Raw genomic sequence first — 51,410 nt, 5'->3', positions numbered from 1 at the left:
GGCGCCCTGATCGCCCTCTTCTACCTCCCCGCCGGACGCATCTCCTACGACATCCGTCCTTCCCGGTCCGCCGGTGCCGCCGCGTAGTACGGCGCACGGTTCTCGACGGGCCGGCACACGGTGAGGGTCAGCGGCCCGGCGGGGACGGGGATGACGGCAGACGACGCCGAGGTCGTCGGCGGAAGGGGACCGATGAGAGCCGCCAGGCGGAGCCCGCCGTGCCTGCTGCGCGTCGGCAGGCCGCTGTCCGCGCTGCCCGTGGGCGGCCAGTGCCGCCACAGCCTCCGCAGTCATCGAGTAGAAGAGGGGGATGTTCAACAGGCCGCCGCACCCGGCGATGAGCTCCTTCAAGTGCTCGATCGTGCCCAGCCGTTCGTAGTCCGGGGCGTAGACGGAGTAGGCCTTGCCGTCCAGCGAGCTACCGCGTCCTCGGGATTCGGTACACAGACACGTGTGAACGCGACTCAGCGGTGAACTCAGCGCCGGCCCAGTCCGCGTACCTGTCCTCCAGCTCGAACCCGGCCAACTGAGCCATGAGGTCGAGTTCAGCCGGCCAGATGTAACGGTGGGGGCTGCGGAACAGCTGCGCCTGCTTGGTCTCGTCGAAGCGGAAGTGGTGCGACACGACCTGCTGCCGCAGGATGTCGTAGGTGTCGAGACCGATATAGCCGGGCTCGCGGTGCCAGACGGTGGCGGTCTGGCCCGGCGGGAGCTTACGCAGCTCAGGCACCCACAGCTCGACCACGAACCGGCCACCGGGTGTGAGGTGGCGAGCGGCGTTGCGGAAACACTCGACCTGCTCGGCCTGAGTGAGCAGGTTGGAGATCGTGTTGTAGACGAGGTAGACCAGGGTGTACTCCCCCGGTACGACGGTGGTCGCCATGTCACCGATGACCACCGGGATCGTCGCCTCGTCCGCCTTGGTGCGCAGTTGCTCCACCATCGGCGGTGACAGTTCGATGCCGGTGACCGGGACCCCTCGCCGCGCGAGCGGAATGGCTACCCGACCGGTCCCGATGGCGAACTCAAGCGCTGCTCCTTCCCCTGCGAGCCGGGCAAGACGCTCCACGGTCGGCCCCAGGACCTCCGGCGCGAACATACCGGACCCGGGCGTGTCATACGCCTGCGCGGTATCCGTGTCCCAGATGTGTCCCTGCTGCATGCCACCAACGCTCGCCGCTGCCCTCAGCGCTGTCCAGCGAATATTGAACAGCAGCGACTGACACTCCGATGTTCGGTGCGGGCGACTTCGCTGGATGGCGCGGCTCACATGTTCTTCCCTCGTGGGCGACGTCGATGCGGCGTTTCGGTTCAGCGGCGAGGCCTGCCTACGCCGAGGCCGGACCCGCTGATGACCAGGTGGTCTCCTGACTGATGGTAAGTCAGGTGTAAGTCAGGTAAGACCTGCGCGAACGGCCCCGAGGATTCGCCTGATTCAGCGGTGTGTGCCGTGTCACGCACTTCAAGAGCCGTCTAAGTTGTCTGCATCACAGCGGAAATGTCCATTTAGCGTCCATGCTCGAAACGGATACCGACTCCCGAAGTGGAGCTTATCCGCATGCTCTTGGGCGCGAAGTTCCAAAGTGACCCATGCCACAGCACTCGTGACTTTCCCCCTGTTCCCCTCGCTGTTCCCCCCTGTTCCCCCACAGTTCCCCAGGGAAGGTGCCCCATGGCCGCTTACCTCTGTCCTCCTGCCGTGATACACGGCGAGCACACCGTGAAGACCAGCCAGATCGTGGCCGAGGTCCGCGACCGGCACCCGCACGCGGCATGGGCGCCGCGGATCGACGGCATCGCGGCCAGTACGGGCATCGAGACCCGCGGGTGGATGCTGCCGCTGGAAACCGCCGTCGCGCCCGGCAACGGCGGCGGCCTGCGGGCTGTCGGCGTCGGGCCGGCCCAAGAGGCGCTGGCACGCGACGGGTTCGCCCAGCAGGACGTGGACCGCGTGATCGCCGCACTTGAGGCGATACCCGCGCCACAGACTGTCCAGGAGCGCACCGCGCCGGCCTGGGAGGCCGTGCAGTCCTACGGGGAGCGTGCGGCGCGCGGGGCCCTCCAGATCGCCGGGCTGGACGCCGCGGACATCGACTGCCTGATCACCAGTCACTCCACCACCCCGGCGCTGCCGGGCCTGGACATAGCCCTCGCCAACAAGCTTCCGCTCCGCGACGACGTGCTGCTGCTGCCGGCCACACAGTGGGCCTGTGTCGCGGGGACCCGCTCCCTGGCACTGGCCGCGGAACTCGTGGCCGCGGACCCCGACCGAGTGGTCCTGGTCGTCATCGCGGAGGCGCTGAGCACGACCTACCAGCCCGCGGACGACACCCTTGAGTCTCTGATCGTCCGGTTGCTGTTCGCGGACACCGCGGTCGCCGCGGTGGTCACGGGCCGCCCGAGGCGCGAGTCGGTGCTGCGGCTGGACGCCGCCTGGCATCACACCCTGCCCGGCACCCAGGACCTGCACCGCCTGGAGACGCGGGCGGATGGCACCCACTTCGTGATGGACCGGCGCGGGCCGCGCGCCGTGCAGGAGACGGTCACCGCGATGTGGGAGTGGCTGCGCCTCCGTTACCAGGACCACCCCGACGCCTGGCACCCCGACGTGCTGCTCGCGCACCCCGGCGGGACCCGGGTGCTGGAGTACATGGAGCAGACGATGCCCGACGCGTGGCCGTCGGGGCTGCTGGACTACAGCCGGGACAGCTACGCCACCGGCAACCGCGGAGGCGCCGCCGTGTTCGACATTCTGCGGCGGGCGCATGACGCCGGGCAGAAGCCGGGCAGTCGCGCCGTTCTGTACGCGGCGGCACCCGGCCTCACCGCCACCGCCTTGGAAGGTGAGTGGCTGTAGTGCGAGGCCGCGCCACCCGCACCGGCAAAGGGGCCGCCCGCGGCATCCCGACAGAGTTGCCGCCCGCGTCATCGGTCACGCCGCCGGTACCGCTGAGGGCGCCGTCCGTACCGTCGGCGGCGCCCGACGCGCCCGCTGCCCGAGCCCGCGCCGAGCTGTCGTACGCCGCCCGCGTCTCTGAGACGTAGCCGCGTCACCTCGCGACTTTCGCCCAGACCACCTTGCCGGCGTCCGTCCAGCGCACCCCCCAACGGGTGGTGAGCCTGTGCACGATGTGCAGGCCACGACCGCCGTCGTCGAGCAGGCCGCCCCGCCTCAGACGGGGTCTGCCGTTGCCGGTGTCGCCCACCTCGCACAGCAGGCCGTGACCGGCCCTGATCAGCCGTACCGTGATGGGACCGGTGGCGAAGCGCACGGCGTTCGTGACCAGCTCGCTGATCAGCAGCAGCACGTTGTCCCGGGTGTCGTCCCTTGTGCGCCACTGCCGCAGCAGCACGGAGACCTGCGCGCGGGCGCGGGCGGGGGCGTCGTCACGGGCGGGCAGCCGCCAGGTCGCGGTGTCCCCTTTGCGGTAGCCGATCATCCGTGCGAGCAGCAGGGTCACATCGTCGCGCTGGCGCACGGGTGCCAGCGCGGAGACGACGTGCCGTGCGGCCTGCTGAAGGGTGTCCCAGGGGTGCACCGTGGACACGGCGTCCGCCAGCCTGCCGATGCCCTCGTCGATCGACAGCGCGGGATCCTCCACCAGTCCGTCGGTGTAGAGGGCGAGCAGGGACCCCGGGGGTGCGCCGAACGTGTGCACGTCGAACGGTTCCCGCAGCGCGAACTCGGCGCCCAGGCCGGGGTGGGGGCGGACCGCGAGCGGGCCCGCCTGCCCGTCCGGCGAGACCAGGACCGGGGGGAGGTGGCCGGCGCTGGACAGGGTCACGCGATGGCTGACCGGGTCGTAGAGGGCGATGCAGCAGGTCGAGCCGAGGGCGCTGTAACCGGCCGTGAGCCCGGAGTCGGCGTCGTCCAGCAGCGACACGGTCTCGTCCAGGTGCTCCAGTACCTCGTCCGGCGCGAGCCCCGCGGACAGCAGTGCGCGGGCCTCCATGCTCAGCTGGCCCATGGTGGCCGCGGCTCCCAGACCGTGCCCGACGACGTCACCGACCACCAGTGCGGTACGGCCGTCCGGCAGCGGGAAGCTGTTCACCCAGTCACCGCCGACGCCCGCGCTGTCGGGGGTGGCGGGCTGGTAGACGCTGGCGATCTCGATGGTGTCGCCGCCGGTCCGGGGCAGGAGCCGGCGCTGCAAGGCCAGCACCTGCGTGTGCTCGCGCTGGTGCTGGCGAGCCAGGTCGACGTGATGGGCGGTCCTGGCCACCAGTTCTTGCAGGTCGAGCAGCTCGCTGTCGCGGAACGGGGAGTCCGCCCGCCGCCAGACCTCCGCCACGCCCAGGACGACGGGCGGCTCGCCGTCCAGGACCAGCGGTATGCACGCCACACCCGCCGACCGGTCACCGGGCACGAGGGCACGCACGACGCGTGGACTGCCGAGTACCCGCTCGACCGCCTTCCGGTCGGGTATGACGATGGTCTGCGGGGCGTCGTCCCGCAGGACCGCCTGCGCCAGCAGGCGACTCGCGTCGCTGGGAAGATCCTCGCCCGGAGTCACGTAGCCCTCGGGCCACGCCCGGTCCGGCACCAGGGCCGCCCGCCGCAGCCGGATGCGCCCCTTCGCCTTGCCGGTGACTCCCTCGCCCGTCCACACGGCGAAGTCGAGGTCGACGGCGGCCACGTCTCCCCAGGCCAACAGGGACTCGGCCAGCGACTGCGCGGTCTCTCCGATGTCCAGTGAGGTGCCGATCGCGGTCTCGGCGGCGTAGAGGTGCAGCCTCCTGGCCATCGCGATCAGGGAGACGGTCAGGCCCTCCTCGGGCGCCGCGGCGGGCAGGATGCTCATCGAGACGACAAGCTCCGATCCGTCGCCACGCCGCAGCCGCTGGATCCGGGCGACGTGCGCCTCACCGGTCTCCAGAACCTGCCGCAACCGCCGGGTGACGGCCGGCACGTCCCCGGGGGGCAGGAGATCGACGAATGGCTTCCCGGGCACGGCGTCCAGGCCCGCGAACACCGGGGCGTCCACATTGCAGCGGGTGATGATCAGATCCCTGTCCAGGTTGACCGCGCCGAGAATCTGCTCCTGACGGCCGGATGCCGGGGTGTCGGGTACGCGTTGGCGCGTGGTGCGGTCGCCCTGCGCGTCGGCAGGACCGGCGGCCGCTGCCGCTCCGCCGCGCGGGATGTAGCGCCCCAGGGCCCTGCTGACCAGGTCGAACGCCGAAGAGGACGATGGGGAGGGTGTGGAGTCCATGCAGCTCTCTCAGCAATCCCCGGCGCAGCGCCGGGGCCGTACTCGGACCCGTGCGACGGGGTCCCCGAGATCCCTGACCGCACACCTCATTGAATAACAGCAGGGGTGGCTTCGCCCACATCAGCGAATCGCGCGGTGAACGCGGACAGTGAGGGAATGCCGCCCGGCCGGTGGGGCCGCGCTCGCTGTGCCGGGTGATCGGTGCGGCTGAGGGGCCAGCGCACGGACCGCCGTCTCGCCACCGGTCACGACGGCGGTCCAACGAAGGTGGCGGACCGGTGCCACAGGTGGCTGACCGGTGCCCCAGTACATCAGTCCCACCCCGCATCGGCGACCGGATCGTCACCAGACGACCGGGCCGGTCCTGTCGAAGAAGCCGCCGGTCGGGCCGTCGGCGCCGATCGTGGCCATGCGGACGATGATCTCCGCGCCCTCCTCGATGGTCTGGGTGCCCGTGTGCCCGTTGAGGTCGGTGGCGGTGTAGCCGGGGTCGACGGCGTTGAACCGGATGGCGGGGAAAGCCTTTGCGTACTGCGCGGTGACCATGACCAGCGCGGTCTTGGAGGAGTTGTAGTCCAGCGCCGCTACGTGGAACTCCACCCGGCTGGGGTCTGCGCATGCCGCCAGCGAGCCCAGGCCGCTGCCGACGTTGACGACGACCGGGGCATCGCTCTCCTCCAACAGCGGCAGGAAGGCGTGCGTTACGCGCACGACGCCGAAGACGTTCGTGTCGTACGTGGTCACCATGTCGGCCCCGGTGACCTCGCCGACCGGCTTGCGCGCGCCCACGATCCCGGCGTTGTTGACCAGGACGTCGAGGCCGCCGGCGTCCGCGCGGACGAATTCGGCGGCAGCCTTGACGGAATCCTCGTCGGTGACGTCGAGCTGAACGAAGCGGGCGCCGAGCCTCCCGGCCGCCTCCCGGCCGCGGTGTGCGTCGCGCGCCCCGACGTAGACGGTGTGCCCGGCCTCGATCAGGCGCCGGGCCGCCTCGAAACCGAGGCCCTTGTTCGCTCCGGTGATCAATGTGGTGGTCATGTGTTCACTCCGTGCTCGGTGGGGTGGTGACGCCTCCACCCTCCCGCCACCGCGCAGGGACAGGCAGTGCCCGCCTCAGCCAGTGGACCGGCAGTACCAGGCTGTCCGGGCACGGCAACGCGATACTGGGACGATGAGCGAATCCAGGGAACTGGGCAGAGCCCTGCACGGCTGGCGGGACCGGATCGCCCCCGCATCCGTCGGACTGCCCACGGGCGGAGTACGTCGAGCCGCCGGGCTGCGCCGCGAGGAACTGGCACAGCTCGCCGGTCTGTCGGTGGACTACATCACCCGCCTGGAACAGGGCCGGGCCACCTCCCCGTCGGCGCAGGTCCTGTCGGCGCTGGCCCGCGCCCTGCGGCTGTCGGCCGCCGAGCGCACGTACCTGTATCTCCTCGCGGGCCAGCCGGCGCCGGGCCCCGGGCAGCTGTCGGCGCACATCCCACCAGGGGTCCGAAGGCTGCTCGACCAACTGGACGGCTCACCGCTGAGCGTGCATGACGCCGCGTGGAACCTGATTCTGTGGAACCCGTTGTGGGCCGCCTTGTTCGGAGACGCGTCCGCGTTGCGCGGACGCGAGCGCAACATCGTCTGGCGGCACTTCGCCGGCCTGCCGAGCCGGGTCAGCCACACCCCCGAGCAGGAGGCCCGGTTCGAGGCGGCCGTGGTCGCCGATCTCAGGGCGGCGACCGCCCGCTACCCGGCCGATGCCGGCCTGCGCTCCCTGATCAAGGACCTGCGGAGCGTCAGCACCGACTTCGCACGCCTGTGGGACACGGGCATCGTGGGCGTCCACGAGTCGGACACCAAGACCGTCCATCACCCCGACATCGGCACCCTCACCTTCGACTGCGACGTACTCATAGCCCCAGACAGTGATCTGCGCATCGTCGCCTATACCGCCGCTCCCGGCAGCGACGCCGCCGACCAACTCAGACTGCTCAACGTCATCGGCACCCAGGCCATGACCGAAGACAGCACCCCGGGTTAGGCGAGCCGGCTTCCCGGAGCGGAGACAGGGATGCACGGGCCGCTGGACGAGATCCCCGTACATCCCGCCGCGGGCGGGCAGATCGCCGGTGCGCGATTTCAGCTCCGGACCTGAGAGCGGCGTTCGCTCCCGGTATCACCGCTTCCTGCGCTCGTCAGAATCGCGCTCGCGACAACCCCGAAGAGGCGATCGGCGCGTGGCGCGAGCGAGGGTTGATCGCCGAGCCAAGCGAGCGCCGCTACCAGCGCGAACAGATCGGTGCCGTCGATATCGGTCCGCGCCATGCCCGCGGCCTGCGCACGCGTGAGGAGCCGCGCACCGGCTGCGCGCAGGGCGACGCAGGAAGCGTGGAGTGCGGATTCGGTGTCCTCGATGGCGGCCGCCATCAGTACGGTCACGCCCCGGTACTCGGTTGTCCACGCGACGCAGTCACGTAGCCACGAAACGAGAGCGTCTTCGGGCGAGTTCGACGTCTCGAGTTCGCCTGCCTTCGCCGTCAGTTCGTCGAAGCTCGTGCGCAGCAGAGCGTCGAGCAGCGCCTCGCGTGTCGGGAAGTGCCGCAGCAGCGTCGCGAGGCCGACATCCGCCCTGCGCGCGATGTCGCGCAGTGACACGTCGACGCCTTGCTCGGTGATGGCGGTGCCCGCTACTGCGAGCAGGTGGTCGCGGTTCTTCCTGGCGTCGGCCCGCATCTGTCCCTCTTGACTATCCGGATCAGTGGTCCATATATTCGGATCAGTGGTCCACTTATATGGATCGCTGATCCGAATCAGCGTATCCCGCACCGCGGGCAGGAGAGAACGATGCCGACACACACGATGAGGGCGGTCCGGCTCCATGAGCACGGCGGCCCTGAAGTCCTGCGTTGCGACGAGGTGCCGATCCCCGAGCCGGGGCCTGGTGAGGTGCTCGTTCGCGTCCACGCGGTCGGCGTCAATCCTCCGGACTGGTACCTGCGCGAAGGGCTGACCAACCTGCCTCCGGAGACGAGGCCGAAGTTCAGCTTGCCCGTGATTCCGGGGACGGATGTGTCGGGCGTCGTGGAGGCCGTCGCCGCGGATGTGGAGGGCTTCTCCGTCGGTGACGAGGTCTTCGGTCTCCTTCGCTTCCCCAGCTTCGACGGCAGCGCATACGCCGAGTACGTGGCCGCGCCCGCGTCGGACCTCGCACGCAAGCCGGCCGGCATCGATCACGTGCACGCCGCCGGGGCGCCTATGGCCCTGCTGACGGCGTGGCAGTTCCTGATCGAGCTGGGACACGACCACCCGTCGCCCTTCCAGGCGGCGCGGCATCGTCCGGTGGCACTCGGCGCCGACACGACGGTGCTCATCAACGGCGCCGCGGGCGGCGTGGGGCACTTCGCACTACAGCTGGCGAAATGGAAGGGCGCACAGGTCATCGCGGTGGCGTCGGGCGCGCATGAGTCGTTCCTGCGGGAACTGGGCGCCGACGAGTTCATCGACTACACCAGGAGTCGTCCCGAGGAACTCGTGCACGACGTCGACCTCGTTCTCGACGCCGTAGGTGGTCGCGACAGCAGTCGCTTCCTGCGCACGCTCAAGCGCGGCGGCGCCCTGTTCCCCGTGTTCTTCGGCGAATACGACGACGAAGAGACCGCGAGGCTGGGCGTCACGGTCTCGGGCACCCAGGTCCGCTCCAACGGCACGCAGCTCGCCGAGGTGGGACGCCTGCTCGACGCGGGCACGGTTCGCGTCGCGATCGACAGCACGTTTCCGCTCGCGGATGCCCGAGCGGCGCACGAACGCGCCGCCCGAGGACACATCCAGGGCAAGATCGTGCTCACCGTCGCCCACTGAGGTCGGCGTTGCCGAGCCCACCGATAAGCGGCCGAATCCGGACCGCTCACCGGCCCTGTTCGAACATGGTGATCAGGCCGTGGGGTGCGTCGTCGCCGAAGAGGAGTTCATTGAGCTGAGCACCTTCGGCGGCGGCTGCGGCGCTGCGCGGGAACATGGCCTGCTCGTATCCGCTCAGCGCGGTCTCGACGTCATCGGGGTGCGCGGCGATGGCCTTGCCGAGTTCGGCGCCGTCGTACACGGCCAGGTTGGCGCCTCCGCCGTTCGGGACCGCGAGGTGGGCGGCGTCGCCGAGCAGCGTCACCCCCGGCGACCGATCCCACCGGTGCCCGATCGGCAGGGCGTGGAGGGGGCGCAGGACCGGTGGGGTCTCACCGTCGGTGATCAGTGCGGTGAGCTCCGGTGCCCAGCCGTCGAACTCCGCGGCGATCCGCGCGGTCGCCGTGGCGGGATCGGTGAAGTCGAGGTCGGCGAACCACTCCAGCGGCTTGGAGAGCGCCAGGTAGGTGTGGAGGGTTCCCCCTCGCTCCCGGTGCGCCTGGATCCCCTTGCCCGGCGCGAGCGCGAACAGCGACCCGTCGCCGACCGCTTTCGCGGTGGCCGGGTGCCGGGTGTCGGCGTCGAACGCGGTGGTGCCGTCGGCGAAGCTCACCTCCTGGGAGTGAAGCGCACCGCACTGACAACGGACGAGCGGTGTGCCGCGGACCAGCGGGATGAGGGCCCGGCTGTGCGCAACCCGCTCGGCGTCGAGGCGCATGGGCAGACAGGGCTCAGGGGCGGGGTGTCGTCAAGGGGCCGCGTCAGGACAGGGCGAGGACGCAGAACTCGTGGCCCTCCGGGTCGGTCAGGCACGTCCACGGGACGTCACCCTGGCCGACGTCGAGGTCAGTGGCGCCGAGGGCCCGCAGCCGGGCCACCTCCGCTTCTTTGTCGTCACCGGGGTACGGCAGCAGGTCGAGATGGACGCGGTCCGGCACGGTCTTCCCGCCGGGCGTGCGGAGGAACTCCAGATACGGGCCGACACCCTTCGCGGAGCGCAACACCGCATGGTCGTCGGTCACCTCGTGCAGGGTCCAGTCCAGCGCCTGACCCCAGAACCGGGCCATGCCCCGCGGATCCGCGCAGTCGATCACCACCGCGGCGATCGGCCCGGTGTCCCGGTAGATCTCCCGAGGCTCCAGCACGCAGAATTCGTTGCCCTCCGGGTCGGCGAGGACCGTCCACGGCACCTCGCCTTGGCCCACGTCGACGGGCGTCGCGCCGAGAGCCTTCAGGCGCGCGACCAACTCCGCCTGGTGGGCCGTAGAAGTGGTGGCGAGATCGAGATGCACACGGTTCTTCGTTGTCGTCTTGGGTTCCGGGACCGGAACGACGTCGACGCAGACGGCGACCGGGTCCGGCCAGACGAGGCCGCCGCCGGGTCCGACGTATGTGGTCGCGCCGGCGCTGTAAGCACTCCAGCCGAGCGCCTCCGCCCAGAACCGGCCGACCGCCGAGGCATCGAGGGCCTTTGTGTTCACCATCACAGGTCGCAGTGCCATGCCGGCGATCCTATGCACTCGTCGCCGAGGGAAGCCGCGGCTTTGGGCTCCTGTGCGGCTCGAATCCCGCGCAGGTCAGGCTCTGGTCGGTTCGCGCTCTCGGAGGTACGACTCCAGCTCGGCGGCCCCGGTCAGCATCGCGCGTCCGCGGGTGGACAGCCGACCGTGCCAGTCGCGCAGTGCGGCCTCCAGTGGCTCCAGCCCGCCGGCCGCCCGCACCTGGGCGATGAGCGGGGCGATCTGCTCCAGCAGGTAGCCGCCCCGCCTGAGCTGGTGGGCCAGCCGGGCGTCCCGTACGTCGGCCTTGTCGTAGACGCGGTACCCGGTCCTCGGGTCACGGCGTGGGCGCACCAGCCCGGCATGCTCCCACTTGCGCAGCGTCGCGGGCCGGATTCCGAGCTTCGCTGCCAGCGGCCCGATGAACGTGCCGTCAGGGTTGGACACCGCGGTCGGCTCGGACCCCGCACCGGGCTCGGGCAATGTGATGGGCTCCAGGTCACTGAGGGCGCTTTCCACGGCCTGGAGGGTCCGCCGGTCGTCGAGGAGTTGGGCGTGGCTCTCGTCGATGAGGCGGAACGCCTCGTCGACCGCGCCCTGGTTGACGGCTCGCATGATCGACGTCGCCGTCTGGTGGCCGTGACCGGGCACCAGGGCAAGGAACGCGCGCAGGGCCTGGGCGTGCAGCGAGGTGTAGACGCGGTAGCCGTGGGGCGTGCGATCGGCGGCCGGAAGGATGCCGGCCTCCTCGTAGTTCCTGACCGCCTGCGTGGACAGACCGCTCCCCCGGGCCAGATCCACCGGCCTGAGCCGCTCGTCGTTTTGAAGGTTTCGTCCCATCAGCCTGCCGTTATCGCGGGAAAGTTTCAACCGAAGGTTCAACGATACCGTTGAAGGTATGGCTACTGACATCAAGGACGCCGTCCATGCCGTCGAGGCTTCCGCCGTCATGGGACTGCTCCCGGCCCGGCCGCGGTTGCTCGCCCTGGGAGAGCCCACGCACGGTGAGGACACTCTGCTCGACCTGCGCAACGCGCTCTTCCAGCAGCTCGTCGAGCAGGAGGGATACCGGACGATCGCGATCGAGAGCGACTGCGTGAGGGGCCTGGTCGTGGACGACTACGTCACCTCAGGCACGGGCACTCTCGACGAGGTCATGGAGCACGGATTCAGCCACGGCTGGGGCACCTCCGCTGCCAACCGCGAGCTGGTGCGCTGGATGCGCGCCTACAACGACGGCCGGCCCGCGTCCGAGCGGCTCCGCTTCTCCGGTTTCGACGGCCCGTTGGAGATCACCGGCGCCGCGAGCCCCCGGCAGACCCTCACCGCACTCCACGACTACCTCGCGGCCCGGGTGGACGCGGACCTGCTCCCCTGCACCGCGGAAACACTCGACCGCCTGCTCGGCGCGGACGACCGGTGGACCGATCCCGCCGCGATGACGGACCCGGGCCAGTCCGTGGGGCAGTCGGCCGAGGCCGGTCAGCTGCGGCTGCTCGCCGACGACCTGGTGGCGCTGCTCGACACTCAGACCCCACACCTGATCACGGCGACCTCCCGGGACGACTGGGACCGGGCGCGCCTGTACGGCCGTACCGCCACGGGCCTGCTGCGCTACCACTACTGGATGGCCGACGCCTCACCGGTCCGCATGACGCGGCTGTGCGCGCTGCGGGATCTGATGATGGCCCGCAACCTCCTCGCCGTCGCCGCTCGGGGCCCGGCACTCCTCCACGCCCACAACTCCCATCTCCAGCGGGACAAGAGCACGATGCGGATGTGGGAGGGGTCGGTGGAGTGGTGGAGCGCCGGTGCGCTGGTGAGCGCCCAGCTCGGGGAGGGGTACGGCTTCGTGGCCACGGCCCTCGGCACCATCCGGCACCGGGGAGTGGACACCCCGCCGCCGGACACCCTCGAAGGACTCCTGTACGCGCTCCCGGAGGACCGCTGCGTCGTCGACGCCCCACGACTGGCCACCGCCCTCAACGCCACGCGGCCCGTCCCCCGTGTATCCCCCTGGTTCGGCTACGCCCCGCTCGACCCGGCCCAACTGGCGGGCACCGACGGCATCGTGTTCGTCAAAGACCTTCCGCAGAGCTAGCCCCGGCTCAGGCCGGGTTGCCCTTGTTGACGACGTCGTGTAGGTGGCTCTCCCTGAGCCTCGGAGACGCGGCACTTGCTCAGACCGCTTCACGGACAGCTCTTGCCAAGTCGGCCGCGGTGGTGAGAGCGATGCGGGGCTCGTCGACGAGAGCGGTGTCGATGAGTGCGGCGAGTCGGCGTGGCAGCGTGGGCAGCCGGTCGCGTATGGGCACGGCCGGCTCGCGCAGGACGACGGCAACGGGATCGGCACCGGCCGGGAAGTCGCGCGGGGGCGAACCGGTGAGCATCCAGTACAGACAGGCCGTCACCGCCCAGAGATCGACCTCGGGCAGCGCGTACTTGAAGTCGATGACCTGGCCGCGCGGCATGAACGCCAGGCTGCCGCCCATCGCACCGGTGAGGGTGTGACCGGACAGGCCGGCGCTGTCGAACGCCTTGGACAGGCCGAAGTCGGCGACTTTGACGGTCGCGTGGTCCCTGGCCCCGGTGAGCAGCAGGTTCTGCGGTTTGATGTCGCGGTGCACCAGTCCCCGGTGCGTCACCGAGGTCCCGTCGGCGAGCCGTACCGGCACCTCCGCCGTATGCGCGTAGTGCAGTCCGCGGAGCGCCTGAAGGGTCACGCCGACCGCCTGGTCGACGCCCAGTCTGCCACCGGCCCGGGCCACGAGGTCGGCGACGCTGCCCAGACGGCAGAACTCGCAGGTGAAGTAGAAGGTGCTGCCGTGCACGCCGCCTTCGTGGAAGGCGACGACGTGGGGATGGCGCAGGGCGCGCGTGCAGGCGAACTCGCGCAGGAAGCCGTCGCGGGCGGAGGGGTCGACGGCGCGGTGGGCCAACAGGGTCTTGAGGGCGAGGAGTTCGCCGGTCTCCTCGTTCCGGGCGAGATGGACGACGCCCTGTCCGCCGCGGCCGAGTTCCTGGAGCAGTCGGTAGCCGCGGATTCCGGTGAGTTCGGGCTCTCCGGCCTCGGCCGCGTCGAGCAGCGTGTGCAGTGCGTCGACGGGGTCCCGCGCGTCGGCGTGCGCGGTCGAGGGCTCCTCCGCGTGGACGGAGACGCGCAGTACCGCGCCGCCGACGCGGATCTCGTCGCCGTCGGCCAGGTCCCGCCCGGCCGGCCCCGGCGCCAGCCGTTCGCCGTTGACGTAGGTGCCGTTGCGGCTGCCGAGGTCCCGCACGCGCACGTGCGGGGGATTGACGTCGAACAGGCAGTGGTGCCGGGAGGCTTTCGTCTCGGTGCGGGCCAGCCGGATCCCGCACTCGCTCGCTCGGCCGACCAGGCAGGTGGTGCGGTGGGTGAAGACGTACGCCGCGGCCGCGGGCGCGCCGCGAGGGGTCAGGGTGACGGAGGACGGCATGTCACCAGCTGTAGTCCCAGTCGAGTTCCCAGCAGCGCACGGAGTCGACCCCGGCTGCCAGCAGGTGGCGGGCGTCCGCGCTGAGAGCCAGGCCGAAGACCTGCTCCTGGTGTCCCGCCAGAACGCGCAGCCGCCGCCCGTCGTCCAGGTCCCACACGTGCACCTCCTGATGGGCGAGGCCGGCGAGGGCGAACCGGCCGTCGGACGTGAGGGTGAGGGTGTTGATCAGGCCGGGGTCGCGGATTTCCCGGAGCACGCGGCCCGTGGCCAGGTCGAGGACGACCAGGGTCTCGTATCCAGCGATCACCGCGCGCCGGCCGTCCGCGGAGGTCACCAGCGTCTTGATGCTGTAGTGGCCGTCCACCGTGTAGATCCGGCCGCCGCTCGCGGCGTCGTAGGAGTGCACACTGAAGTGGCCGTACTCCAGCAGGGTTTGGCCGTCCGGGGTGAAACGCAGGCCGGTTCGGGCCGGGCGCCCGGTGTGCCGCCACAGGCGCTCGCCCGAGGCCAGGTCCCACCCGCAGAGTTCGTCCTGGTCGTAGCGCCGCTGCCGGTCCTCTTCGGCGCCGGCGAAGGCGTTCGACGCCCCGTACCGGCCATCGGGGCTGATCGCGACCGAACCCACCTGCGCCTGGTGGGCGCGGAAGGCGGAGGAGGGCTTCGCGTACCCCTGGCGACTCGTCATGCCCTCGATGTCCCAGCGGTACAGATGTCCGCTGTCGTCGCCGGTCAGCAGCCATGCGCTGTCGTCGGCCAGTGCCACGGCCTCGACCCCGTCGTGCGGCAGCGTGACGGTCCTGTCGTCCCGCAGATCGAGCAGGGCGGCCTCTCCCATGCCGTGGGCGACGGCTCCGGTGCCGTCGCCGGTCATCAGAAGAGCCATGTCGGCTGTGACCGTTGAGTCGATCACGCGGTACTGCCGTGCGTTGGCGGCGTCACACAGCAGGAACTTGTCCGCAGGCAGCGCGGCGACGAACAGGCTTGTGTCCCCGACGAACGCCAGCGCCGATGGGCGGGCGACGCGCCCGGTGAAGTCGAACGTCTGCCACGCACCGCGCAGTCCGGTACGGCGCCCGTGCCGGCCCAGCGTGTTCCACGCGTGCAGCAGGTCGGGATGCCGTGCGTGGCCGGGCACCGCCCGCGCGGTGCGCAGACAGGCGGCCGACTGCGCGTAGCGGCCTTCGTCGAAGAGCCGCTCCCCCTCGCGCATCGCCGCCCTGAACTGCCCGGCGTGATCGGACAGTTCACCGGCGGCCCGGGGCCGGGCGTAGGCCCACGGTGCACGGTAGCCCGGGACCGGAAGGGGCTGCACCCTGATCCGCACGCCGTCTGTCGTGCGCAGCACGGCGTAGCGGCCGTCCGCGCTCACCGCCAGGTGGTGCACGTGCCGTGCCGCGCCGTCGTCGAGCGTGCGCAGGCAGCGGCCGGTCGCCGTCTGCACCACCTGGAGAGGGTTACCGCCCCCGACGACGGCGAGGGAGCCGTCGGGCGTGAGCGCGAGCGCCGAGACATCGGTGAGGGCGTGGGGCACCTGGGCGGCGATCCGGCCCGTCCAGACATCCCACAGCACCATCGGCCCACCCCACACCTGGAGGGCGTACCGGGCTCCCGGGGCCACGGCGGCTCTCCTCACGAAGCCGCCCCAGGCCGAGTGGAAGGGTTTGGTCCGCGGCTCGGTGAGGACCGCGCCGCACACCCCTGTGGCGACGTCCCACAGGCGGACCTTGTCGTCCCGCAGGTCGCCGGCGGTCAGGGCGACGGCACCGTCGTCACTGAGCGCCAGCACGGTCATCCGCTCCACCTGGCTGTGGACCGGCCCGAGGAGGCCACCCGTGCCCAGGTGCCAGAACCAGAGGGTGCCGTCCGCATGCCCGGTGGCGCCGACCGATCCGTCACCGCTGAGCGCGACCGCCGTGACGCCTCCGGCAACCGGGCCCGCCGGAAGGGGAAGCCGCTCGCCGCGAGCGAGGTCCCATGCCTCCGGCGGCCCCTGCTCGCGGCCGACCAGGCCGATCCGTCCCCCGGCGTCCATGGCGGTCGCCGCGACGCCCGGGCCCTCGGACGTCAGCTCCCGCAGACAGCGGCCGCTTGCCGTCTCCCACACCCGCAGGCGGCCTTGATGGTCGCCGGACAGCACCAGGCCGCCGTCGGCCGTCACCGCCACGGCGCTCACGCCGGCCTCGTGGCCGGAGAGGACCACCGGGCGCGCCCCCGGATCGCGGGCCAACTCCGCCAGCGCACCCGCGGTCTCGGCCGGTTCCGGTTCGTCAGGGGCTGCCGGGCGGAGCAGTTCGGCGGCGCGCCGACGGTCGTCGCGTTCCAGGTGGACCAGACCGATCAGCCGCGCGCCCAGGGCGTCGTCTCCGCCGATGTCGCGGGCGGACTCCAGCTCGGCGATGAGGTCGAGATCGGTCTTCTGCGCTGTGCGCCACCGGTGCAGACCGAAGTTGTAGGTCGCGATCAGATGGTGGGGCTCCGCTGTCATCGCTTCCCGCCACCGCGCCTCGGCCTCCTCGGTGCGCCCGAGGTCGAGCAGGGACAGCGCCTGGTTGGAGAGCCCGTCCGCCAGCAGGGCGGCCGCCTCCGGAGCTCGCCGCGGGAACGGTGTGCCGGTGAGGTCGCCGTACACGTCGTTCAGGACGTCTGCGGCTTCTTCCAGCCGGGCCGGCCGCGCCGTTACGTCCGTCATGAAGCACTGGCGCAGCAGTCCCACGACCGCCGACGGCATGGGCGGCACGCGGGGGTCGGCCGGGCCGGCGTCCAGCAGGGCTTCGAGCACCTCGGCGGCGGCCTGGCCGTGCCGGGTCGGACGGCGGCCGGTGAACATCTCCAGCACGGTCAGCGCCCACGACCACACGTCTGTCGCGGGGGTCAGCCGGATCTCCCGGCGTCCGGCCGCGGCGAGCGCCTGCTCGGGGGAGCAGTAGGCCGGCGTCATGCCGCCGAAGGTGACGGCGGATACGGCGGCGGGCGCCCCGTCGGTGTCCGCCGGACGCGCTCCGGCCAGCCCGAAGTCGGTGACCTTGGCGGTTCCGTCGGGTTCGAGCATGACGTTGGCGGGCTTGACGTCCTGGTGGACCAGGCCGGTGTCGTGGGCGTGTTGCAGACCCCACGCGGTCTGGACGGCGACGTCCAGCACGCGCGCGAGGGCCGCCTGCGGGCCGCCCTCGTAGAGGCTGCCGCCGGTGATCGCCTCGGCGAGGCTGCCGCCGTCGACCCACTCGGCGAACACTCGGGGCAGGCCGTCGACCGTGCGGACGTAGGCGCAGTTGACGGTGTGCGGGTGCAGGCCCAGGCTCACCCAGGTGCCGGCTTCGGCCTCGAACCGGCGCCTGCCCGCCTCGGAGGCGACCAGTTCCGGGCGGGGCGTCTTGACCGCGAGGTCCACGTTCCAGCCGCGGTGCCGGACCCGGTGGACCACACCCATGCCGCCGCTGCGCACGTCGTCGAGTACCTCGTACAGATCGAGGACCACCTCGCCGGGCTGCCAGGTGCCGAGGGCCATCGTGACGCCGTCAGTCGGCCAGGGCCACGTACAGGGGGCTGCCGAGCAGCACCCGCATGCCGGGACGGGCGTCGAGTTCGGGGTAGGGGCTGGGGCCGGCCAGCAGGCGCCGGGCGACGAACTCCACGCGCTGCCGGGGGCCACGCAGCAGCCGCCCGGCGGTGTGCACCCAGGCCAGGGACGGCTGATCGGCAGGCATCTCGACGCTGTCGGCGGCCAACGCCGAGGCCAGACCGGCCAGGAGCGTCGGCACCGAGGACGGTGCGAACTCCTGGGCCTGCGGGGCGCTCGCGCCGAGCACATGGCTGCTGCCGCCGCCCAGGCCGAGGATCGTCTGCTCGGTACGGCCGCCGAAGTACACCAGCGACCCGCCGTTCTCGCCGTGCAGGGGTCCCCACTGCATGGGCAGGCTGCCACGGAAGTACGGTCCCGGGTCGTCCACCGATCCGGTCTGCCCGGTCTCCTCCAGGTGGCGCAGGACACGCTCCAGTTTGGCCGTCCGGTCCGGCGCGGGTGCTTCGACGCTGCGCCTGACGCTGAACAGCTTGACGCTCACGCCGGCCTCGGTGGTGCTCCTGCGGCCGAAAGAGGGGTCGATCTGCGAGAGCAGCATGTCGACCTTGGAGTCGCTGATGTACAGGTAGTACCGCACCGTCACCGCCCGAGGCTATCGCGCCACCGCCCTCCGAGTCCCGGCTTTCGCCCAGGAGACCCAGAAGGCGCCTGGTAGCCGCCGGCGACCTCGATCCTGAGGGCGGTGAGACACCGGACGAGGTCACCTTGCTCACGTTCTCCGGTGGGCGTACTGAGTGGGGGCCTGCCGGCGCCAGGCTCGCGGCATGGCGCCGGCAGGTGATGGGCGGGCTCAGTCCACGGTGAAGGTGTAGCTGCCCGCGGAGACGCGGTAGGCCGCCGCGGAAGCGGTCCGCTCCTGAGGCGACGGTCGGCTGGCCCCGCTCGCGGTGACGCGGTCATGGGCGTCCGCGGGCACCCGGACGACCGCCGTGCTGCCGAGGGGCACCGTGACCTTGAGGCTGAAGCGGCCGTGGCCGTCCTTCTTCCACGCGCTGGTCACCAGCCCCTGCGGAGTGCGGTAGCTGCCGGAGGCGTGGGTGAGGTCTCCGACGACAGCGGGTGCTATCTCCAGTTGGCGGTAGCCGATGGAGCCGGGTGCCTGGTCGATGCCGGCGAGCCCGTTGACGAGCCAGGCGTCGACCTGTCCGAGGAAGTGGTGGTTCTGGGAGCCGGAGCCGTCGAGTGATTCGGAGAGGGTGGTGTGGCCGCCGGCGACGAGGTAGCCGTAGCCGGGCGAGGTGGGGTTCACGACCATGTCGTAGATGACGTCGTCGCGTCCGCCCGTGTGCAGGGCCCGGAAGAGCGGGCCGAGCCCGACCGAACCGCTGGTGATGTGGTTCCCGGCCGCGCGCACGGAGGCGACCAGCCGGTCGAGGACCTGCTGCCGGTCGGCGGCGGGGACCAGGCCGGCGTCCAGGGCCATCGCGTTGGAGGTCTCGCTGTCGCTGCCGTAGTACACGCCCTCGGCGTCCTCGTGACGGAACCTCGTGGTGAACTCGTCCGCGAGGGTCGAGGCCAGCTCGGTGTACTTGTCCTGGTCCGCCTTCTTGCCCAGCACGTCGGCGATCTGTGCCATGTCGTGCGCGGCCGTGTAGTAGCCTGCGAGGATCGCCAGTTGCATGGGCGTGGTGTTGTCGCCGGCGGACCAGTCACCGAGTCCGGGGATGTCACCTTGGTTCGCTGCCTTGTTGGCGGCTTCGTAGTCGAGCCACCTGACCATGGCGTCGTAGTACAGCGACATGGTCCGGGTGTCTCCGTAGGTTCTGTACAGCTGCCAGGGGATGCGGATGACGGCTCCGCCCCAGTTCACCTCGTCGAGGAACTCGATGGTCCCCTGTGGGTACTGGAGTCTGACGGGGGCGACCCGGTGGAACTCCGGTGCGATGTTGGCGATCAACCCCGGTGAGTCGTCGCCTGGTTGCCGCTGTGCGGTGGCCATGTTGCGTACCAGCTGCGGCTCGTAGGAGGACAGGTCGTAGTCGGTGAGCAGGGCGTCGATGTTGTGCAGGTTGTCGCCCGTGTACGGGCCCTTCTCGCGGTCCGGGCAGTCGGTGAGTACCGACATCATGTTGCTCTGCGTCGCCCTGAGGGTGATGGCGTGGATCTCGTTGATCAGTTGGTTCGACGAGGTGAAGTCACTGGCTCGCGGGTTCGAGGCGTGGATCACCCGCATGGTGATGGTGTCGGGCTTCGGCGCGGCGGGCAGGCCGTCGACCTTCAGGTAGCGGAAGCCGCTGTAGGTGAAGCGCGGGTGCCAGGTCTCCGTGCCGTGGCCGGAGAGGGTGTAGCGGTAGGCGATCTGGTTCGTCGCCGTCGCCCCGGTCGAGGAGAGGTCCAGCGAGCCGTCCGCGTTGAGCTTCTCGGCCGGGATCATGGAGATCGTGGTTCCGGCAGGACCGGACACCCGCACGTTCGGCCATCCGGAACGGTTGGCGCCGAAGTCGAGGATGTACGACCCCTTGCCGTCCGGGGTGATGGACACCGGCTCGACTGTCTGGGCCACGGTGACCGGGGGCCGGGGGTCGGCCCGCAGCGGCGTGGTGTTCCGCGGGGTCGTGGTGGCGGTGAGTTCGGCCGGCGACGCGTTCTGCCAGTCGGGCCCCTTCAGCTTGGCCGCGGAGGTGGGTGCGGTCGCGGACCGGCGGGCGTCGTACTCCTCGCCGCTCCACCAGGACGAGTAGGTGGTCGGTCCCAGGGCGGTGCGCCAGGAGGTGTCCGTCTTGATGGTCTCGCGGCGGCCGTCGGCGTAGGTGATCTCCAGTTGGGCGATGGCCTTCGGCTCGCCGAAGACGGTGTACGTCTCCAGACGGCCACCGAAGAAGTAGTGCCCGGGCGTCTTGACGCGCTGGTAGGCGCCGCTGCCCGTCTCGATGCCCAAGGTGTTGGTGCCGTCCCGCAGTCGGCGGGTGAGGTCGTAGGTGCGGTAGTCGACCTCGGCGGAGTAGGTCGTCTGGCCGGGCTCCAGCACGTTCTCGGTGAACGGCTTGCCGTTGAGGGTGGAGGCGTACATGCCGAGCCCGGTCATGTACAGCCGCGCCTTCGCCACCTTGCCGCGCACGGTGAAGGGCTTGCCGAAGACGGGCAGCGGTGATTCGGTGCCGTCGGGGCGGGTGTAGTCGTAGGAGGCGTTCTCGATCCAGCGGGCGGACCAGTCCGACGGGTTCAGCAGGCCCATCTCGAAGGTCGCCGGCGCGCTCCACGGGGAGACGCGCCCGGCGCTGTCCCAGATCCGCACCTGCCAGGCGACCGGCTCCCGGGCCGTGAGTGTGCCGGTGAAGGGGATGTTGTTGGATGCGGACGACACGATCTTGCCCGTCCGCCAGAGGTCGGCCCGGCCGCTGCGGAGCGCGTTCGCGGAGTGGGCCGCGCGGATTTCGTAGGCGGCCTGCCGGCCGTCTTCACGACTGGGGCCGTCCAGCCGCCAGGAGAGCAGGGGCGCGCGGTCGTCGATGCCGATCGGGTCGGTCTTGTTGTTCGTCTTGAGGTCCACGGCGGACGGGGGCGCGGTTCTGGACGTTTCCGGCGAGGCCTGTGCCATGCCGGAGACGGTGAGTGCCAGTGCGGCCGCGACAGCCGCGGTCGCACTGGTGCGATTGCCTCTCACAGGGTTCCCCTTCGGGTGAGTCGAGGATTTGAATCGTTTCATTCCAGACGGCCAGCACGATCACGACGCTGCACACGGTCACCAGCACGCTGTTGGCCAACGCTCCGCCGAGCGCGCCCTGTTGCCAGGCGTGAGTGAAGTTCCGCAGGGTCGGCGCGCTGGTCGGGTGGATGGGGGACGAGGTGTCCGATGCCGGCCGTACGGCGAGGTTGACCAGGACGTACACCGGGAAGCCGACGACCAGGGCGGCGGCGATCATCGCCAGTTCCAGGGCGAGGGTGCGCGGGCGGTAACGGTTCATGACGCGGCCCTCTCGCTGCGGGACAGCATGGCGTACTGTCCGGCGGACGCGACCGCCACGATGATCGTCAGGACCACCGCGAGCGCGATGCTGTAGCCGAACTCGCCGAGGGTGAAGGCGTCTTTGTAGATGAGGGTCGACAGGGTGTCGGTCGCGTGGCCGGGGCCGCCGCCGGTCAACGCGTAGACCTGGTCGAAGAGTTTGATCCCGCCGATGACCGACAGCATCAGATTGATGGTGAGGGCGGGGGCCAGCAGCGGCCTGGTCACCGACCAGAAGCGGCGGACGGGACCGGCTCCGTCGAGCGCGGCGGCCTCGTGGATCTCCTGGGGCACGGACTGTAGTCCGGCCAGGAAGATGACCATCGAGTAGCCCGCGAACTGCCACACGATCACTCCGACGACCGCCCAGAGCGCCAGGCGGGGGCTGCCCAGCCAGTCCTGCCGCCAGGCGTCGAGGCCCACGGCGCCGAGCAGGCTGTTGACCGCCCCAGCCGGACCGAGCAGGTTGCGCCACAGGTAGGCGGTCACGATCGGGGTGATGACGGCCGGGGCGAACAGCAGGACCCTGAGCACGTTCCGGGACTTGATCGCCGGGTTGACGCCGAGGGCCAGCAGCAGCCCCACCCCGTTCTGGACGAGCGTGACGGACACGGCGATCAGCAGTGTGTGCCAAACGGCCTGCACCGCGTCGGCGTCGCGGAACATGTCGGCGAAGTTGCCCAGGCCCACGAAGGAGTAGTGGGGATCGAGGCCGTCCCAGTCGGTGAACGCGTAGTACACGCCGCGTGCGCTCGGCACGAGGACGACGAAGGCGAACAGGAGCAGAGGCGGCGCCATGAACCACCAGGGAGGCGTGGTGCGCGCACGGCGGGCAGCGGGTACGGAGGCACGGTCCGGAGGGTGGTCGCGGTCCGGGAGCTGGGCGTTCGGAGCGAGAGTCACGGGCGGACCTACTTCCTTGAAACGTTTCAAAGCGGGCCCGGTGAGGGGTGCACCGGCTGGAGGGGTTCAGGCACCTGCCGACTTCCTGGGTTGTGGGGTGCGGATGAGACGAGGGGACACGCCTGTAGTCCGGTGGGTAACGTTTCCCACGGGTTCTGCCAGACCCTAGAGAGCGCTCCGCGTGACGTCAAGATGCCGCGCACGCTGCGCGATTGTTACGGTGACGGGCCGCACCACCCCGCTCGTCACACATGATCTCTCTTACCGAGCGGGAGGTTCGGCCGTACACTTTCCGCCAACGTTGCCCACGGCGTCGGAGGAAGCCCGATGGAGCCACCCGCCACGCCCCGTCGCGTCACCATCGTGGACGTCGCCCGTCATGCCCAGGTGTCCACCACCGCCGTGTCCAAGGTGCTGCGCAACGCCTACGGAGCCAGCCCCGAGATGCGGGCCAAGGTGCGCCGGGCGATCGACGAGCTGGGCTACCGACCCCTGGCGGCCGCACGCGGGCTGCGTGGACAGACGTACACCATCGGCGTGATGCTGCCCGACATCCGCAACCCGTTCTTCCCCGAGATCCTCGACGGCGTCACCGGCGGTCTGGCCGACACCGACTACCAGGTACTCCTCGGCCCGGGGTGCAACGGAGAGAAGGAGGAGGCCCGCGTCACCGAGGCCATGATCGACCGTGGCATGGACGGGCTCGTCCTGGTCGCCCCCGTCTCGTCGCGCGCCCATCTCGAACACGTCGCCTCCGCCGTTCCGACCGTCGTCGTCGGCCGACACGGACACTCCCCGGTGTACGACACCGTCGCCGACGACGACGTGGCCGGCGCCGCACTGGTCGTGGGCCACCTCGCCGAACTCGGACACCGCCGGATCGCCCACATCGAGCACCACGAGACCGACCCCACGCGCAGCGTCGAGATGCCCAACGCCCAGCGCGCCGACGGCTATCGGCAGGCCATGCGGGACCTCGGACTGGAGGCGGAGATCGACGTCGTCTCCACCAGCTACACCCAGCAAGGCGGATACAAGGGCGCGAAAGAGCTGCTCGCGCGGCCCCAGAGGCCGACGGCGGTGTTCGCGGGAGCGGACATCGTCGCCATGGGTGTACTGGAAGCGGTCGCGGAGGCCGGGCTGTCGGTGCCGGGTGACCTCTCCGTGGCGGGATACGACAACACGACCTTCGCCGCGCTCGGCCCCATCTCGCTGACCAGCGTCGACCAGGCGGGCCGCGAGATCGGCAGGAACGCCGCCCGCCTGCTGCTGGAACGGATCGCGGACCGGGGCAAGCCGTCGGTACAGGTCAAGCTCTCGCCGACCCTGGTACCGCGCCGCACCACGGCGGCTCCGGGGGCGGCGTAGGGCGACGGGGCGATCCGTACGGACGCTGCGGTGCCCCTCCTGTCCCCCGCACCGGACTGGCGAGCGTCCATGGCGCCTGCGCCCGTGATCATCCCGCCGCAGAAAGGATCTGCTCAGCCTCGGCCACTGCGGGCACCGGCTCTGGGCAGGCCGACGGCGCCACGGGCAGGATTCCGGGCAGTTGTGGGGAGGTCTGTGGTGAACCAGGCGGCCGGGTGTTGCGGCAGGTCGGCGTTCGATGAGCCCGTCGGTGTGCCGACGATGTCGCCCACCGCGACAGCGGAGGCGTCGTCGGGCGGGTTCACGACGTCGTACCAGTCGCCGCGCACATTGAGCCCCTTGGCCGCAGGCAGGTAACCCACCGCGACGTTCGGGTGTCGGGCCAGGTCCCGCGACTGCGTCGTCGCGTCCTGGAGGGTGACGGCGACCCTCCGTTCCCGGGCACGCGGGCAGCGTGGGACAGCATGAAGTCGGCTCGGCTATGCGTTACTGATCACCGCACGAGGGCGACGCGGTGCGCCCCGCCGAGAAGGCCAGGGCCTGTCCGGCGGATCTTGCCGGACAGGCCCCCGGTCCCGAGGAGGACTCACGGCTCAGGGCTCAGCGCTTGAGCGTGAAGGTGAAGTCGCCCGAGAGCTTGCCGCTCAGCCGGACCGCCGAGACGAGTTTCCCCTCCGTGAGCAGTCTGCCGACCTCGGCCCGCGAGAGACCGCATCCTTCAGCGATCAGTCGCACCGGCCGAACAGGAATCCGCGCGGCGAAGCGGACCGATACGTCGATCACCTCGCGGTCCAGGTGATCCGATCCGCCGGTGTCGAGGCGCCAGGCGTTGTCCCAGTCGAGGGCGATGCGATTACGGTGCCGCACGACCGGATCCTGGAGCAGCTCGGCTGTCAGGCCAGGGTCGTTGTCATGCAGCCGGTCCAGCAGCTCAGGTCGTACGGAGCGCACGTTCATCCGCTCCAGGACCGTGAGCTTCACGGTTTCCCCGCAAGCGGTGCAGAGCGCCAGGAGCCATGCGTCGATGAGCTTGTGGTGTGCGTTGACGCGAAATTTTCCGCTTGCCCGGAAGCGCTCGGACGCGCACGCGTGGCAACGGAGGAGAACGAGCGGCAGGCAGGTGGGCACGACCACCCAGTTTTTGAGCACAGAAGTACACCGGTTCCAGTGAGAAGTCCGCAGCAGAAAGGAGCGCGGCGCACATGCGCGACGCGCGACGAATCAGCACTCGGGAGGTCTCACACGGTGTACAACGGCACGTCCTTGACTGGCCGACTTGGTTGGGCAGCACGGTAATGGCGCACAGCGGGGCCGCTCCACTGGTTTTCGAGCGCCTCACCGCCGGCCCGCGAGAGCGGTAGACCGGCGCTCTCCTGCTGGGCCTCCCGTCCCAGCGGATCAGGCTCGACAGCAGGGGGCGGATGCCGTGGCATCACGGACGGGTAGCGGCCGCCGCCCCAGACAGAGGACTGGCTGACCACGCAAGTCTCGGCCGCCCTCCTCATCGAGCAGGCTGCTCTGATGGCACGGAAGGCAGCGGCCGAGCGCAGCCGTTCCCGGCGCAGAGGCACCGGGACACGGGCAACTGATCGTTGTCGAGCGGGAACGTTCCACGGCCCCTAGGCTGGTTTCATGTCGGGAGGCTCGCAGGAGCTGACTGCCAACGCCTCACCGTCATGCGCCGCGGTCCACGGCACCTGCTGTCACCGCAAAGCATGCAGCGCCTTCACAGCGGAAGGGCGATCGGATGGTACCCATGACGGCAGCGGTGGACCCGGATCGGTCGGAGTGGGATGTGATCGTCCTCGGCGGTGCCGCAGCCGGTGAGAACGCCGCACAGTACGCAAGCCAGTTCTCCGGCCTGTCCTCAGTGCTCGTCGAGAACCACCTGCTCGGCGGCGAGTGCTCGTACTGGGCGTGCATGCCCAGTAAGGCCCTTCTCCGGCCGGTGGAGGTGGTCGACGCCGCCGCCCATCTGCCCGGAGTGTCGGCGCGACTGGATCCCGCTGGCGTATTCGACCGGCGCGACCGCGTGATCAACGGACTGGACGACACCTCCCAGGTGACATGGGCCCTGAACACCGGGATCGACGTGGTACGCGGTTATGGACGACTGGACGGTGAGCGCACGGTCGTGGTGAGCCGGCCCGACGGTTCGGCCAGAACGCTGACGGCCAGGCATGCGGTGGTTGTCGACACCGGCTCCTGTCCGGCCGTGCCTGATGTTCCGGGCTTGCGTGCCGCGCTTCCCTGGACGTCACGCGATGTGACCACGATGAGTGAGGTGCCGCGTCGGGTGGTCATCCTCGGTGGCGGTGTCGTCGCGTGCGAGGCGGCCACCTGGCTGAACGGTCTGGGAGCCGAGGTGACCGTCGTCCATCGCGGCGAACGGCTACTGGCCCGCAATGAGCCGTTCGCGGGGACACTCGTCGGCGAGGAACTGGGCAGCGCGGGTGTCCGCCTGTACCTCGGCCACAGCATGTCCCAGGTGAAGCGGTCCGACGCCCGTGACACGGGCGAGGGCCGCGTGCACGGCGGTGAGGTGAGCGTGGCCCTGGACGACGGCACGATCATCGTGGCCGACGAGGTCGTCGTCGCCGCCGGCCGCACCCCGAACACCGACGACATCGGCCTGGAAACCGTCGGGCTGTCCCCGGGCGGGTTCCTCGACGTCGACGATCAACAGGGTGTACGGGAGGCGGAGGGCAGCTGGCTCTACGCCATCGGGGATGTGTGCGGCCTCGCGCTCCTCACGCACATGGGCAAGTACCAGGCGCGTATCGCCGGAGACGCCATCGCGGCACGAGCCGCCGGCTCCGCCGAACTGCCGTCCGCCGCCGCGGGGCACATCGGGTCACCCCAGGTCATCTTCACCACCCCGGAGGTCGGCAGCGCCGGCGTCAGCGAGCAGCAGGCCCGAGAGGCGGGCATCGACGTGGAGATCGTCGAGTACGATCTCGCCGCGCTGGCCGGGACGTACGTCATGCGCTCGGACTATCGCGGGCGGGCCAAGCTCGTGGTCGACCGTTCCGACGATGTGGTGGTGGGAGCGACATTCGTCGGCGCCGGGATCGCCGAGCTGGTGCACTCGGCGACCACGGCCATCGTGGGACGCGTACCCGTGTCCACCCTTTGGCACGTGGTGCCCAGTTATCCCACGGCGAGTGAGATCTGGCTGCGTCTCCTGGAGACGTTGCGCGGGCAGCGCCACGCGGCCCTCAGGGGATGAGACGCCCTGCGGATGCAGTTGCATTCGACGTTCAGCACGCCTGTCCGCGTGCGGCGCCAAATCGAGTTCCTGGCCAAGACCAGCATGGACGGCTCGGTCCTGCTCCGGATCAGCCGCGCCGCTCCCTCGCAACTGCCTCGCCCTTGGCGAAGACGCGGAAACCACCGGAATCGGCCTGGCCACCGCACGGTTCCAGAGCTTCTGGCCTCCGATCAGAGCCGCTTCATCACCCACAGGCGAAGCGTCCACGAGAGGAGTACAAACGGAAGATGAGGAAAAATAGCGAGACCCCACAACGGATGGACGAGTGGGTCGACAGTGTTCAACGCCTCTCCGGAGAATCCGACGCCCAGGGTGCCAAAAACGTGGTCGCCGACATCTACAAGGCGGCGCAGGATGAGCTGGACGCGCAGCGCGCCCAGGCTGAATTCGAACGCGAGGAATGACCGCTGACAGCAACTACTGATGCCGGAGCGATGCTCCTCTTCTCAGACGTCTCAGACTTCGCAGGGCCGCATGGGTTCCAGACGGTGGTAGGCGGCGTTGATATCCGGAGCGTTCTCGCCAGCAGACCGGCGACCACGGCGATGCCTCCCCATGACCGACGACCCGTGCGGGGTCGTCCAGGCCGGTGAGCGGTTCAGCCACCGTCCTACCACGTGGAGAGGAGACGGCCCATGGCTACTTTGGTCGCCGTGAACGTCGGAATCCTGCCGCACCGGCGTCTCCCACACCTGCGAGACCGCCCTGCTCCAGGGCCGTGTCGATTACGCGCCGGAACCGATAGACCGACCCACCGAAGGCAACGCTCTCATCTGCTGTTCCCGGCCGCCCGTGGACCTGGTTCTGGACCTGTGAGCCCTCACTCCGCCCTCGAACTCAGGTCAGTGGACCAGTTCCGCCACAGCCGTGGCCTCCACGCGGGCCCCCTCGGGAGTGACGCAGTCCTCCAGGGCCGCGAGGTAGCGCTCGGCCCGCCTGTACTCATGGTCGACCACATCACCCCAGGCGCGGGGCGACCGGCAGCCGCGGCTCGCTGTCCCAGAGCGTCATCTTCACGGCGCTCTCGCTGATCTCGACGTGATCGGAAACCACCTGTCATGTCGCCGTCGGGCCGGAGCCGTGTTCGGTGAGCAGTAGGGCGATGTCGTCGGCCCGGTAGGAGGAACCGCGGGCGTGGTGCAGGAGCCGGTCGGCGAGTTCGTCCAGTGAGTCCGCCCGGGCGTGGGCCAGCGATACTCGCAGGCGCTCGATCTCCATGCCGATGTCGATTCCGGGTTTCTCCACCAGGCCGTCCGTGTAGAGGGCGAGGACGGATCCCGGCGGGAAAGCGAAACAGCTGGGAACGTATGCACTCGCGGGGTCCACGCCGAGGATTGTTCCGACGTCGAGGTCGAGGGCCTTTGTCGTGCCGTCGGGGAGGCGGAGCAGGGGGGCGGGGTGGCCGGCGGTGACTGCGTGGGCGTGATCGCGATGGGGTTCGAGGTGGATGTAGCAGCAGCTGGCCAGCAGGTCGCTGTCGAGCTCGATGAGGGTTCGGTTGACCCCTGACATCACGTTGCCGGGTGCCTGGCCGGCGGCCACGAACGCGCGTACCGCGCTGCGCAGCTGAGCCATGGTGGCCGCGGCGGCGATGCTGTGCCCCTCGACGTCACCGATGACCAGGCAGACCCCTCTGTCGGTGGGGACGACGTCGTACCAGTCACCACCCATGTCCATACCGCTGGTGGCGGGCAGGTACCGTGCCACGGTCCGGATGCCCGGCACTCTGGGCAGGCGGTGCGGCAGGAGCGCCTGCTGCAAGCCGTGCGCGACGGCGAACTCCGAGTCGTACAGCCGTGCTCGTTCCATGGCCTGGGCGATCAGACCGGCGAGTGCGGTCAGGACACTGCGGTCCTTCTCCGTGAAGTGATGGGGCGCGTCGAAGCCGAGGACACAGGTGCCGACCGGACGGCCGGAGGCGAGCAGCGGCAGGTACACCCAGGAGCTCACCTCTCCGGTGGGGATGCCTGGGTAGCCCCGGACGAGGTCCTTCTGGGACTCGATGAAGAGGGGGACACCGGAGGTGAGGGTTTCCGTTCCCGGCAGGCGGGCGTGCAGGGGAACGCCCTGGAGCCAGTCGAGGAACGTCTCGTGGTGGCCGGTGTGGTGGAGAAGGCGCATCGTTTTGTTGCGGACGACATAGATCGCCATCTGCTGGCCTCCGAAAGCCGGCAGGAGCTGGTCGGAGACGACTTCGCAGACTTGGCGTGTGGTGACTGCCTCGGTCAGCGCGCTGCTGAGCTGAAGGACGTGGTACATCGCGCCCAGGCGCGCTGGTGCGGTGGCGGCTGCCACCGTCGGTGAAGGCGCGGGGGCCGCCTGGTCCGATGAGGGACGGGTGGTCGGCATCACCTGTCCGGTCACCCCGTCGGGCTGCGGGTGGAGGGAGAAGGCGAGCCACTGGTCGGGCGGCCGGCTCACCAGGAAGGAGGACGGCGCCTGCGAGATCATGGCGGAGCGGTGCCGGTACTCGACGCTGGGGTCGGACAGCCACGGAAGTACGTCCCACAGGCACTGGCCGAGTACCTCGTCGGCGGCGACATCCAGCAGGCGCAGTGCACGGCGGTTGACGTAGGTGACACGTCCGTCGGGGGCGAGGGAGAACAGCCCGTCCGACAGCCGTTCGAGTGCGGCGACGGCCACGCCGCCCGCCCGGGCGTCCAGGACGGCGCCGACCAGATGTGTGACCGCGCGCGGGTCCTCGTCTTCCGGCACACGGCCCCACAGCTGCACCGTGCGATGTCTTTCACCCCCGTCGCTGTGTTCCCGTACGCGCAGGCGACGCCCGGTGATCCGACCCTCGCCCACTGCCTCGCGCGCGCAGGCCCGGAAGGCGGCACGATCACCGGGGTGCAGGCACGCCGCGAGTGTTTCGGGGCGTCCGTCGAAAGCGGTGGGATCGAGACCGAAGATCGCGCAGAACGTGTCGTCCACGCTGAGGAGGCCGGAGCTGAGGTCCCAGTCGAACAGGCCCACCTGCACGGACGCGGCCGAGTCAGCGGGGGTCTCGACGGCCGCCGTCCCCGGTTCCCACTCGACAGGCTCACCGGTACGGGCGCAGAGTTCGGCCAAGCCGTCACCGAGCCGACAGGCGACGCTCCGCAGGCGGCGACGCTGGGCCTTGGACAACCCCTCGCTGCCCGGTGAAGCCGGAAACACGATCGCCAACGATCCGAAAAGCTCACCTTCTGTGCGCACCGGCACCGAGCAGGAGCCGAAGGCATAGGGCAGGGCCACCGCGAGCTGCGGATAGCGCCGCATGGTCTCCTCGGCGTTCGCCAGATGGATCGTGCGCCCGGACGAGTACGCCACAGCGACCGGAATCGGACTGCTCGCCGCGATGAGGCGCCAGCCGCCCAGCAGAGACGGCGGCACCCCGCACGTCGCGGCGAGCACGATCGACCTGCGGTCGCGAGAGCGCAGGAAGATACTCCCCGCATACGCGCTCGTCCCCTCCACGGCCTCCACCACGGCGGCCGCGAGCAAGTCCTCACGCTCAGCCGCCCCACTGGCGGTCAACCCGCGCATGCATCCAGTGTGCGCAGGTCAGAACGCCGAAGCCCAGCCGGGCGCGGTGATCTGTGCCGGGCATTGACCACCGACCGTCCTTGCGGCGCAGAGCGGGCCGAACGCGAGGTCGTCACGGAGGAGGAGCCGGCATCCCCGTCGGCCGCCGCCTTCTGGAGGACGAACGGCACAAACTGCTGCGGCTGGACGATATCCCGCACGGTCGGGTCGTCGGCCAGGGCGGAGGCCGTCCAGCCAGTCGCGGACGCCGTGATCCGCACCCGCTCCGAGATGAAGGACGCGCGGCGCCCCATCGCTTCGTAGCTGCGACTGCCGGTCTCTAGGGGGTGACCTCGTTCAGCAGGTCGGGGCCGTTGTTGCGGGTGTCGTTCACCGCCCTTGAGACGGGTCGGGCGTAGAGGTTGCCGTCCGCGGGCTGGCTGAGCAGGGCGCGCAGGTCCTCGGTGTCATGGTGCTGAGGGTCGAGCCAGGCGCAGTAGTGGTCCGGGGTGAGGGCGAGCGGCATGCGCGGATGGACCCGGCCGGCCGCGTCGGTGGCCTCGGTGGTGATGACGGTGCAGGTCAAGAGCCAGGCGGCCGGGTCGTCGTCACTCTTGATCTCCGGATTGCGCCAGTACTCGTACAGGCCGGCGAGTGCCATCACCTGCCCGTCGGCGGGGTGGATGAAGTACGGCTGCTTGCGGGGCTTGCCGGTGGCCGAGTCCTTGATCTCGGTCCACTCGTAGAATCCGTCGGCCGGGAGCAGGCAGCGGCGCCTGGCGAAGGCGCGGCGGTAGGCGGGCTTCTCGTGCACCGTCTCCACGCGCGCGTTGATCAGCCGTGAGCCGATCTTCGGGTCCTTGGCCCACGACGGAACCAGGCCCCATCGCAACGGCCGCAGTTCCCTGCGTGCTGGTTCGTCGGCACCGTCCTTGCGCGGCGGACGTTCGAGGACGGCGTAGACCTCGTCGGTGGGCGCCACGTTCCAGTTCGGGGCCAGTGCCTCGTCGGGGCGCCAGTCGGTGACGTCGAAGAGCCGGGTCAGGTCCTGCGGACTGCGGGTGGAGACATAGCGGCCGCACATACCCTCACTGTGCCATGGCGACGGCTCCCCCGATCGCTCCCGGACCGCACGCCGAGGCGGGGTGGCCGGTGGCGGGACCACCGGGAGGTGATCGATGCGATCACGTTCAAGTTCCGGGCCGGAACGCGGTGGGTCCACCTGCCGGAGAAGTATGGCAACTGGCGGGACGCCTTCAACCGGCCGCGGACGTGGGCCGTCGACGGCACCTGGGAGCGGCTGTTCACCGCGCTGACGGCCCAGGCCGACGCGGACGAGCACCTCAACCGGGCCGTCTCGGTTCGACTCCACGACCGTGCGTGCCCACCAGCACGCGGCCGGGACCGGGAATAGGGGGCCCTGGCAGACGAACCCGGCGACCACGCCATCGGCCGCTCCCGCGCCGGACTGACCACGGGATGTGGTCCTGGCCGACAAGGCGTACTCCTCCCGCGCGACCTACGTCGCGGCAGCCGGGGCGGCAGGCCACCGGCCTGCGAGCATGAGCCCGACAAACAACACAACACTGTCAAGCAGTGCACCAACCGCCTCAAGCAGCGGCGCGTCAGTTGGGCACGTCACCCAGGTCCCACAGTGGTCCTGCGCTGTTTTGAGCAGGAGGCGGCCGTGGACGGCCGACCACACGGTCCTGGTGCCGGTCGCGGGCGCCGGACATCATGCGGAAGGGCGTCGAATTGTGTTCGGCGAACCGGCAGTAGACAGCAATGAGTTCATGCAGCCGCTCAGAGCAGGGGCAAGGTCGTACGAAGCCTGTTCGGCCCGGTCCATCTCGCCGAGCAACTCCTCGAAGAACGCCCCGGGTGCGGCCGTCACTGCCGACCTGCGGGGTTCGTCAAAGCGAGCTAGCGTTTGGGAGTGGTGGTGTAGTGCAACCTGAGCTGGTCGTCGACGAGCAAGCGGCCAGTTCGTCAAAGGCACTTTTGATTGCAGTCGCGATACAAAACGGACCCCTTATGTCCCATCATCTCGATACCCCCCTTGCCGCTCAGAGCGGCCAGCTGTTCATTGATGACCTGTACGTCTTCCCCGGCGAGGGCAGCACCGTCTTCGTCATGGACGTCAACTCGAACATCACCGGCGTCTACGCCGAGCCGGGCTTTCATCCCGAGGCCCGCTACGAGTTCAAAGTCCACTTCGATGGCGCCGACTTCGAGACCTTGACCTACCGGGTCTCCTTCGGTCAACCCGATGCAGAAGGGCGGCAGGCCCTGCGCCTGCACATGCTGACCGGTGAGGAGGCGCGCCAGGACGCCGCCGACGGCGAGCTGGTACTGGAAGGCCGCACCAACGAGACGGCCAGCGCGGCGGGAACTCGCCTCTGGACCGGACGCATCGCCGATCCCTTCTTCATCGACCTGTCCCTGCTCGCCGTCGTCAACGGGGCAGTGGCGAAGGGCACCGCAGCGGATTTGTCGGCCTGGCGACCGCAGGAGGCACAGAACAGCTTCGACGGCACCACTGTCGAGACGATCGTGCTGGAAGTCTCGCATGAGCACGCGCACCTGCGGCCCGGGGCGCGCATCGGCGTGTGGTGCGCGACGAAGCTGGCCACCGACGCCGGTGGATGGCGACAGATCAACCGCGCCGGCCACCCGATGATGTGGCCGATCTTCTGGCCCAACGACACCGACTTCTCCGACCCAGCCAATACACGGCACCCGTCCGAGGACCTGGCTGCTGCGGGTCGGCTCATCGCCGGTCAGGTCGCCGCGGTCGTCGCGGCCACCGGGACATCGGCCGACCCCCGAGGCTACGGCCGGACCGTGGCCGAGCAGCTGCTCCCCGACGTACTGCCCTACGTGGTCGCGACCCCTGCAACCTTCGGGTTCGTCACCCGTAACGGCCGCACCCAGGCCGACAACGCCCCCGAGGCGATGCTCTCGGTCGTGACCAACACCGCCGTGCCCTCCGGCCTCGATCACTCCGTCGCCCAGCAGATGCGGAGCGAACACTTCCCGTACGTGGTCCCGGCGTAAACCGCCGAGCGCGGCACCGAGACACCGTGAGCTGAGCGGTGCGTGGTATCGACTTGCTTATCCAACTCGCATGGCGCTGAGGCCGGTGTCATCATGACGAATGGGGCCGATTCCCTCGTTCGGCATGGATGGAACGCCATGAAATGCTTCGACTGCACACGCGCGTATGAGGCCGGAACCATCACCATTGCCCCGCCCACCGCCGTCGCGGTGTGCGCTCGCTGCGGGGCTGGAGTCTGTGGCAAACACGCGCACATCACCGACGACCCTCTTGCTTTGGCTTCTGGTTCGGGTACGGCTATTCCCGCCGCACGGCGCATCACCTGCGATGTCTGTCACCCGGCCGAGAGCGCTGCCGCCGCGGCTTAGATCGTGTCCTCGGAGACGGGGACAGCGAGGATCAGGCGGGCGCTCGCGGCGCATATGCCGGAGGGGCAGCGTGTGCGGTGGCACCGGTGGCGAGCCCGTCGTCGAGGAGGACCACGGCCCGGCCCTTGTTTCGGGCATGGAGCGGTCACCTGCGTACCGCAGTAACTGCCGCTCGGCTCCGACCAGTTCGGCTTGCTGGATCATCGGCATCACGGCGTAATCCCGATGCCCCGCGATCAACAGGTAGCAGTCGGCCGGTGCATAGGGGAAATGGTTGCGCGCCCCGCCGACGCCCACCCGGTCACCGGGCATCAGCCGGTCGTGCACGTAGGCCGAACCTCCGCGCCCGGCGGGCTCGCGCAGACGGCGATGCGGTAGGTGTACGGGTCCCATCGGTCGCCGCACGGTGACCGTGTCAGTCCTCGCCTGCGCGGGGCAGTCGAGCCCCGACCCGCGCGGCCGTCTCGCGCAGCCAGATGTGGGCCGCGTCATGGGTGTGGACCGGATGCCACCACAACGCTTCACGCAGCGGCACCGCCTCGTAGGGCGGCTCCACCACCCGCACGGCGGCGATGGGCGCCAGCAGCCGCGCCAGCCGTGCCTGGATCAAGGCGATGCGCCGGGTGCCCGCGATCAGCAGGGGCAGGAGCTAGAAGCTGTCGACGGAGACCTCGGCGCGCGGCTCGATGCCGAGCATGCCCAGCTGCCGGACCGCGGGGGCGTCGTAGGTGCGCTGGTACGTCACCCACGGCAGCCGGGCCAGGTCGCGCCGGGTGAGCCGGTCCTCGACGCTGGGGTGGTCCCGCGCCACGAGGAACACCCAGCGGTCGTCGTAGAGGTCGGTGGCGGGGAAGTCGCTGATCACGCCGTGCGGCATGAGCAGGCCGTCGGTGGCGCTGAGCAGGTTCGCCGTGTCGTCGACCACGGTCGGCGGGGTATGGGTGAAGCGGAGCCGGATGCCGGGGGCCTCCTCGTGCACGACGCGGGCGAGTTCGGTGCCGAAGACGGCGACGGCGTAGTCGGACGCCACCAGCCTGAACTCGCGGTTCTCCTTGGCCGGGTCGAAGTCGGCCTGGCTGGAGAAGAGGCGTTCCAGCATGTCGTAGGCGGTGGAGGTGCGGTCCAGGAGCACCTGGCCGAGCGCGGTCAGCTCGTAGTGGCCGCCGACGCGGGCGAGCAGGTCGTCGTCGAAGTGCCGGCGCAGCCGGGCGAGGGCCGCGCTCATCGCGGGCTGGCTGAGACCGACGCGCTGCCCGGCCCGGGTGACGTTTCGCTCCTCCAGCAGGGCGCGCAGGGCGACGACGAGATTGAGATCGAGACGGGCCAGGTTCACGGATGGGTCCCTTGCGGTAGTGCGACGAACGGGGCGAATAAACACTGTGGATGCCGATCATCCACAGAATCGATTTCCCTGATCGCGGGCAGCGGGGCCAGATTAGTGCCACCGCAATCAGGAGGACATGTCCGTGAAACCCGAACCCGTGTCCGCGCTCTTCGCCGGACCGTTCGCCCTCGCCACCCTCTCGACCCCGGACGGGCCGGAATTCCCCGCCCTCGTCACCCCCGACGGCCAGGCCCTCGATCTGCGGGACGCCTTCGGCGACGAACGGCTGACCGTGCTGGACCTGCTGGACCGCTGGGAGACGGCCCTGCCGCAGCTGCGCGCGCTCGCGGCCGACACCGGCCTGGCCCGCACGGCCGTCACGGACCTGCGCGTGCACGCACCGGTGACACCGCGTCAGGTGTTCCAGTCGGGCGCCAACTACCGGCAGCACGTCATCGACCTGCACGTCGCCCACCGCGCCCCCGGTGACGACCGGCCGGAGAGCGAGCGGCGCGCGGAGGCCGCCGAGATCATGGACCGGCGGGCCGCGGAGGATCTGCCGTACGTCTTCCTCGGCCTGCCCACCTCGATCACCGGCCCGTACGACGATGTCGTCCTGCCCGCATGGGCCGAGAAGCCGGACTGGGAACTGGAGTTGGCGGTCGTGATCGGCAAGCCGGCCTATCGGGTGCCGGTGGAGGACGCGCCGGAGCACATCGCCGGTTACACCATCGCCAACGACCTGACCGACCGCGCCACCGTCTTCCGCCGGGACATGCCGCAGATCGGCACCGACTGGCTGCGCAGCAAGAACGCGCCCGGCTTCACCCCGCTCGGCCCGTGGATCGTGCCCGCCGAGTCGGTCGCGGACCCCGATGACCTGCGCGTCAGGCTCAAGCTCAACGGCGAGACCATGCAGGACGAGTCCACCAAGGACATGATCTTCAAGGTCGCGCGCATGGTGGCGTACGTCTCCCAGACCGCACGCCTGCTCCCCGGCGACCTGGTGCTCACCGGCAGCCCGGCCGGCAACGGCATGCACTGGGGCCGGCTGCTGCGCGACGGCGATGTCATGGAGGGCACGGTCACGGGGCTCGGTGTGCAGCGCACGCGATGTGTCGCCGAGACGGCGTCATGAACCGGCGCGATCCCGAGGGCTCGATCGCCGAGGCCGCGAAGGCGTACTCGAACTGGGGGCGTTGGGGCGAGGACGACGTCCTCGGCACCCTCAACTTTCTGGATGAGGGCAAGCGCCGCGAGGGCGCCGCGCTCGTCCGACGGGGTGTCAGCTTCTCCCTCGCCCAGTCCTTCGACATGAACGGCCCCCAGAAGGGCTGGCGGCGGCGCACCAACCCGGTGCACACCATGCTGGACACCGGCACCGACGCCGCCCTCGGCGTCCAGGGTTTCCCGCACGGTATCGGCGGCGCCGACGACGTGATCGCCATGCCGCTCCAGTGCTCGACCCAGTGGGACGGGCTCGGCCACATCTTCGACCACGGCAAGGCGTGGAACGGCCGCCCGGCCGAGCAGGTCGTCACCTCCGACGGCGACCTCGTCACCGGCATCGAGCACATGGCGCCGTACGTCGCCGGGCGCGGCGTGCTGCTCGACGTGGGCCGGGTGATCGGCGAGGACGGGGAGCTGCCGGACGGGTTCGCGATCACCGAGGAGCACCTGACGGCGACGGCCGAGGCGCACGGGGTGGCCGTCGGCCGCGGTGACATCGTGCTGGTGCGCACCGGGCACCTGGCACGGGCCCGCCGCGAGGGCTGGGGCGACTACGCCGGCGGCCCCGCGCCCGGCCTGTCGTTCAGCACGGCCGGCTGGCTGCACTCGACCGAGATCGCCGCGATCGCCACGGACACCTGGGGCTTCGAGGTTCGTCCCAACGAGTTCGAGAACGCCTTCCAGCCGCTGCACCAGGTCGCCATCCCGAACATCGGGCTGCTGATCGGCGAGATGTGGGACCTGGAGGCGCTCGCCGAGGACTGCGCGGCGGACGGCATCCACGGATTCTGGCTCACCGCCGCACCTCTCCCCATCACCGGCGCGGTCGGCTCCCCCGTCAACCCGATCGCCGTCAAGTAACGCACGGAACAAGGGAGTTCCCTCATGAGCACAGCCCGCACGGTCCTGGTGATCGGTGGTGGCGCCGCAGGCAACGCCGTGGCGGTCTTTCTGCGCCGCGCCGGCCTCACGGTGGACCTGATCGAGGCCAAGGACGACTGGAACGCCACCGCCGGCTCCGGCATCACCCTCCAGGGCAACGCCCTGCGCGTCCTGCGCGAACTCGGCGTCTGGGAACAGGTGAAGGCGTCCGGCTTCGGTTTCGGCTCCGTCGGCATCACCGCCCCCGACGGCACCGTCCTGCACGTCGCCCGTGATCTGCGCACCGGTGGCGACGACCTGCCGGCGACCGTCGGCATGCGGCGCCCGCAGCTCCAGCAGATCCTGATCGACGCCGTACGTGCCAGCGGCGCCTCCGTGCGGCTCGGCACGACCGCCGAGATCGTCGACCAGGACGCGGACGGGGTCTCGATACGGTTCTCCGACGGCAGCGAGGGCCGGTACGACCTGGTGATCGCCGCCGACGGCCTCGGGTCGTCGACCCGCGCGGCGATCGGCATCGGCGACAAGCCGGAACCCACCGGGATGGCCATCTGGCGCGTCGCCGCCCCGCGCCCGGCCGGCGTGGTCCGCACCGACCTCGCCTACGGCGGCCCCGCCTACATCGCCGGTTACTGCCCCACCAGCGACACCACCCTGTACGCGTACGTCGTCGAGGCCAACCGCGACCGCGCCTCGATCCCGCCGGAGACGTACGCCGAGGAGATGCGGCGCCTGGCCTCCGCCTACGGGGGCTTCTGGCCGGAGATCACCGCTCACATCACCGACCCGGCGAAGGTCAACTACACCTGGTTCGACCGGCTGCTGGTGGAGGGCTCCTGGCACCGCGGCCGGGTGGTGCTGATCGGCGACGCCGCGCACTGCTGCCCGCCCACGCTCGCGCAGGGCGCGGCACTCTCGCTGGAGGACGCGTGGGTGCTCGCCCAGTCGCTCACCTCCGGGGAGGCTTGGGACGACGCTCTCTTCCAGACGTACTACGAGCGGCGCGTGGCCCGCGTCCGCCCGGTCGTGGAGGCGTCCGTGCGGATCGGGCAGTGGCAGCTCGACGGCGTTCGTGACGCGGACGTCCCCGGCCTGATGGGTCGCACGATGACGATGCTCCGGGAGCTGCCGTGAGCACGGCCCCCACCGTCGACGTGCACGCCCACGTGCTGTTGCCTGAGGTGGAGGCCCTGGTGGCCGGCCTGCCGGGGCTGGCGGAGGCGACAGCGCTGGACGCCCGGCGCAACGGTCCGGCGGCCCTCGCCGTGAGCGGGCCCATGGTGCGCGAGCGCATCCCGAAACTGACCGACCCCGCCGTACGGCTGGCCGCGATGGACGCCCAGGGCGTGGACGTGCAACTGGTCAGCCCCTCGCCCTCGCACTACCACTACTGGGCGGACGAGGAGACGGCGGAGAAGGTGTACCGGCTCGCGGGCGAGGCGACAGCGGCCCACTGTTCTGCCGCACCCGACCGGTTGCGCGGGCTGGGGCTCGTGCCCCTCCAGCACCCTGATCACACGGTACGCGCCCTCGATCACGCGCTGGCCCAGAGCCTGCTGGGCGTTGAGATATCCAGCCACGCGCCGGGGCGGGAGTTGTCCGATCCGGCCTACGAACCCTTCTGGACGCGGGCAGAGGAAACCGGCGCCATCATCCTCCTGCACCCCTTCGGCTGCACGCTCGACGAGCGGCTGGACCAGTGGTACCTGTCCAACACCGTGGGCCAGCCGGTGGAGAACGCCGTCGCGCTCTCCCACCTGATCTTCTCAGGCGTCCTGGACCGGCACCCGGGCCTGAGGCTGATCGCGGCACACGGCGGCGGCTATCTGCCCACCCACATCGGCCGTTCCGACCACGCCTGGTCCACCCGCTCCGACGCGGGCGCCGCCTGCGCCCACCTGCCCAGCAGCTACCTCAAGCGCCTGTACTTCGACTCCCTCGTCCACGATCCGCACGTCCTGCGGGAGCTGGTCCGGGTCGCGGGCGCGGACCGGGTGCTGCTCGGCTCCGACTTCCCCTTCGACATGGGCACCGAGAACCCCGTCGGCGCACTGCGCGCGGCCGGACTGCCCGACGCCGACTTCCACGCCGTACGCGGCGGCAACGCCTCCGCCCTCCTCTTCAAGGAGTGACCCCATGCGCCTGCTCACCCACCTGCGGCACGTCGACCTCGCCGTGCCCGACTACGACAAGCAGCTCGACTTCTACGCCGGCGTCTGGGGCCTGACCAAGGTCACCGAGGACTCCGGCATCTCCTTCCTGGCCGCCGAGGGTTCCCCGGAGCAGTACGTGGTGCGGCTGCGCAAGGCCGAGGAGAAGCGCCTCGACCTGGTCTCCTACGGCGCCGCGAGCGCGGCCGACGTCGACACGATCGCCGATCAACTGCTCGCGGGCGGCGTGCGGTTGATCTCCCAGCCGGGCAAGGTGGACACCCCCGGCGGCGGCTACGGCTTCCGCTTCTTCGACGTCGACGGCCGCACCGTCGAGGTCTCCGCCGACGTCGAGGTACGGCAGCACCGCAAGATCGAGGAGAAGGAGTCGATCCCGGTCAAGCTGAGTCACGTGGTCCTCAACTCCCCCGACCTGAACCGGACCCGGGAGTGGTACGAGACCCACCTCGGCTTCCGCCTGTCCGACACGCTCAGCTCCCCGCACATGGGCGAGGTCATGCACTTCATGCGGATCTCCAACCAGCACCACTCCATGGCGCTGGCCAAAGGCCCGCACACCTCCCTGCACCACGTCTCCTTCGAGATGCGCGGCATCGACGAGTACATGCGCGGCTCCGGCCGTGTGATCCGCGCCGGGTTCAAGAAGATCTGGGGGCCGGGCCGGCACATGGCCGGTGACAACACCTTCACCTATTTCCTCGACCCGCACGGCAACACCCTCGAGTACACGACGGAGCTGGAGTGCCTGGACGAGGACACCTGGCACCCGCACGTCTACGACTTCTCCCAGCCCGAGGTCACCGACCAGTGGGGCACCGCGAACCCGATGAACGAACTCGTCGCCAAGGAGTCGTTCAACGACCCCGACCGCGGCGTCTTCGTCGCCCCGCCGGTCTGATCCCACCCCTCGCTCCCGGGGGCGCGGTCGACCCTGTCACCTGCCCTGACTCAGTCCCGCCGTGCCCTCGGGCCCCGCCCGCCAGGAGCCGCACCATGCGTTTCGCCGCCTACGAACACCACCACCGCCGCCGCGTGGCCGTCGTGGAGGACGACGGCACCCTACTGCCGCTGCCCGGCGTCACCTCGCTCACCGGCCTGCTGCGGGAGTCCGGCGGTCTGCCCGGCCTGCTCGCCGCGGGCGCGGCGGCGCTCGACGTACCGCCGGGTCCGCAGGTATCGGAGGTCTGGCTGCTGCCGCCGCTCCAGCCCGCCTCCGTCCGGGACTTCGTCACCTTCGAGGAGCACGTGGAGGGCGTCCGGCGGTCCCTGGAGGGCATGGGTGGTGTGCCGGAGCAGTGGTACGCCGCTCCGACCTTCTACTTCACCAACCCGCACGCGATCCACGGCCCGTACGACGACATCCCCGTGCCGCCCGGTTCCGCGGTCCTGGACTTCGAGCTGGAGGTCGGCGTGGTCATCGGCCGGGAGGGACGTGATCTCACTCCCGAGCAGGCCAGGGACCACATCGTCGGCTACACCGTCTTCAACGACTGGTCGGCCAGGGACCTCCAGTCCGCCGAGATGAAGGTCGGCCTCGGACCCTGCAAGGGCAAGGACACGGCGACCACGCTCGGTCCGTACCTGGTCACCGCCGACGAACTGGAGCCGTACCGGGACGCCGACGGCTTCCTGCGCCTTGCGCTCACCGCGGAGGTCAACGGCGAGGTCGTCGGCCGGGACCTGCTGTCCAACATGAGCTGGACGTTCGAGGAGATGGTCGCCTACGCCTCCCGGGGCACGCGGGTGATGCCCGGCGACGTCCTGGGCTGCGGGACCTGCGGCAACGGCGGCTGCCTCGCCGAACTGTGGGGCCTGCGCGGTGAACAGAGCCCACCGCCGCTGAAGCCCGGTGACACCGTCACGCTCACGGTGGAAGGCATCGGCAGCGTGTCCAACACCGTCGTGCCCGGCGCGGACGCGGTGCCGTTGCCCGCCGGCCGGCGCCGGTCCCGGGAGCGGCCGTGAGGGCCCCGCACCCGAAGAGGCTGCTGGGCAAGGTGGTCGTGGTCACCGGCGCGGCCCGTGGCCAGGGCGCCGCGGAGGCGGAGGCGCTGCCCCGGGAGGGCGCACGGGTGATCGCCACCGAGGTACGGCCGGAGGGAGACTGCCGTCGCCTCGACGTGACCAGCGAACAGGACTGGGCCGACCTCGCCGCCGAGCCGAAGGAGTCGTACGGGCCCCGAGCCGACCGCCACCCGCCCGGGTTATCCGTCGGCCCTCTTCGACGCCGGGGAGGAACTCTCCGGCCGGATGCTGGTCGGCGCCGACGTGCTGGACTGCGGAGCCGGCACCGGGATCGCCACCCGGCTGTTGCGCGAGCGCGGCGCCCGCGTCGTCGCCCTGGAGCCGGGCGCCGGCATGGCCGCGGAACTGCGGCGGGTCGAGCCTGGCGTCCCGCTGGTGCGGGGTGAAGGGAACCGCCTGCCCTTCGCCGCCGGCAGCTTCGACGTGATCACCTAGGCCCAAGCCTGGCACTGGACCGACCCGGCCTGTTCCGTCCCCGAAGCGATGCGCGTACTACGCCCGCACGGCGTGCCGGCCCTGTGGTGGAACGAAGCCGACGTCCGCGTCCCGTGGGTCGCGGCGGAGGATGCCCGACTCGCGCCCTTCACCCGCGACTTCCCGACAACCGTGGCCGAGTTGTTCGCCGCATTTCCGGTCCAGGTACTACTGGGCCAAGCGCGATGGCGACTGGAACGGATACCGGGGTCCCTTCACCGAGTCGCTGCGCCGTCGTCCATCGCGGCCTTCTGCCGGCGTGTGGGACTGCTCAGACCGCCTGGGCGGTCGGAAGGATGGTGATCTCGGTGAGGTTCACGTGGCGGGGGACGGCGGCCATGAAGGCCACCGTCTCGGCCACGTCGGCGCCCTTGAGGACGTCGATGTCGTGGATGAGGTCCGCCATCAGCTTGGAGGCGTCCGGGTCGGTGACGTGGTCGGGCAGCTCCGTGTCGACCATGCCGGGCTCGATGGTGGCGACGCGGACCATCTTGCGGCCCAGTTCGACGCGGAGCAGGCGCGTGAGGTGGCTGATGTAGGCCTTGGTGCCGGAGTAGATGGAGAACTTCTCCAGGATCCGGGTGGCCGCGATGGAAGAGGTGTTGATCAGGTCGGCGGGCCTGCCTTCGGCGGCGGCGTCGGTGAGGTGGGGGAGAAAGGCGGCGATGACGTTCATCAAGCCGGTGATGTTGAGGTCGATCTGGCGCTGCCACTCGTCGACCTTGAGTTCCTCGATGCCCGAGATGAGCTGGACGCCGGCGTTGTTGAAGACCAGGTCGGCGGTGCCGAACCGGTCGGCGACCTGCGCCGCGGCCCCCTGGACGGCCTCGCGGTCCGTGACGTCGACAGCGATGGCGAGGGCGGTACCGCCGCCCGCTTCGATGTTCTTCACGACACCGTCCAGGCGCTCCTTGCGCCGAGCAAGGACCACCACCGTGGCACCGAGTTGGGCGAGGCGTTCGGCGGTGGCAGCGCCCATGCCGCTGGACGCGCCGGATACGACGGCGACACGATCGGTCAGGGGGGTTCCGGTAAGCAGAGCAGACATAACGAAGACCTCATTCTTCGATGAAAGGGATGAGAGGGGATTTCGAGCCCGGCCGCGCCGGGCTGCGTCGAGGGCGGCCACCGCCTGGCAGGGTGCGGTGTTCCAGCCGCAGACGATCTCAGGCGTCGTCGTGACCGGTGGCGGCGGACTTCTCGCTCCACGGTTCGAGGTCGTCGCGGATCTGTTGGATCTTGACCTCAAGACGCTCGATCGTGTCCCGGCCCAGGTACAGGTGGGTGGGAAGCTTCTCACCGGAGGCGACCTCGACGATCAGGGCCGCGCCCTTGACCGGGTCGCCGAGCTGGGCGTGGTTGGCTTGGTCGATCCAGTCCAGTGTCACGTGCGCGGGGGTGTCGTCGTAGTCAGCGATGCGGTTCGCGGCGACCGACAGGGAACTGGCGTCGAGGAAGTCGGTGCGGAACACGCCAGGCTCGACCACCATCGACTGGATGCCGAACGGCGCCATCTCGGCCGACAGTGCTTCGCTGATGCCGGCGACGGCGAACTTCGATGCCGAGTACAGGCTGACCCCGGGCTCGCCCTCGAAACCGGAGCGGGATCCGATGTGCACCAGCTTGCCCGCCCCCTGCTTGCGCATTACGGGAAGGACAGCGCGGGTGACGTTGATGAGGCCGAATACGTTCAGGTCGAACAGTGAACGAGCCTCGGCGTCGGTGATCTCTTCCAGCGCCCCCAGCAGGCCGCGGCCGGCGTTGTTGACCAGGACGTCGATACCGCCGAACTTGTCGACAGCTGCCTGGACGGCCTGCGGGATGCTGCGGTTGTCCGTGACGTCCAGTGCGACCGCGAAGACGTTCTCGGCGTTCTTCAGGTCATCCGGAATGCGCTCCGGATTGCGGACGGCGAGGACGGCATTGTGTCCAGCCGCCAGGGCGGAACGAGCAATTTCCGCGCCAAGTCCCCGGGAGGCGCCAGTAATGAACCAAGTAGCCATGGGAGGAAAACCTCTTTCGTTGATTCCCCGTTGCCGGGGGTTTTCTTGCTTACGGATTCAATGGTGCTCCCCACCCATGGCCATATGAAGGCCGCGGTCTTCCTGGGAGTTCTACACCCAGGAAACCGAACGGTTTGATGACGTATCAACGAAAGAGGGGTTCGCCGGAATGTCAGTTGTCCGGAGCGGGCTCCTGCTCCTGGGGCTGGGCGGAGGCGGCAATGGTCCCCAGGAGCGAGAGGGCATCCGCTGAGGGTGAGTTGGGCTCGGCTTGCAGGATGATGAGTTGCTGTCCCGGCGAGCTACGGATGTTGAGCGCTTCGGGTCGCAGCTCGATGTCACCCACTGCCGAGTGATGCACCAACTCCACTTCGCACGGAGGCACGACGGTGTACTCGTGGGCCCAAAGCGCCCGGAACTCGCTGTTGCGGACGGACAGTTCACCGACCAGTTGGAGGACGCGGGGATCGTCCGGCGTGCTTGCCGCGCTCTGCTGAAGGTCTGCGACGGCACGGTTCTTGGCCCGCTCGGGGTTCCGGTGGAAGGCCCTCGCTGCCGGATCGAGGAAGAGCATGCGCAGTACGTTGTCGTGCTGCATGAAGTCGGAGTAAAGGGCGTCGGCCAGAGGGTTGGTCATCAGAAGGTCCTGGGCGTGCCCGATGATGAAAGCCGGTGTTCTGGGCCAGCTTTCGATCAGTTGCCGCAAGTGGGGCCGGACGCGCTCCACTCGCGCTGGGCGCCTTGTCCGCCGGCCGGGGTGCTGCGCGAGCCGGTAAAGCTGACGGACGTCGTCGTTTCCCAGTTGCAGCACCCGGGCCAGGGCATCCAGCACGCGCCGGGAGGGATGGAGCTCACGACCCTGCTCCAGCCGCGTGTAATAGCTCGAACTGACGCCTGCCAGGGCGGCGACTTCGTCGCGCCGCAAGCCGGGCACCCTCCGACGGACGGTGCTGGGCAGCCCTGCGTCCGTGGGGCTGAGGCGTTCCCGGCGGGCGCGGAGGAACTGACCCAGCCCTTCACCCGTGTCAGGAGGCGTGGCGCTGTCCATACCTCTGAGACTAGGGAGAAGAAGTTCCGGAAGGATCTGCGGACGGTGGGTGTATTACACCCAGGACCGGCGGTCCTACGGTCCTCCGGAGGGGAGTGGTAGACCGGGTGACGGGAGGAGAATCCGGATATCCTGTCGATGAAGACGGGTGCTTACTCGGCGTAAAGTGTACGCGAGGTTTCGTATTGCATGGTGGACGCTTATAAAAGCGACGGAAGGCGACTAGTCTTACCGGCATGAGCAATGGGACGCCGTTGGGTGATTTCCTCAGAGCCCGCCGAGAGGCCTTGAAGCCGCATGATGTCGGTCTGCCCGAGCACGGACGCCGTCGGGTCCAGGGGCTGCGCAGGGAAGAGGTCGCGCTGCTGGCCGGGGTCAGTTCCGACTACTACATCAGGCTGGAGCAGGGACGTGAGCGCAGCCCGTCCCCGCAGGTCGTCGAGGCGGTGGCGCAAGCGCTGAAACTGAACGAGGAGGCCACCGACCATCTCAATCGGTTGTGCCTTGCCGCTTCGCAGCGCCAGCGCGGCTGGGGCAGCCAGGAGCGGGTCAGCCGGCAGTTGCTGGAGCTGATGGACGGGTGGGAGCACACTCCCGCCTTCGTACTGGGCCCTGCCCTCGACGTACTGGCGGGCAACTCCCTGGCTACGGCCCTGCATGGGGCATTCGACCAGTTCGACAACCTTGCTCGTATGGTTTTCGTCGACCCGGCGGGACGTGATTTCTACCAGGAGTGGGAGCGGGCCGCGCACTCCTGCGTCGCTGAGATCCGTGCCGCCTACGGTTACGACCCCACCTCGGAGCGGATCGCCGAGGTGGTCGAGGAACTCTCCCTCCTGAGCGAGGAGTTCGCCCAGATCTGGCAGATGCACGAGGTGAAGAGCAAGTCCCAGGAGGGCAAGCACCTCAGGCATCCCCAGGTCGGCGATCTGCACATCAAGTCCGCGGCGTTCACCGTGAACGGTGCTCCGCATCAGCAGCTGGTTGTCTACCAGGCCGAGCCTGCCAGCCCGACTGCTGCTGCCTTTGAAAGACTGCGAGCCATGGTTGCGGCCTCCCGGCAGGCTCCGGCTGCTGAACCCGGGACCGACCCTGTGGTCAACGAGCTGTAGCGCCCAGTGATCCGGTCCCGCCCAGCTCAGTGCGCTCGCACAGAGACAGGGTGGGTGCGGAACTCCCAGGAAATCCGTGACCTGGTTGTCTCCCTCGCCGCAGACGACTGTGGAGGCATGAACACAAGCGCACCCCACTCCTTCGTCGGCATGTGGGTCACCGCCGATGGACACATCCGGCAAGAACTCCTGCCGACCGGCCGGTACGACGAAGCTCGCGGAAGCCGCAAGAGCGCCTACACCGGCAGCTACACCGTCACCGGTAACCACATCGATTACGTCGACGACACCGGCTTCACCGCCACCGGCGACGTCCGCGACGGCGTCCTCTACCACGAACACCTCGTCCTCTACCGAGAGAACAGCCCCAGCCAGTGATCAGCAGGAAGTGCGTCCTGGTTACCGGCGCCCAGAGCGAGCGGAGCGTGAACGCGCGGCTGCGGCCACCGCGGACGTGGCTGAGCACGCCCCGCCGTGCGAGTTCTGCGGGCGGGGGCAGCGGCTCGCCGGCGCATTCCCCGCATCCTGCCAGCCACCGAGGTCGACTTGAGCCGGAAGGGATTACCTAGCGACGCCCGGCCGTGGGTCAGGCTCCGGGGGTGCCGTTCGTGTGCGCCTCGCCCGGCGGTCCAGCCCGCGGTGCACGCCCCGGCCGGGCCCGGCGTCGCCGGGATGCCGACGGCGGTCGCGGTGACGTGGGTGACCGCGCTGGGTGTGGTCGGCGCACTGGTCCACGCGTACACCGCCGCTCTGTTGATCGGGAGGGGGCGATCCAGCTCGTAAGGGAGAAGCGGTGCCTCAGGCGGCCATGTCTGCCCCTGATCGCCGTTCGTCCGACAGCCCGTGCACCTGCCATTCGCGGGGCGTCATGCCGTACGCGTCGCGGAAGGCCCGACTGAAGTGGGCGGCGCTCACGAAGCCCCACCGGCGTGCGATGACCGCGACTCCGGTCTCCAGGGCCCTGGGGCGGAGAAGGTCGCGGCGGCACCGGTCCAGGCGCTGCGCCCGGATCCATCCGGCCACCGTGGTCTTCTCCTGCTCGAAGATCTTGTGCAGGTAGCGCACCGACATGAAGTGAACGGCGGCGATGGTGCGCGGCGACAGGTCGGGGTCGCCCAGGTTCCTCATGATGTGGTCCTTGACGCGCACCAGCGTGGCAGCGGCTGTCGCCGTGGGCGGCCCGGACAGACGGCCGCGGCGCTCGTCGATGAGCAGCGCCAGCAGATCCAGTGCGGTGACGGCGAGCTGACGGCCGACGGCGTCGTCGACATCGGCTGCCACGCGTCCCAACCCCGCGAAATACTGGGCCAGGAGAGCCGAACTCCCCTCCGTGCCGGTGAAGGTGGTCGCGGTCAGCGAGCGCAGGTCATCGGTCCGCACGGAAAGCACTTCGCGAGGAAAATGGAACGACGTGAAAGCAAACCTTTCATGGAGCGTTTTCGTGAACGTGCGGGACGAATCCGAGAGGGAGAACTGGCCGGGCCGGACCACGCACTGTCGCCCGTCCTGTTCCTTTATCGCGGTACCTCGCTCCTGGAGAGTGAGGATGATGAGTTCCTGCTCTTCGCCGGCTATCAGACGTCTGCTCCGCGTCACCGTTTGCGGGCCCGCCTGGACACGGGAGATCCGCAGGACACCGAGCCGATCGCTGACGATGTCGCCAGGTGACGGCTCCTCCTCAAGGAGATCGACACCGAGCGGTATGAAGGTGTTCGTCACCGCTTCATGCCAGCGCTCCACCCGGTCGGACGCGGACAGCTCCGCAGTGGACACAATGACGGGCATCGATCTTCCTCCGCAAGTCGTGCAGCGATCAGGAGGCTGTGGCCGGCATTGGGGCCACCCTTACGCCTGGTGGCCGGAATGTCCACCCAAGAGGAGGACAAGAATTCCGCATCTGCGCTGCCGCCTCCGATGGAAGACATGGTTTACCGCAATGGCGGCCTGGTGCATGACCATTCGATTCCAAGGTCGTCGCGGTCCGCGCGGGACAGACCGGTCAGCCGGAGACGTGCCTGGACCTGGGGACATCGGCCGCGCCCACCAGTTGATCACCAAGGTCCCGATGCTCTGAGCGGCGTGATCAACTTGTATGCGAATCTCGACGAGTTGCGACAGCTGCGGCAAGTGCGGGCGCGGACGTGGTGCTCCGCATGTACGAGCGAGGCCCCCGGACAGTTGATCGAGATGTCTGACGTCTCAACCACGCTGCTCAGGGGCCTCGTTGGTCATCTGTCCTGCCGCACTCGACCTGCCCCATGCGCTCGTGGAGTGGGTCACCATGCTCGTTGTCACCCGTGAGGGCGACCGACGCTGCAAGCTCCGCCCGTCCCGGCGCGGATGGTGGCACTGGTGTACCTACGTGAGCACACAACCTTGGCAAAGATCGCTGCCGGGTCCGGGATCAGCGAGTCCACCGCCCACGCCTACACCAGCGCAGTCACCGACCTGCTCGCCCAACGTGCGCCGGGTCTACTGAAGGCCCTGCGCGAGGCCGACCCCGACTTCGTCCTGCTGGACGGGACCCTCGCCGAATGCGACCGGGTCGGCGACTCACGCGCCGACTACTCCCACAAGCACCGCCGGCACGGAGTGAACGTACAGGTGGTCACCGATCCGGACGGCCGGCTGCTGTGGCTCTCACCCGCGCTGCCGTGCCGCGCTCACGACCACCCTGGCCGCGGCACGGGCACCGGTCGAACGCGGCGTCGCCCGCTCGAAATCCTGGCGGATCTTCCGCAGGTCCCGATGCAGTCCGAACCGCATGACGTCAATCGCCAAAGCCATCCTCACCCTGGAGCGTCAAGGCTGAAGAAGCTCAATTGACCGATCCACTTTGGATCGCATTCATCATTGAATCGTGCGCGAAATGTAAAATCCTGCCGACTTGCGATCAGTATTGCGGAGTGCTGCTCTGGAATAGGCAGGGGGTAAAGGGCTAAATGATTCGGGCCCGAATGGGTGGCGTTCAGCCGAAGGAGGGGGACGACGCGTCGTGTGACGACGGGATACCCCGCGCTGCGACCCGCTATCGGAGGTTCACGATGACACAGGTCTCTTCTGCCCGCATTCCACTACGCCAGATCATGGCCGTGCTCTTGACGGCCGCCCTGACGCTCTCCCTCTCGGTGGTGCTCACCGTTACCTCGACGAAAGAAGCAGCCGCCTCGTGCTCCGCCAGCCGGTTCAACGGAACGTGGCGCTCGTCCGACGCGAGGCTGAAGCGTATCGACGTATGGCAGGGAGAGGACTGCCACCTGTACGCCAGGGCCTGGTCCGTCTGCGAGAACGACTCGTCGCATATCTGCAGCTGGGGAAACAGGAGAATGGGAGACAGTCCCGAGCCGAACTTCCAGTTCGTCGGATACAACTGGAGCAACGCCGATGAGGTGCTGCACCTGCGGATGCAGGACAGGTCTCACATCTCGGTGTGGGACAGCACCGACTACCACAACGGTGAGAAGGTCAGCTTCACGGTCGCGATGAGCCGTTGAGCCCGCGAAGGGCAGCAACTCCACCCGCGCCGCTACTGGACGAGACCCCCTACCAAGACAGGTGGGGGCCTCGCCGCTCGTCCCCCGCCCCCGACAGCATGCGAACCACGCCGGGGTGGGCCTCAACCCACCGGCACAGGAGTTCTGTTGGTTCCCTATCCTGCCGCACTCGACCTCCCTCACGCCCTGGTCGAGTGGGTCACGATACTCATCGTCACCGCGAGGGTGACCGCCGCTGCAAGCTCCCGCCGCACCAGCGTGCGCTTGTCGCTCTGGTGTACCTGCGCCGTCACGACACCCTCGCCCGGGTCGTGGCCGGGTTGGGGATATCCGTCGGTACCGTCCGCGCGTACGTCACCAGCGGGGCCGGCCTGCTCGCCGAACGAGCCCCTGGCCTGCTCAAGACGCTGGCGGAGCATGATCCGGACTTCGTCCTGCTGGACGGGACCCTCGCCGAGTGCGACCGCGTCGGCGACGGCCGGGCGGACTACTCGGCCAAGCACCGCCGGCACGGCGTGAACGTCCAGGTCCTCACCGATCCGGCCGGCGAGCTGCTGTGGATCTCGCCCGCCCTGCCGGGCCGCACTCATGACCTCACCGCGGCCCGTACCCACCGGATGATCCGTATCTGCGAACGCCAGGGTGCCCCGTCCTCGCCGACCGTGCCTACACGGATGCCGGCTCCTGGGTCACCACCGGACTCAAACGGCCACCGGGCGGCGAGCTCACCCTCACCCAGCGCACCCCCAACCGGGCCCTGGCCGCAGCCCGGGCACCGGTCGAACGCGGCATGGCACGGCTGAAGTCCTGGCAGATCTTCCTCTGACGCCTACGCCCGCCACCCAGTTGGTGGACGTCAACCTGGACCCGCCGTTTCCGAGCGCGCCCGGGTTCCGGGCCGTGGACTTGCTGGTCCACTCCGGGCTCGTCGAGCGGTTCAGGCCACGGGTCGTGTCCACGACGTTGGCGTTGGCCTGGGTCGCTGCGGGTAAGCGCGCCGCGTACGTCACGGGTGGCGGGGCCCTGTCCGGGAGTGTGCAGTTCGCCGCCGGTATCGCTGTGTGCCGGGCCGCCGGCTGCGTCGTCACCGGCATCGATGGCGGCCCGGTCGGGCAGGCAGGCCGTGGGCTTGTGGTGGCCGCCGACGCCGCGACCCACGGTCTGCTGATGTCGATGATCTCCAGCCGAGGTCGGTGAGAAGACCGGAGCGGTTCCGCCCGGACGCGGCCCGAGTGGTCAAGCCACCGCCATGGTCCGAGACTGGAGACGGAGCCCCTTGCTCCTCCGGCGGCGGGTCACAGTCGCTCGGCGGGTCATTTCGCTCGGCGGGTCACAGTCGCTCGGCGGGTCATATCGCTCAGGAGATGACGTTGACTTCCTTCTCACCTGGCTTCCGAGGGCGCCCCCACTCGTTGACGGAGCGGCTGCCGCCCGGACAGTATCCGACCGAGTCGTTCCCCGTCCTGTCGGCCGGTCCCACTCCCCGGATTCCGACGGAGGACTGGTCCTTCACCATCACGACGGAACTCGGCGAGACGCGGAGCTGGAACTGGGACCAGATGATGGCCCTGCCCCAGCAGGAGACGATGAC

The 51,410-nt window shown here is 69.7% G+C and carries 38 protein-coding genes and 7 pseudogenes (1 of these 45 only partly in view); 24 read left to right on the top strand and 21 right to left on the bottom strand.

Going from position 1 to position 51,410, the window contains the following annotated elements; translation table 11 throughout:
- Nucleotides 1–418: 418 nt before the first annotated feature.
- Nucleotides 419–1,162: a class I SAM-dependent methyltransferase gene (locus tag ACZ4WH_RS20585; protein WP_468182375.1), complete on the bottom strand. Its 744-nt coding sequence runs from the start codon at nucleotides 1,160–1,162 to the stop codon at nucleotides 419–421.
- A 510-nt stretch (nucleotides 1,163–1,672) separates the two neighbouring features.
- Between ACZ4WH_RS20585 and ACZ4WH_RS20580 the strand changes: the two genes are divergently transcribed.
- On the top strand, nucleotides 1,673–2,857 hold the full coding sequence (locus ACZ4WH_RS20580; protein ID WP_468182371.1) for a type III polyketide synthase: 1,185 nt from the start codon (nucleotides 1,673–1,675) through the stop codon (nucleotides 2,855–2,857).
- 193 nt (nucleotides 2,858–3,050) lie between these two features.
- Here ACZ4WH_RS20580 and ACZ4WH_RS20575 read toward each other — a convergent pair whose 3' ends face one another.
- Together ACZ4WH_RS20575 and ACZ4WH_RS20570 are read right to left on the bottom strand one after the other, a co-directional pair.
- Complete coding sequence (locus ACZ4WH_RS20575) at nucleotides 3,051–5,213, bottom strand: ATP-binding SpoIIE family protein phosphatase (protein ID WP_468182369.1); 2,163 nt, start codon at nucleotides 5,211–5,213, stop codon at nucleotides 3,051–3,053.
- A 342-nt stretch (nucleotides 5,214–5,555) separates the two neighbouring features.
- Nucleotides 5,556–6,251: an SDR family oxidoreductase gene (locus tag ACZ4WH_RS20570; RefSeq protein ID WP_468182367.1), complete on the bottom strand. Its 696-nt coding sequence runs from the start codon at nucleotides 6,249–6,251 to the stop codon at nucleotides 5,556–5,558.
- A gap of 133 nt (nucleotides 6,252–6,384) precedes the next feature.
- Here ACZ4WH_RS20570 and ACZ4WH_RS20565 point away from each other — a divergent pair, with 133 nt between their 5' ends.
- The gene (locus tag ACZ4WH_RS20565) at nucleotides 6,385–7,242 is read left to right on the top strand and encodes a helix-turn-helix domain-containing protein (protein ID WP_468182365.1); all 858 of its coding nucleotides are present in this window, start codon (nucleotides 6,385–6,387) and stop codon (nucleotides 7,240–7,242) included.
- Between the two features lie 98 nt (nucleotides 7,243–7,340).
- Here ACZ4WH_RS20565 and ACZ4WH_RS20560 read toward each other — a convergent pair whose 3' ends face one another.
- Nucleotides 7,341–7,934, bottom strand: coding sequence for a TetR/AcrR family transcriptional regulator (locus ACZ4WH_RS20560; RefSeq protein ID WP_468182363.1), 594 nt, complete (start codon nucleotides 7,932–7,934; stop codon nucleotides 7,341–7,343).
- 111 nt (nucleotides 7,935–8,045) lie between these two features.
- On the opposite strand from ACZ4WH_RS20560, the gene ACZ4WH_RS20555 reads away from it, so the two are divergent.
- Nucleotides 8,046–9,059 (top strand): NADP-dependent oxidoreductase, encoded by a 1,014-nt coding sequence (locus tag ACZ4WH_RS20555; protein WP_468182361.1) that lies wholly within the window; start codon nucleotides 8,046–8,048, stop codon nucleotides 9,057–9,059.
- Nucleotides 9,060–9,105: 46 nt separating this feature from the next.
- Here ACZ4WH_RS20555 and ACZ4WH_RS20550 read toward each other — a convergent pair.
- The 3 genes and pseudogenes from ACZ4WH_RS20550 to ACZ4WH_RS20540 all read right to left on the bottom strand — a co-directional run.
- Nucleotides 9,106–9,693: pseudogene (locus ACZ4WH_RS20550) on the bottom strand (FAD-dependent oxidoreductase); the annotation flags it as partial.
- Nucleotides 9,694–9,859: 166 nt separating this feature from the next.
- Nucleotides 9,860–10,600: a VOC family protein gene (locus ACZ4WH_RS20545; protein WP_468182359.1), complete on the bottom strand. Its 741-nt coding sequence runs from the start codon at nucleotides 10,598–10,600 to the stop codon at nucleotides 9,860–9,862.
- 75 nt (nucleotides 10,601–10,675) lie between these two features.
- Entirely contained in the window at nucleotides 10,676–11,437 is a 762-nt protein-coding gene (locus ACZ4WH_RS20540; protein WP_468182357.1) for a TioE family transcriptional regulator, read from the bottom strand.
- Nucleotides 11,438–11,495: 58 nt separating this feature from the next.
- Between ACZ4WH_RS20540 and ACZ4WH_RS20535 the strand changes: the two genes are divergently transcribed.
- Nucleotides 11,496–12,698, top strand: coding sequence for an erythromycin esterase family protein (locus tag ACZ4WH_RS20535; protein ID WP_468182355.1), 1,203 nt, complete (start codon nucleotides 11,496–11,498; stop codon nucleotides 12,696–12,698).
- A gap of 79 nt (nucleotides 12,699–12,777) precedes the next feature.
- Here the strand turns inward: ACZ4WH_RS20535 and ACZ4WH_RS20530 are convergent, their stop codons facing one another.
- From ACZ4WH_RS20530 to ACZ4WH_RS20510, 5 genes are all read right to left on the bottom strand, one after another.
- The gene (locus ACZ4WH_RS20530; RefSeq protein ID WP_468182353.1) at nucleotides 12,778–14,055 is read right to left on the bottom strand and encodes a protein kinase domain-containing protein; all 1,278 of its coding nucleotides are present in this window, start codon (nucleotides 14,053–14,055) and stop codon (nucleotides 12,778–12,780) included.
- A gap of 1 nt (nucleotide 14,056) precedes the next feature.
- Complete coding sequence (locus ACZ4WH_RS20525; protein WP_468182351.1) at nucleotides 14,057–17,560, bottom strand: WD40 repeat domain-containing serine/threonine protein kinase; 3,504 nt, start codon at nucleotides 17,558–17,560, stop codon at nucleotides 14,057–14,059.
- A gap of 10 nt (nucleotides 17,561–17,570) precedes the next feature.
- Nucleotides 17,571–18,218, bottom strand: a complete 648-nt coding sequence (locus ACZ4WH_RS20520; RefSeq protein WP_468182349.1) for a DUF7019 family protein — start codon at nucleotides 18,216–18,218, stop codon at nucleotides 17,571–17,573.
- Between the two features lie 207 nt (nucleotides 18,219–18,425).
- Complete coding sequence (locus tag ACZ4WH_RS20515) at nucleotides 18,426–21,239, bottom strand: family 78 glycoside hydrolase catalytic domain (protein WP_468182347.1); 2,814 nt, start codon at nucleotides 21,237–21,239, stop codon at nucleotides 18,426–18,428.
- Between the two features lie 297 nt (nucleotides 21,240–21,536).
- Nucleotides 21,537–22,484 (bottom strand): carbohydrate ABC transporter permease, encoded by a 948-nt coding sequence (locus tag ACZ4WH_RS20510; RefSeq protein WP_468182345.1) that lies wholly within the window; start codon nucleotides 22,482–22,484, stop codon nucleotides 21,537–21,539.
- A 327-nt stretch (nucleotides 22,485–22,811) separates the two neighbouring features.
- On the opposite strand from ACZ4WH_RS20510, the gene ACZ4WH_RS20505 reads away from it, so the two are divergent.
- Nucleotides 22,812–23,852: a LacI family DNA-binding transcriptional regulator gene (locus ACZ4WH_RS20505; protein ID WP_468182343.1), complete on the top strand. Its 1,041-nt coding sequence runs from the start codon at nucleotides 22,812–22,814 to the stop codon at nucleotides 23,850–23,852.
- Nucleotides 23,853–23,965: 113 nt separating this feature from the next.
- On the opposite strand, the gene ACZ4WH_RS20500 is transcribed toward ACZ4WH_RS20505, so the two are convergent.
- Together ACZ4WH_RS20500 and ACZ4WH_RS20495 are read right to left on the bottom strand one after the other, a co-directional pair.
- Nucleotides 23,966–24,214, bottom strand: coding sequence for a hypothetical protein (locus ACZ4WH_RS20500; protein WP_468182341.1), 249 nt, complete (start codon nucleotides 24,212–24,214; stop codon nucleotides 23,966–23,968).
- Between the two features lie 238 nt (nucleotides 24,215–24,452).
- Nucleotides 24,453–25,001 (bottom strand): DUF1062 domain-containing protein, encoded by a 549-nt coding sequence (locus tag ACZ4WH_RS20495; protein ID WP_468182339.1) that lies wholly within the window; start codon nucleotides 24,999–25,001, stop codon nucleotides 24,453–24,455.
- 607 nt (nucleotides 25,002–25,608) lie between these two features.
- Between ACZ4WH_RS20495 and ACZ4WH_RS20490 the strand changes: the two genes are divergently transcribed.
- Entirely contained in the window at nucleotides 25,609–27,081 is a 1,473-nt protein-coding gene (locus ACZ4WH_RS20490) for a dihydrolipoyl dehydrogenase family protein (RefSeq protein ID WP_468182337.1), read from the top strand.
- 299 nt (nucleotides 27,082–27,380) lie between these two features.
- Complete coding sequence (locus ACZ4WH_RS20485) at nucleotides 27,381–27,527, top strand: hypothetical protein (protein WP_468182335.1); 147 nt, start codon at nucleotides 27,381–27,383, stop codon at nucleotides 27,525–27,527.
- Between the two features lie 652 nt (nucleotides 27,528–28,179).
- Here ACZ4WH_RS20485 and ACZ4WH_RS20480 read toward each other — a convergent pair.
- Complete coding sequence (locus ACZ4WH_RS20480) at nucleotides 28,180–30,651, bottom strand: SpoIIE family protein phosphatase (RefSeq protein WP_468182333.1); 2,472 nt, start codon at nucleotides 30,649–30,651, stop codon at nucleotides 28,180–28,182.
- A 319-nt stretch (nucleotides 30,652–30,970) separates the two neighbouring features.
- Entirely contained in the window at nucleotides 30,971–31,714 is a 744-nt protein-coding gene (locus ACZ4WH_RS20475; RefSeq protein WP_468182331.1) for an SOS response-associated peptidase, read from the bottom strand.
- A 9-nt stretch (nucleotides 31,715–31,723) separates the two neighbouring features.
- Between ACZ4WH_RS20475 and ACZ4WH_RS20470 the strand changes: the two genes are divergently transcribed.
- Nucleotides 31,724–32,044: a transposase gene (locus ACZ4WH_RS20470; RefSeq protein WP_468182329.1), complete on the top strand. Its 321-nt coding sequence runs from the start codon at nucleotides 31,724–31,726 to the stop codon at nucleotides 32,042–32,044.
- A gap of 620 nt (nucleotides 32,045–32,664) precedes the next feature.
- A complete protein-coding gene (locus ACZ4WH_RS20465; protein ID WP_468182327.1) occupies nucleotides 32,665–33,687 on the top strand; it encodes a DUF4331 family protein in 1,023 nt (340 codons plus the stop codon).
- A gap of 784 nt (nucleotides 33,688–34,471) precedes the next feature.
- On the opposite strand, the pseudogene ACZ4WH_RS20460 reads toward ACZ4WH_RS20465, so the two are convergent.
- Nucleotides 34,472–35,389, bottom strand: a pseudogene (locus tag ACZ4WH_RS20460) (LysR family transcriptional regulator).
- A gap of 127 nt (nucleotides 35,390–35,516) precedes the next feature.
- On the opposite strand from ACZ4WH_RS20460, the gene ACZ4WH_RS20455 reads away from it, so the two are divergent.
- The 8 genes and pseudogenes from ACZ4WH_RS20455 to ACZ4WH_RS20420 all read left to right on the top strand — a co-directional run.
- Nucleotides 35,517–36,518, top strand: coding sequence for a fumarylacetoacetate hydrolase family protein (locus ACZ4WH_RS20455; RefSeq protein WP_468182325.1), 1,002 nt, complete (start codon nucleotides 35,517–35,519; stop codon nucleotides 36,516–36,518).
- Complete coding sequence (locus tag ACZ4WH_RS20450) at nucleotides 36,515–37,471, top strand: cyclase family protein (RefSeq protein ID WP_468182323.1); 957 nt, start codon at nucleotides 36,515–36,517, stop codon at nucleotides 37,469–37,471. The genes ACZ4WH_RS20455 and ACZ4WH_RS20450 overlap by 4 nt, the downstream gene beginning before the upstream one ends.
- 24 nt (nucleotides 37,472–37,495) lie before the next feature.
- Entirely contained in the window at nucleotides 37,496–38,626 is a 1,131-nt protein-coding gene (locus tag ACZ4WH_RS20445) for an FAD-dependent oxidoreductase (protein ID WP_468182321.1), read from the top strand.
- Nucleotides 38,623–39,624, top strand: coding sequence for an amidohydrolase family protein (locus ACZ4WH_RS20440; protein ID WP_468182319.1), 1,002 nt, complete (start codon nucleotides 38,623–38,625; stop codon nucleotides 39,622–39,624). Before ACZ4WH_RS20445 ends, ACZ4WH_RS20440 begins: the two co-directional genes overlap by 4 nt.
- Nucleotides 39,625–39,628: 4 nt before the next feature.
- Entirely contained in the window at nucleotides 39,629–40,561 is a 933-nt protein-coding gene (locus ACZ4WH_RS20435; RefSeq protein WP_468182317.1) for a VOC family protein, read from the top strand.
- A 95-nt stretch (nucleotides 40,562–40,656) separates the two neighbouring features.
- Nucleotides 40,657–41,628 carry a fumarylacetoacetate hydrolase family protein gene (locus ACZ4WH_RS20430; RefSeq protein ID WP_468182315.1) on the top strand — a complete coding sequence of 324 codons (972 nt, stop codon included), beginning with the start codon at nucleotides 40,657–40,659 and terminating at the stop codon, nucleotides 41,626–41,628.
- Nucleotides 41,625–41,840 (top strand): annotated as a pseudogene (locus ACZ4WH_RS20425) (3-oxoacyl-ACP reductase); the annotation flags it as partial. The gene ACZ4WH_RS20430 and the pseudogene ACZ4WH_RS20425, both read left to right, overlap by 4 nt.
- A gap of 13 nt (nucleotides 41,841–41,853) precedes the next feature.
- Nucleotides 41,854–42,264, top strand: a pseudogene (locus tag ACZ4WH_RS20420) (class I SAM-dependent methyltransferase); the annotation flags it as partial.
- Nucleotides 42,265–42,433: 169 nt separating this feature from the next.
- Here the strand turns inward: ACZ4WH_RS20420 and ACZ4WH_RS20415 are convergent.
- The 3 genes from ACZ4WH_RS20415 to ACZ4WH_RS20405 all read right to left on the bottom strand — a co-directional run bounded on the left by ACZ4WH_RS20415 (nucleotide 42,434) and on the right by ACZ4WH_RS20405 (nucleotide 45,213).
- Complete coding sequence (locus ACZ4WH_RS20415) at nucleotides 42,434–43,210, bottom strand: SDR family oxidoreductase (RefSeq protein ID WP_468182313.1); 777 nt, start codon at nucleotides 43,208–43,210, stop codon at nucleotides 42,434–42,436.
- Nucleotides 43,211–43,328: 118 nt separating this feature from the next.
- Nucleotides 43,329–44,165 (bottom strand): SDR family NAD(P)-dependent oxidoreductase, encoded by an 837-nt coding sequence (locus ACZ4WH_RS20410; RefSeq protein WP_468182311.1) that lies wholly within the window; start codon nucleotides 44,163–44,165, stop codon nucleotides 43,329–43,331.
- Between the two features lie 172 nt (nucleotides 44,166–44,337).
- Complete coding sequence (locus ACZ4WH_RS20405) at nucleotides 44,338–45,213, bottom strand: helix-turn-helix transcriptional regulator (protein ID WP_468182309.1); 876 nt, start codon at nucleotides 45,211–45,213, stop codon at nucleotides 44,338–44,340.
- A gap of 236 nt (nucleotides 45,214–45,449) precedes the next feature.
- Here ACZ4WH_RS20405 and ACZ4WH_RS20400 point away from each other — a divergent pair, with 236 nt between their 5' ends.
- Nucleotides 45,450–46,325, top strand: a complete 876-nt coding sequence (locus tag ACZ4WH_RS20400) for a helix-turn-helix transcriptional regulator (protein WP_468182307.1) — start codon at nucleotides 45,450–45,452, stop codon at nucleotides 46,323–46,325.
- Between the two features lie 117 nt (nucleotides 46,326–46,442).
- A complete protein-coding gene (locus ACZ4WH_RS20395; protein WP_468182305.1) occupies nucleotides 46,443–46,703 on the top strand; it encodes an Atu4866 domain-containing protein in 261 nt (86 codons plus the stop codon).
- 420 nt (nucleotides 46,704–47,123) lie between these two features.
- Here the strand turns inward: ACZ4WH_RS20395 and ACZ4WH_RS20390 are convergent, their stop codons facing one another.
- Nucleotides 47,124–48,110 carry an AraC-like ligand-binding domain-containing protein gene (locus ACZ4WH_RS20390; RefSeq protein WP_468182303.1) on the bottom strand — a complete coding sequence of 329 codons (987 nt, stop codon included), beginning with the start codon at nucleotides 48,108–48,110 and terminating at the stop codon, nucleotides 47,124–47,126.
- A 439-nt stretch (nucleotides 48,111–48,549) separates the two neighbouring features.
- On the opposite strand from ACZ4WH_RS20390, the pseudogene ACZ4WH_RS20385 reads away from it, so the two are divergent.
- From ACZ4WH_RS20385 to ACZ4WH_RS20365, 5 genes and pseudogenes are all read left to right on the top strand, one after another.
- Nucleotides 48,550–49,137: pseudogene (locus ACZ4WH_RS20385) on the top strand (helix-turn-helix domain-containing protein).
- Nucleotides 49,138–49,369: 232 nt separating this feature from the next.
- A complete protein-coding gene (locus ACZ4WH_RS20380; RefSeq protein ID WP_468182301.1) occupies nucleotides 49,370–49,819 on the top strand; it encodes a hypothetical protein in 450 nt (149 codons plus the stop codon).
- Nucleotides 49,820–49,966: 147 nt separating this feature from the next.
- Nucleotides 49,967–50,639, top strand: a pseudogene (locus ACZ4WH_RS20375) (transposase); the annotation flags it as partial.
- Nucleotides 50,639–51,016, top strand: a pseudogene (locus ACZ4WH_RS20370) (inositol monophosphatase family protein); the annotation flags it as partial. The pseudogenes ACZ4WH_RS20375 and ACZ4WH_RS20370, both read left to right, overlap by 1 nt.
- Nucleotides 51,017–51,189: 173 nt before the next feature.
- Nucleotides 51,190–51,410, top strand: partial view of a sulfite oxidase-like oxidoreductase gene (locus ACZ4WH_RS20365; protein WP_468182373.1) — the start only. Its footprint extends 379 nt past the window's final position; only the first 221 of its 600 coding nucleotides appear in the window; it begins with the start codon at nucleotides 51,190–51,192; its stop codon lies beyond the right edge, outside the window.

The organism is Streptomyces sp. NPDC029138, assembly GCF_055564375.1.
This window is presented reverse-complemented; position numbering and strand designations above follow the sequence as displayed.

Coding starts and splice junctions, on each gene's coding strand:
- ACZ4WH_RS20565 (WP_468182365.1), top strand. CDS start 6,385: ATGAGCGAATCCAGGGAACTGGGCAGAGCCCTGCACGGCTGGCGGGAC.
- ACZ4WH_RS20570 (WP_468182367.1), bottom strand. CDS start 6,251: ATGACCACCACATTGATCACCGGAGCGAACAAGGGCCTCGGTTTCGAG.
- ACZ4WH_RS20505 (WP_468182343.1), top strand. CDS start 22,812: ATGGAGCCACCCGCCACGCCCCGTCGCGTCACCATCGTGGACGTCGCC.
- ACZ4WH_RS20400 (WP_468182307.1), top strand. CDS start 45,450: ATGAGCAATGGGACGCCGTTGGGTGATTTCCTCAGAGCCCGCCGAGAG.
- ACZ4WH_RS20545 (WP_468182359.1), bottom strand. CDS start 10,600: ATGGCACTGCGACCTGTGATGGTGAACACAAAGGCCCTCGATGCCTCG.
- ACZ4WH_RS20445 (WP_468182321.1), top strand. CDS start 37,496: ATGAGCACAGCCCGCACGGTCCTGGTGATCGGTGGTGGCGCCGCAGGC.
- ACZ4WH_RS20535 (WP_468182355.1), top strand. CDS start 11,496: ATGGCTACTGACATCAAGGACGCCGTCCATGCCGTCGAGGCTTCCGCC.
- ACZ4WH_RS20530 (WP_468182353.1), bottom strand. CDS start 14,055: ATGCCGTCCTCCGTCACCCTGACCCCTCGCGGCGCGCCCGCGGCCGCG.
- ACZ4WH_RS20395 (WP_468182305.1), top strand. CDS start 46,443: ATGAACACAAGCGCACCCCACTCCTTCGTCGGCATGTGGGTCACCGCC.
- ACZ4WH_RS20475 (WP_468182331.1), bottom strand. CDS start 31,714: ATGTGCGGCCGCTATGTCTCCACCCGCAGTCCGCAGGACCTGACCCGG.
- ACZ4WH_RS20485 (WP_468182335.1), top strand. CDS start 27,381: ATGGACGAGTGGGTCGACAGTGTTCAACGCCTCTCCGGAGAATCCGAC.
- ACZ4WH_RS20405 (WP_468182309.1), bottom strand. CDS start 45,213: ATGGACAGCGCCACGCCTCCTGACACGGGTGAAGGGCTGGGTCAGTTC.
- ACZ4WH_RS20455 (WP_468182325.1), top strand. CDS start 35,517: ATGTCCGTGAAACCCGAACCCGTGTCCGCGCTCTTCGCCGGACCGTTC.
- ACZ4WH_RS20525 (WP_468182351.1), bottom strand. CDS start 17,560: ATGGCCCTCGGCACCTGGCAGCCCGGCGAGGTGGTCCTCGATCTGTAC.
- ACZ4WH_RS20465 (WP_468182327.1), top strand. CDS start 32,665: ATGTCCCATCATCTCGATACCCCCCTTGCCGCTCAGAGCGGCCAGCTG.
- ACZ4WH_RS20540 (WP_468182357.1), bottom strand. CDS start 11,437: ATGGGACGAAACCTTCAAAACGACGAGCGGCTCAGGCCGGTGGATCTG.
- ACZ4WH_RS20450 (WP_468182323.1), top strand. CDS start 36,515: ATGAACCGGCGCGATCCCGAGGGCTCGATCGCCGAGGCCGCGAAGGCG.
- ACZ4WH_RS20490 (WP_468182337.1), top strand. CDS start 25,609: ATGACGGCAGCGGTGGACCCGGATCGGTCGGAGTGGGATGTGATCGTC.
- ACZ4WH_RS20585 (WP_468182375.1), bottom strand. CDS start 1,162: ATGCAGCAGGGACACATCTGGGACACGGATACCGCGCAGGCGTATGAC.
- ACZ4WH_RS20410 (WP_468182311.1), bottom strand. CDS start 44,165: ATGGCTACTTGGTTCATTACTGGCGCCTCCCGGGGACTTGGCGCGGAA.
- ACZ4WH_RS20415 (WP_468182313.1), bottom strand. CDS start 43,210: ATGTCTGCTCTGCTTACCGGAACCCCCCTGACCGATCGTGTCGCCGTC.
- ACZ4WH_RS20575 (WP_468182369.1), bottom strand. CDS start 5,213: ATGGACTCCACACCCTCCCCATCGTCCTCTTCGGCGTTCGACCTGGTC.
- ACZ4WH_RS20390 (WP_468182303.1), bottom strand. CDS start 48,110: ATGCCCGTCATTGTGTCCACTGCGGAGCTGTCCGCGTCCGACCGGGTG.
- ACZ4WH_RS20580 (WP_468182371.1), top strand. CDS start 1,673: ATGGCCGCTTACCTCTGTCCTCCTGCCGTGATACACGGCGAGCACACC.
- ACZ4WH_RS20430 (WP_468182315.1), top strand. CDS start 40,657: ATGCGTTTCGCCGCCTACGAACACCACCACCGCCGCCGCGTGGCCGTC.
- ACZ4WH_RS20560 (WP_468182363.1), bottom strand. CDS start 7,934: ATGCGGGCCGACGCCAGGAAGAACCGCGACCACCTGCTCGCAGTAGCG.
- ACZ4WH_RS20480 (WP_468182333.1), bottom strand. CDS start 30,651: ATGCGCGGGTTGACCGCCAGTGGGGCGGCTGAGCGTGAGGACTTGCTC.
- ACZ4WH_RS20435 (WP_468182317.1), top strand. CDS start 39,629: ATGCGCCTGCTCACCCACCTGCGGCACGTCGACCTCGCCGTGCCCGAC.
- ACZ4WH_RS20380 (WP_468182301.1), top strand. CDS start 49,370: ATGACACAGGTCTCTTCTGCCCGCATTCCACTACGCCAGATCATGGCC.
- ACZ4WH_RS20555 (WP_468182361.1), top strand. CDS start 8,046: ATGCCGACACACACGATGAGGGCGGTCCGGCTCCATGAGCACGGCGGC.